The 44,707-nt window shown below is 38.3% G+C and carries 37 protein-coding genes, 4 tRNA genes, 3 rRNA genes and 1 pseudogene (1 of these 45 cut by a window edge); 27 read left to right on the top strand and 18 right to left on the bottom strand.

All coding sequences use genetic code 11. The annotated features are described in order from the left end of the window. Window positions 1–43: 43 nt before the first annotated feature. From rrf to ASG31_RS03700, 10 genes are all read right to left on the bottom strand, one after another. A 5S ribosomal RNA gene (rrf, locus tag ASG31_RS03740) occupies window positions 44–151 on the bottom strand. Between the two features lie 153 nt (window positions 152–304). Continuing rightward, window positions 305–3,073 (bottom strand): 23S ribosomal RNA (locus ASG31_RS03735). 218 nt (window positions 3,074–3,291) lie between these two features. Continuing rightward, a tRNA-Ala gene (locus ASG31_RS03730) sits at window positions 3,292–3,368 on the bottom strand. Window positions 3,369–3,449: 81 nt separating this feature from the next. After that, window positions 3,450–3,523: transfer RNA gene (locus tag ASG31_RS03725), tRNA-Ile, on the bottom strand. A 213-nt stretch (window positions 3,524–3,736) separates the two neighbouring features. Beyond that, window positions 3,737–5,253 (bottom strand): 16S ribosomal RNA (locus tag ASG31_RS03720). The 16S, 23S and 5S rRNA genes sit together here with 2 tRNA genes alongside, the layout of an rRNA operon. Before the next feature lie 864 nt (window positions 5,254–6,117). Next, window positions 6,118–6,831 carry a C40 family peptidase gene (locus tag ASG31_RS03715; RefSeq protein ID WP_056027983.1) on the bottom strand — a complete coding sequence of 238 codons (714 nt, stop codon included), beginning with the start codon at window positions 6,829–6,831 and terminating at the stop codon, window positions 6,118–6,120. Between the two features lie 374 nt (window positions 6,832–7,205). Beyond that, complete coding sequence (locus ASG31_RS03710) at window positions 7,206–7,586, bottom strand: tetratricopeptide repeat protein (protein WP_241493135.1); 381 nt, start codon at window positions 7,584–7,586, stop codon at window positions 7,206–7,208. Then, window positions 7,586–7,714, bottom strand: coding sequence for a hypothetical protein (locus ASG31_RS19035; protein ID WP_262483833.1), 129 nt, complete (start codon window positions 7,712–7,714; stop codon window positions 7,586–7,588). The genes ASG31_RS03710 and ASG31_RS19035 overlap by 1 nt, the downstream gene beginning before the upstream one ends. Further along, the gene (gene prfH / locus ASG31_RS03705; RefSeq protein ID WP_056027981.1) at window positions 7,701–8,399 is read right to left on the bottom strand and encodes a peptide chain release factor H; all 699 of its coding nucleotides are present in this window, start codon (window positions 8,397–8,399) and stop codon (window positions 7,701–7,703) included. The genes ASG31_RS19035 and prfH overlap by 14 nt, the downstream gene beginning before the upstream one ends. Before the next feature lie 211 nt (window positions 8,400–8,610). Further along, on the bottom strand, window positions 8,611–10,002 hold the full coding sequence (locus tag ASG31_RS03700; protein ID WP_056027979.1) for an RtcB family protein: 1,392 nt from the start codon (window positions 10,000–10,002) through the stop codon (window positions 8,611–8,613). Window positions 10,003–10,619: 617 nt separating this feature from the next. Here ASG31_RS03700 and ASG31_RS03690 point away from each other — a divergent pair. From ASG31_RS03690 to ASG31_RS03680, 3 genes are read left to right on the top strand one after another with little or no spacing between them, the layout of a single operon-like run. Then, window positions 10,620–12,053 carry a DUF4836 family protein gene (locus ASG31_RS03690; RefSeq protein WP_157844431.1) on the top strand — a complete coding sequence of 478 codons (1,434 nt, stop codon included), beginning with the start codon at window positions 10,620–10,622 and terminating at the stop codon, window positions 12,051–12,053. Further along, window positions 12,046–12,693 carry an ATP-binding cassette domain-containing protein gene (locus tag ASG31_RS03685; protein ID WP_056027974.1) on the top strand — a complete coding sequence of 216 codons (648 nt, stop codon included), beginning with the start codon at window positions 12,046–12,048 and terminating at the stop codon, window positions 12,691–12,693. Before ASG31_RS03690 ends, ASG31_RS03685 begins: the two co-directional genes overlap by 8 nt. A 5-nt stretch (window positions 12,694–12,698) precedes the next feature. Continuing rightward, window positions 12,699–13,859 (top strand): FtsX-like permease family protein, encoded by a 1,161-nt coding sequence (locus tag ASG31_RS03680; RefSeq protein WP_056027972.1) that lies wholly within the window; start codon window positions 12,699–12,701, stop codon window positions 13,857–13,859. A gap of 67 nt (window positions 13,860–13,926) precedes the next feature. On the opposite strand, the pseudogene ASG31_RS03675 reads toward ASG31_RS03680, so the two are convergent. Further along, window positions 13,927–15,462, bottom strand: a pseudogene (locus ASG31_RS03675) (YifB family Mg chelatase-like AAA ATPase). 115 nt (window positions 15,463–15,577) lie between these two features. On the opposite strand from ASG31_RS03675, the gene ASG31_RS03670 reads away from it, so the two are divergent. The 5 genes from ASG31_RS03670 (at window position 15,578) to ASG31_RS03650 (ending at window position 18,912) form a co-directional block, all read left to right on the top strand. Beyond that, window positions 15,578–15,925, top strand: a complete 348-nt coding sequence (locus ASG31_RS03670; RefSeq protein WP_056027970.1) for a tRNA-binding protein — start codon at window positions 15,578–15,580, stop codon at window positions 15,923–15,925. An 89-nt stretch (window positions 15,926–16,014) separates the two neighbouring features. Further along, on the top strand, window positions 16,015–16,716 hold the full coding sequence (locus ASG31_RS03665; protein WP_056027968.1) for a 3'-5' exonuclease: 702 nt from the start codon (window positions 16,015–16,017) through the stop codon (window positions 16,714–16,716). A gap of 8 nt (window positions 16,717–16,724) precedes the next feature. Further along, window positions 16,725–17,051: an SUF system Fe-S cluster assembly protein gene (locus tag ASG31_RS03660; protein ID WP_056027966.1), complete on the top strand. Its 327-nt coding sequence runs from the start codon at window positions 16,725–16,727 to the stop codon at window positions 17,049–17,051. 128 nt (window positions 17,052–17,179) lie between these two features. Further along, complete coding sequence (locus ASG31_RS03655; RefSeq protein WP_206549383.1) at window positions 17,180–17,596, top strand: hypothetical protein; 417 nt, start codon at window positions 17,180–17,182, stop codon at window positions 17,594–17,596. Between the two features lie 14 nt (window positions 17,597–17,610). Next, a complete protein-coding gene (locus ASG31_RS03650) occupies window positions 17,611–18,912 on the top strand; it encodes a C2 family cysteine protease (protein WP_056027962.1) in 1,302 nt (433 codons plus the stop codon). 236 nt (window positions 18,913–19,148) lie between these two features. Here ASG31_RS03650 and ASG31_RS03645 read toward each other — a convergent pair whose 3' ends face one another. Genes ASG31_RS03645 through ASG31_RS03625 form a run of 5 tightly spaced genes read right to left on the bottom strand, consistent with a single transcriptional unit; the run spans window position 19,149 to window position 23,365 of the window. After that, complete coding sequence (locus ASG31_RS03645; protein WP_056027960.1) at window positions 19,149–19,688, bottom strand: GNAT family N-acetyltransferase; 540 nt, start codon at window positions 19,686–19,688, stop codon at window positions 19,149–19,151. Further along, window positions 19,651–20,316, bottom strand: coding sequence for a hypothetical protein (locus ASG31_RS03640; RefSeq protein ID WP_056027958.1), 666 nt, complete (start codon window positions 20,314–20,316; stop codon window positions 19,651–19,653). The genes ASG31_RS03645 and ASG31_RS03640 overlap by 38 nt, the downstream gene beginning before the upstream one ends. Before the next feature lie 33 nt (window positions 20,317–20,349). Further along, window positions 20,350–21,432 (bottom strand): mannose-1-phosphate guanylyltransferase, encoded by a 1,083-nt coding sequence (locus ASG31_RS03635; protein ID WP_056027956.1) that lies wholly within the window; start codon window positions 21,430–21,432, stop codon window positions 20,350–20,352. A 6-nt stretch (window positions 21,433–21,438) separates the two neighbouring features. Continuing rightward, window positions 21,439–22,029, bottom strand: a complete 591-nt coding sequence (locus ASG31_RS03630) for a SprT-like domain-containing protein (RefSeq protein WP_056027954.1) — start codon at window positions 22,027–22,029, stop codon at window positions 21,439–21,441. Window position 22,030: 1 nt separating this feature from the next. Beyond that, window positions 22,031–23,365: a TolC family protein gene (locus ASG31_RS03625; protein WP_056027952.1), complete on the bottom strand. Its 1,335-nt coding sequence runs from the start codon at window positions 23,363–23,365 to the stop codon at window positions 22,031–22,033. 141 nt (window positions 23,366–23,506) lie between these two features. On the opposite strand from ASG31_RS03625, the gene ASG31_RS03620 reads away from it, so the two are divergent. From ASG31_RS03620 to ASG31_RS03585, 8 genes are all read left to right on the top strand, one after another. Continuing rightward, a complete protein-coding gene (locus ASG31_RS03620; RefSeq protein WP_056027950.1) occupies window positions 23,507–24,751 on the top strand; it encodes a bifunctional folylpolyglutamate synthase/dihydrofolate synthase in 1,245 nt (414 codons plus the stop codon). Window positions 24,752–24,790: 39 nt separating this feature from the next. After that, window positions 24,791–24,865, top strand: a tRNA-Val gene (locus ASG31_RS03615). 33 nt (window positions 24,866–24,898) lie between these two features. Continuing rightward, window positions 24,899–24,973, top strand: a tRNA-Val gene (locus ASG31_RS03610). A gap of 73 nt (window positions 24,974–25,046) precedes the next feature. Next, a complete protein-coding gene (locus tag ASG31_RS03605) occupies window positions 25,047–27,161 on the top strand; it encodes a prolyl oligopeptidase family serine peptidase (protein WP_056027948.1) in 2,115 nt (704 codons plus the stop codon). Between the two features lie 23 nt (window positions 27,162–27,184). After that, window positions 27,185–27,835 carry a hypothetical protein gene (locus ASG31_RS03600; protein ID WP_056027946.1) on the top strand — a complete coding sequence of 217 codons (651 nt, stop codon included), beginning with the start codon at window positions 27,185–27,187 and terminating at the stop codon, window positions 27,833–27,835. Window positions 27,836–28,107: 272 nt separating this feature from the next. Next, window positions 28,108–30,225, top strand: a complete 2,118-nt coding sequence (gene scpA / locus ASG31_RS03595; protein WP_056027944.1) for a methylmalonyl-CoA mutase — start codon at window positions 28,108–28,110, stop codon at window positions 30,223–30,225. Window positions 30,226–30,237: 12 nt separating this feature from the next. Next, entirely contained in the window at window positions 30,238–30,771 is a 534-nt protein-coding gene (locus tag ASG31_RS03590) for a hypothetical protein (RefSeq protein ID WP_056027942.1), read from the top strand. Between the two features lie 78 nt (window positions 30,772–30,849). Next, a complete protein-coding gene (locus ASG31_RS03585; protein WP_056027940.1) occupies window positions 30,850–31,353 on the top strand; it encodes a hypothetical protein in 504 nt (167 codons plus the stop codon). A 58-nt stretch (window positions 31,354–31,411) separates the two neighbouring features. Here ASG31_RS03585 and ASG31_RS03580 read toward each other — a convergent pair whose 3' ends face one another. Continuing rightward, a complete protein-coding gene (locus tag ASG31_RS03580; protein ID WP_056027938.1) occupies window positions 31,412–33,610 on the bottom strand; it encodes a S46 family peptidase in 2,199 nt (732 codons plus the stop codon). 83 nt (window positions 33,611–33,693) lie between these two features. Here ASG31_RS03580 and ASG31_RS03575 point away from each other — a divergent pair, with 83 nt between their 5' ends. The 10 genes from ASG31_RS03575 to ASG31_RS03530 all read left to right on the top strand — a co-directional run bounded on the left by ASG31_RS03575 (window position 33,694) and on the right by ASG31_RS03530 (window position 43,741). Beyond that, complete coding sequence (locus tag ASG31_RS03575) at window positions 33,694–34,125, top strand: META domain-containing protein (RefSeq protein WP_056027936.1); 432 nt, start codon at window positions 33,694–33,696, stop codon at window positions 34,123–34,125. A gap of 206 nt (window positions 34,126–34,331) precedes the next feature. Continuing rightward, window positions 34,332–35,549, top strand: a complete 1,218-nt coding sequence (gene hflX / locus ASG31_RS03570) for a GTPase HflX (protein WP_056027934.1) — start codon at window positions 34,332–34,334, stop codon at window positions 35,547–35,549. A gap of 12 nt (window positions 35,550–35,561) precedes the next feature. Beyond that, a complete protein-coding gene (locus tag ASG31_RS03565; protein ID WP_056027932.1) occupies window positions 35,562–36,188 on the top strand; it encodes a DUF4919 domain-containing protein in 627 nt (208 codons plus the stop codon). A gap of 15 nt (window positions 36,189–36,203) precedes the next feature. Then, window positions 36,204–37,487 (top strand): cation:proton antiporter, encoded by a 1,284-nt coding sequence (locus ASG31_RS03560; protein WP_056027930.1) that lies wholly within the window; start codon window positions 36,204–36,206, stop codon window positions 37,485–37,487. Beyond that, complete coding sequence (locus ASG31_RS03555) at window positions 37,477–38,208, top strand: DNA alkylation repair protein (RefSeq protein WP_231433697.1); 732 nt, start codon at window positions 37,477–37,479, stop codon at window positions 38,206–38,208. Before ASG31_RS03560 ends, ASG31_RS03555 begins: the two co-directional genes overlap by 11 nt. A 25-nt stretch (window positions 38,209–38,233) precedes the next feature. Beyond that, complete coding sequence (locus tag ASG31_RS03550; RefSeq protein ID WP_056028105.1) at window positions 38,234–38,896, top strand: hypothetical protein; 663 nt, start codon at window positions 38,234–38,236, stop codon at window positions 38,894–38,896. An 18-nt stretch (window positions 38,897–38,914) separates the two neighbouring features. After that, on the top strand, window positions 38,915–41,026 hold the full coding sequence (locus ASG31_RS03545; protein ID WP_056027928.1) for a hypothetical protein: 2,112 nt from the start codon (window positions 38,915–38,917) through the stop codon (window positions 41,024–41,026). After that, window positions 41,027–42,247 carry a hypothetical protein gene (locus ASG31_RS03540; protein ID WP_056027926.1) on the top strand — a complete coding sequence of 407 codons (1,221 nt, stop codon included), beginning with the start codon at window positions 41,027–41,029 and terminating at the stop codon, window positions 42,245–42,247. 18 nt (window positions 42,248–42,265) lie between these two features. Further along, a complete protein-coding gene (locus ASG31_RS03535) occupies window positions 42,266–42,604 on the top strand; it encodes a DUF6122 family protein (protein ID WP_185113189.1) in 339 nt (112 codons plus the stop codon). Between the two features lie 66 nt (window positions 42,605–42,670). After that, window positions 42,671–43,741, top strand: coding sequence for a calcium:proton antiporter (locus ASG31_RS03530; protein WP_056027924.1), 1,071 nt, complete (start codon window positions 42,671–42,673; stop codon window positions 43,739–43,741). 33 nt (window positions 43,742–43,774) lie between these two features. Here ASG31_RS03530 and ASG31_RS03525 read toward each other — a convergent pair whose 3' ends face one another. Beyond that, a complete protein-coding gene (locus tag ASG31_RS03525) occupies window positions 43,775–44,155 on the bottom strand; it encodes a group III truncated hemoglobin (RefSeq protein WP_056027922.1) in 381 nt (126 codons plus the stop codon). 231 nt (window positions 44,156–44,386) lie between these two features. On the opposite strand from ASG31_RS03525, the gene ASG31_RS03520 reads away from it, so the two are divergent. Further along, window positions 44,387–44,707: the 5' portion of an ion channel gene (locus ASG31_RS03520; protein WP_056027919.1), read on the top strand. Its footprint extends 654 nt past the window's final position; only the first 321 of its 975 coding nucleotides appear in the window; it begins with the start codon at window positions 44,387–44,389; its stop codon lies beyond the right edge, outside the window.

Genomic DNA, 44,707 nt, shown 5'->3' with positions numbered 1-44,707 from the left:
AAAAAAATCCCCAATCAAATAAATGATTGAGGATTTGAATAAAAACTGGCGGCGACCTACTCTCCCGCTTTCGCAGTACCATCGGCGCTGGTGGGCTTAACTTCTGTGTTCGGAATGGGAACAGGTGAGCCCCACCGCTAAAACCACCCTAAATATGGTTTAATGTAACAATGTAGGTAATGTAACAGTATAACAATTGATATTGGTACATTGGTAAACTTTTACATTGCTAAATTATATTTATCGATAAAAACATTCACAAAGAGAGAACCGTTGCTGGCGCGGTTAAGCGTTTACCTAATCAGGCTATAAATCTACGGGTAATTAGTACTACTCGGCTATGCTGTTACCAGCTTTACACCTATAGCCTATCAACGTTGTCATCTCCAACGACCCTTAAAAGATGTCTCATCTTGAGGCGAGTTTCGCACTTATATGCTTTCAGTGCTTATCTCTTCCAAACGTAGCTACTCAGCGGTGCTCCTGGCGGAACAACTGATACACCAGAGGTTTGTTCAAATCGGTCCTCTCGTACTAGATTCAAGCCCTCTCAAACATCTAACGCCCGCAATAGATAGAGACCGAACTGTCTCACGACGTTCTGAACCCAGCTCGCGTGCCACTTTAATGGGCGAACAGCCCAACCCTTGGGACCTTCTCCAGCCCCAGGATGTGACGAGCCGACATCGAGGTGCCGAACCTCCCCGTCGATATGAGCTCTTGGGGGAGACTAGCCTGTTATCCCCGGAGTACCTTTTATCCTATGAGCGATGGCCCTTCCATACGGAACCACCGGATCACTATGTCCTGCTTTCGCACCTGATCGACTTGTAGGTCTCACAGTCAAGCACCCTTATGCCATTACACTCTACGCACGGTTACCAAGCGTGCTGAGGGTACCTTTGAAAGCCTCCGTTACTCTTTTGGAGGCGACCACCCCAGTCAAACTACCCACCACGCAGTGTCCTTCCTTTCAGAAGTTAGGCTCCAAGTAAGTAAAGGGTGGTATTTCAACGTTGACTCCACAAACACTGGCGTGCCTGCTTCAWAGTCTCCCACCTATCCTACACATTACTTACTCAAAGTCAATACGAAGTTATAGTAAAGGTTCACAGGGTCTTTTCGTCCCATTGCGGGTACTCGGCATCTTCACCGAGACTACAATTTCACAGAGCTCATGGTTGAGACAGTGCCCAGATCGTTACACCATTCGTGCAGGTCGGAACTTACCCGACAAGGAATTTCGCTACCTTAGGACCGTTATAGTTACGGCCGCCGTTTACTGGGGCTTCAGTCAAACGCTTCGCATTGCTGCTAACGCCCTTCCTTAACCTTCCAGCACCGGGCAGGTGTCAGACCCTATACTGCATCTTTCGATTTTGCAGAGTCCTGTGTTTTTGATAAACAGTCGCCTGGGCCTTTTTACTGCGGCCACCATTGCTGATGGCGTCTCTTCTCCCGAAGTTACGAGACTATTTTGCCTAGTTCCTTAACCATGATTCACTCTAGCACCTTAGGATTCTCTCCTCGACTACCTGTGTCGGTTTATGGTACGGGTTGCTTCACTTCGGCTTTTCTTGGAAGCACTTTCCCTACAGCAACTTCGCCCGGAGGCTAGGTCTTGACTATTCCGTCAGTCTTCAGTAAGTACGGCACTCCGTCCCCTTTTTAATGTGAGCAAGTATGGGAATATTAACCCATTGTCCATCCACTACCCCTTTCGGGTTCGCGTTAGGTCCCGACTAACCCTCAGCTGATTAGCATGGCTGAGGAAACCTTAGTCTTTCGGTGAGCGGGTTTCTCGCCCGCTTTATCGTTACTTATGCCTACATTTTCTTTTCTGTCCGCTCCACAATACCTCACAGTACTGCTTCGGCGCAAACAGAATGCTCTCCTACCAGATACAGTCCCTTGACTGTAAATCCATAGCTTCGGTAATATGTTTATGCCCGATTATTATCCATGCCGGACCGCTCGACTAGTGAGCTGTTACGCACTCTTTAAATGAATGGCTGCTTCCAAGCCAACATCCTAGCTGTCAATGCAGTCCAACCGCGTTGCTTCAACTTAACATATATTTGGGGACCTTAGCTGTTGGTCTGGGTTCTTTCCCTCTCGGACATGGACCTTAGCACCCATGCCCTCACTGCCGACCATCATTTATTAGCATTCGGAGTTTGTCAGGAATTGGTAGGATTTGACTCCCCCGCATCCAATCAGTAGCTCTACCTCTAATAAACTAAATATCGACGCTGCACCTAAATGCATTTCGGAGAGTACGAGCTATCTCCCAGTTTGATTGGCCTTTCACCCCTACCCACAGGTCATCCGAAGACTTTTCAACGTCAACCGGTTCGGTCCTCCACTTTGTGTTACCAAAGCTTCAACCTGCCCATGGGTAGATCACAAGGTTTCGCGTCTAATCCTACTAACTATGCGCCCTATTCAGACTCGCTTTCGCTCCGGCTCCGGACCTTAAGTCCTTAACCTCGCTAGTAAAATTAACTCGTAGGCTCATTATGCAAAAGGCACGCCGTCACCCAACTTGTGGGCTCCGACCGCTTGTAGGCGTACGGTTTCAGGTTCTATTTCACCCTTCTATTCGAAGTGCTTTTCACCTTTCCTTCACAGTACTTGTTCACTATCGGTCTTTCAGGAGTATTTAGCCTTGGAGGATGGTCCCCCCATATTCAGACAGGATTTCACGTGTCCCGCCCTACTCATTTATCACTTAAATATGCCTTTCATATACGGGGCTATCACCCTCTACGGCTGTTCTTTCCAGAACATTCTATTAAACATATAAAAGCTTTTGGGCTAATCCGCGTTCGCTCGCCACTACTTACGGAATCTCTTCGATTTCTTTTCCTCCGGGTACTTAGATGTTTCAGTTCTCCGGGTTTGCTCTCCAAATAAATTTGRAGTGACTGGTCTTCAACCAGACGGGTTGCCCCATTCGGACATCTCGGGATCAATTCGTGTGTGCCAATCCCCCGAGCTTTTCGCAGCTTACCACGTCCTTCTTCGCCTCTGAAAGCCTAGGCATCCGCCATACGCCCTTAACGATTTCTTTCCTAATTATTAATTAGTTCAGTATTTTTTCTTAGCATTATTGCTAAAATATTTTTGTAAACTCAAACGCTGTTCCGCGCCTGGTTTTCTCTTTGTGATATCTTTACCGTTAATGTCAATGATCTTTATGCTACTTCTGATCTAATTCGCAAAATATTGTTTTTGGCTCTATTTGCTTTTTAAAATTAAACCATCAATTTACTGCCTCTTTCGAAACAATGGTGGAGAATAAGGGAGTCGAACCCTTGACCTCCTGCGTGCAAGGCAGGCGCTCTAGCCAGCTGAGCTAATTCCCCTCTAGTCGCTTCCAGCTTATGGCTTCTTGCTATTGGCTAAATGCCAGCAGCTAAAAGCTATTTGCCATCCGCCTTAATTAGTAGTCTCGGGCAGGCTCGAACTGCCGACCTCTACATTATCAGTGTAGCGCTCTAACCAGCTGAGCTACGAGACTTTGTTATGAGTAATGGGTGATGAGTAATAAGTAATAATATTGCATACTTCTTATCCTCTCCTTCATCTCTCAATCTCTTATCCCTTATACTAATTTCTAGTGGGTTTATGTTTTTATAATATGACAACCAAATAAAAAAACTAAAGCTAAAAAACTTTAAATAAGTACATTGTACTTGCGTACTGTTTTTGTTTAACGTCAAAAGACGCTCTAAAATGAGATGTTCCAGCCGCACCTTCCGGTACGGCTACCTTGTTACGACTTAGCCCTAGTTACCTGTTTTACCCTAGGCAGCTCCTGTTACGGTCACCGACTTCAGGTACCCCAGACTTCCATGGCTTGACGGGCGGTGTGTACAAGGCCCGGGAACGTATTCACCGCGCCATGGCTGATGCGCGATTACTAGCGATTCCAGCTTCATAGAGTCGAGTTGCAGACTCCAATCCGAACTGAGACCGGCTTTCGAGATTCGCATCTTATCGCTAAGTAGCTGCCCTCTGTACCGGCCATTGTATTACGTGTGTGGCCCAAGGCGTAAGGGCCGTGATGATTTGACGTCATCCCCACCTTCCTCTCTACTTGCGTAGGCAGTCTCACTAGAGTCCCCAACTGAATGATGGCAACTAGTGACAGGGGTTGCGCTCGTTGCAGGACTTAACCTAACACCTCACGGCACGAGCTGACGACAACCATGCAGCACCTTGAAAATTGTCCGAAGAAAAGTCTATTTCTAAACCTGTCAATTCCCATTTAAGCCTTGGTAAGGTTCCTCGCGTATCATCGAATTAAACCACATAATCCACCGCTTGTGCGGGCCCCCGTCAATTCCTTTGAGTTTCATTCTTGCGAACGTACTCCCCAGGTGGCTAACTTATCACTTTCGCTTAGTCTCTGAACCCGAAAGCCCAAAAACGAGTTAGCATCGTTTACGGCGTGGACTACCAGGGTATCTAATCCTGTTCGCTCCCCACGCTTTCGTCCATCAGCGTCAGTTAAAACATAGTGACCTGCCTTCGCAATTGGTGTTCTAAGTAATATCTATGCATTTCACCGCTACACTACTTATTCCAGCCACTTCTACTTTACTCAAGACCTGCAGTATCAATGGCAGTTTCACAGTTAAGCTGTGAGATTTCACCACTGACTTACAGATCCGCCTACGGACCCTTTAAACCCAATAAATCCGGATAACGCTTGCACCCTCCGTATTACCGCGGCTGCTGGCACGGAGTTAGCCGGTGCTTATTCATACTGTACCTTCAGCTACTTACACGTAAGTAGGTTTATCCCAGTATAAAAGAAGTTTACAATCCATAGAACCGTCGTCCTTCACGCGGGATGGCTGGATCAGGCTCTCACCCATTGTCCAATATTCCTCACTGCTGCCTCCCGTAGGAGTCTGGTCCGTGTCTCAGTACCAGTGTGGGGGATCACCCTCTCAGGCCCCCTAAAGATCACTGACTTGGTAGGCCGTTACCCTACCAACTATCTAATCTTGCGCGTGCCCATCTCTATCCACCGGAGTTTTCAATAATCAATGATGCCATCAATTATATTATGGGGTATTAATCTTCCTTTCGAAAGGCTATCCCCCTGATAAAGGTAGGTTGCACACGTGTTCCGCACCCGTACGCCGCTCTCAAGATCCCGAAAGATCTCTACCGCTCGGCTTGCATGTGTTAGGCCTCCCGCTAGCGTTCATCCTGAGCCAGGATCAAACTCTCCATTGTATGTTTGTCTGACTCACTCAAAGTTCCTTATATACGCTTTAGTTTTTCCTTAATTTTGGTTGTTATATTGTATCTTCAATGATCTCTTCTCTTCCGCTTTTTAACCGGGCTACTTTTCTGTCAGTTTCACCCCGTATTTGCGTGTGCAAAAGTAATAAGTTATTTTAATATGACCAAATGTTTTGAAAGAAATTTTAAAGTTTTTTGATGACCTTAATTTTCTTATCTCCTCACTCAATCTCTAACTCCTGCGCTCCCTTAATTGGGATTGCAAATATACAACTGTTTTTTATTTCTGCAAATTTTTCAGCTAATATTTTTCCTGAAGTTCTGTTCTTATCTTTATYCTCCTGCGCTACYTACTTCCTTTCGTTTTCAGTGGTGCAAAAGTAGAAACTTTTAACACACCCACCAAACTTTTGTTCATATTTATTTAACATAATTATAACATAATTGTTTAACGCGCTGGCTAGGTGTGGTAAAAGTTGTGGATTCGTGATTGGATTTCTAAAGACGTTCTATAAATAAAACTCCTGAAATTACATATTAATAATTACCCATTACTTATTGCTTATTGCTTATTGCTTATTGCTTATCAAAATAAAACAGTTCTTAAAAAGCTACCCCAGTTACTAGCCCCGATGGGAACGGCATCCTTTTGTGATGAGGAACGAAGAGCAAAAGATATAGTGGACAGCGGGTTCCCGGCTCCTGATGAAAAATGTGGGAGAATAAGAGAGCTGGAGGGTTTGAGAGCGAGAGTGAGAGCGTTTAAGAGAAATGCAGTGATGAAACAAGATTTTTACAACTGTGCAAAAAAAGGAACTGAAAATTCAGTTCCTTTTAGATATCAATTATTTACTTTTAAAAATTTTGTAGAGATGCCTGGGATTCAAGTTTTGCTGTTGCGTTGTAGTGCTCTCCGTTTTCATCAATTACTCTTTTGGCAAATCTGAATTTTGGGCCCCAGTATGAATCGTTTAAGGATGATACCATAACTCCCTTAGAGGTTGCTGCATGAATAAATTTGATTTCTCCTTCTACTGTAACGCTTTCTACAATTCCTACGTGAGAAATTCTTCTGCCGTGTGAAAAGAATACCAAATCTCCTTTCTGCAACTGTGTTTTATCGATTGATTCTCCTTCCTGTGCCTGTGAAGCTGCAACTCTTGGTAATGTAAGGCTTGCTGCTGCACCGAAAACTGAAAGTACAAATGCTGAACAGTCTATCCCGTTTCTTGTGGTACCACCGTATCTGTAAGGAGTTCCTAAATAAGTTTCTGCTTCTGTAAGGATGTTGTCTATAACCTTATTGTATTTAATTGCTTTTGCAATTTCAGAACTTTTTAATTTATTTTTTGCATTGGCTAATGCTACTGATTTTTCGGATACAAAAGAGCTGATTAGCTGCTTTTTATCAAATTCCAACCTTTTGTTTTCTACTGCCGCAAAGTTGGCATCTGATTTGTTGTCTTTAATATAAGTAGTTGGCTTTGAAACTACGTAATTAGTAACGCAAGACTGTAAACTTACAGTAGAGATTAACATCACTAAATACAACAGAACTTTTTTCTTCATAGATAAATTATTACCGTGTTAAACGTTGTCTTTTATTTTTAAAGCATTACAAAAGTATAGATTCACATTAAAAACCTGTTGAAACTCATACTTCATAAGATCGCATTTAACACACTTTAACATTTTTATTACATTTGTTAAAGCATTTAAAACCGCTGGAGCCCATAAATGGATACCCCGCGGTTTTTTTTATTAAGGTTTTTTAACAAATTAAAACATGTGTTTAAACGATTTCAACGAAACTGACCTTTAATCGCCTATTTATCAATAAATTACATTAAACAAATTCTGAAAGAACATTTATCCTTATATAAACGGTATAATTTTACAGTCAATAAATTACTCTAAAACAGATCTTTGACAAAAAGGGAGACTTAAATTGCCTGCCTCTTCTCTTTAGATTTTTTATTTATTTTAGATTTAACAAATTTTTTCCGGTTCTTCACAATATCTAAACTGTGCGAATTGAAGCAGTACTTTTCAGCGTGCTTTAAAAATTTCAAAGCATTCATATAGCTTCCCCTTTTTTCAGAAAGCAATGATCTGTAGAACCATATATTCGATTTATCAATTCCTTTCATTTTCAGCGTGTACTTAATCAGTTTTTCTGCTTCCGTAAAATCTTCATTTGCTATTAAGCAGCCAATGTAAAATTGCGGAATGTTGATGTTTGTAATATCACACAGCATTGCTTCGTCAAAATACTGTTTTGCCAACTCATAATTTTTCAGTTGCTCAAAATAAATTCTCCCCATCAGACAAAGGCTGTCTGCGTTTCGGGTTCGTAAGACAAAGCGTAATTCAAAGCCTCCATACACTCTGCTAAATTGTACGGATAAAAATCCAACGCTTCGAAATAATATTTACTTTTAGTTAAGGTCATTTCTGTAATTTTTTAATTCGTTTTTCAATTTGTTTCTTTCTTTTTTGAAAGATTTCTCCTGATGATTCTTTTTAAAATCGGTTCCCGAAAATGTTCTGACAGGATTCCCTCTCTGAACATTCAGATGATTATTCCACGTCTCCTGCATTTGTTTTTCCAATTGTTGAATATTAAATTCCATTACTTTTTCTTTTAATCGGATGATGGAAATCTTCTTATTCTCCAGTTGCGAACGGGAATCCTGTACGAAAACACTTTGTCCGGTTTTCGGATAGGTTGCGCGAACTGCGGTTTCCACTTTATTCACGTTTTGTCCGCCACTTCCCTGACTTCTAGCCGTCTGAAACTGAATGTCTTTCTCATTAAATTCAATTTTCTCCAAACCTTCCAGTTCAAAAATCCCGATAAACCAGTTGCTTCTTTTATGGAATTTTCTGAACGTGCTTTTCCCAATCCAAAGAATGCTTCCGAGCCAGCTTTTTAAAAATTCACTAACCACTCTTCCTTTTAAAAGTAAAGTTGCAGATTTCAAAGTCAGATTTTCATCGCCATTTTCTCTGTGGATGATTTCGTAATCGATTTTATTTTGTTTTGCTTCCTCAAGAAAGACCTTCAGAACTTTGGCAACTACCCACTGACATTCCAAAGGCCCTCTTCCCGAGGTGATTTGTATTATTTTGTCCATTGTTTTTTTAGGAGCTTAATCCCGCTTTCCGCTGTATCTTTTTTTGCCTTCGCTTTTTTCAAGCCCACGCAAAAAAAAGGATGCCGCTGCAATCGGGGCTATGGTTTTTCTCCTTTTTATTACTATTTGAAATTATTTAATGATTTTCGAAAGAACTACAATGCAAGTATTTGACCTCAAACACCCAACATCCCGCATCCAACATCAATCATTATTTGTCCATCCTCACAATTCGAGGTTGAAAAGTCCCGAGAATATCGACCAATTCACTTTGAGCGTTCATCACTTCATTGATGTCTTTGTACGCCATTGGTGCTTCTTCGGCATTTCCGCCCATTAAGGTGACATTTTTGAGTTTTAATTCTTTATTAATGTCATTTTGAGTGAACCTGTTTCTACATTCTCCTCTCGAAAAAGCTCTTCCAGCTCCGTGTGAAGCAGAGTTCAATGAATCCGGATTTCCTTTTCCACGAACGATGAAACCTTTTGCCGTCATCGAACCGGGAATCATTCCCAACTCATTTTCATTGGCTGGCGTTGCGCCTTTTCTATGAACTATCACTTCTTTTCCGTTGTGGATTTCTTTCCACGCGAAGTTGTGATGGTTTTCGATTCTTGCTTTCACTCTTCCGCCGACTGCTTTCACCAATCTTCTGTGAATATCGTCGTGACAGGCCGAAGCGTAATCTCCTGCGAGATTCATCGCTGTCCAGTATTCTAATCCGAGATGCGTGTTCAAATCCAGCCAGGCGAAGTTTTGTGCTTCTTTTGGCAACGGACATTGTTCTGTCGCCACTCTTGAATAATGCTGAGCGATTTCTGCTCCCAATCCACGTGAACCGCTGTGTGAAAGAATTCCGAGGTATTTTCCTTTTGGAAGATTGATTTGTTTATCTTCTTCCGTAATTTCAACTTCCCCGAATTCTACAAAGTGATTTCCGCCTCCGGAACTTCCCATTTGCTTGATGGCTTTTCCTTTTAATCTTCTCAAAATCGGAATTAAACCGAACGTATCTCTCTCGAAAATCTCGTGGTCGACGTGAGATTTGTGCGTTTCATACATTCCGAATTTGGTGTGCTCTGCCAGAGCTTTTTCATATTTGTCTCTTGCTCCGTCGAGATATGAAATTGTCGTATCCAAAATACTGAGCGACATTCTGCAGCCAATATCCATCCCAACTCCGTACGGAATCACGGCATTTTCAACTGCCAAAACGCCACCAATTGGAAGTCCGTAACCGCTGTGTGCATCGGGCATCAAAGCGCCTTGTGTTGCAATTGGCAATTTCAATGCGGTGTACAATTGGTTTTTTGCTTCATCTGAAATATTGTTCCCGAAAATCTGAAATGATGCCCGATTGGTGTTGAGCATTCTTTTCTCCGTTTTCTTAGATGAAAGCAAAGCTTCCGCGATTTGTCCGAAGGTAAAATCTTTCACGAAGTTTTCCGGATTTTGCTGGATTTCCTTGAGAAGAGATTTTACATAATGAATATTTTTGGTTGCAAAATTTCTTTTCATCACTTCCAGAGCGATGTTGACGCTTTGGTTGTTTGGATAGCCTAATTTTAATATATCTTTTCCTTTTAGTTTTAAATTTCCCATTGTTTTATATAATTGATGATTGATGAGAGATGTTTGATAAGCTCACATCTATTTTCCAACTAGGTTTTTAGTTGATTTTATTCAAACCTTCAAGGTTTTGGAAACCTTGAAGGTTTATTTTGTTTGACAAACCTAACGGGTTTTTGAAACCCGTTAGGTTTTATGGCAGGAGTTTGTCCTAGCCCCGATTGCAGCGGCATCCTTTTTTTGCGTTGGCTTGAAAAAAGCGGAGGCAAAAAAAGATATAGCGGAAAGCGGGATTAAGCTCCTAATAAAATTGATTTCGGGGAAACGTTTTGAGTTTGAAATATTGCGCAAAAAAACCCGAAATCTTACGACTTCGGGTTTTGATATTTCATTATACTGTTGTTCTAAGAAGGTACCAAACCACGAAGCCTCGCCTTTGCAAAAGGCAATCCTACTGTTGAATGTAAGTTGTATCTGAACATTGCTTCGTTGTTTTTTAAATGGTTGAACTTGATTTTCAGATGCAAAGATATAAATTTTCTTGAAACTCAAAATAAAATTTCATTTTTTTTTCACGTCAGCATGATTTCCATGTAATACAAAATGTTATATTTGTTTCCTTAACTCAAACATTTATGAAAAGCACTTTAATGAAAACTTTACTGTGTGCATTTGCGCTGGTAATCTTATTTTCATGTAATTCTAACAAGAATGATGAAATCTTAAACTACACAACAGACACTACTTTGGGAATATCCAGAGTGAATCTGAAGGAAATTTCGAAAAAAATTCCTGTAGACAAAATTCTGAAAGAAAAGAAAAACATTCAGGCAGAAGAAAAGCTGTTTTTACAATTAGTAAACAAGCCTGAAGAATCCGGAATTGACGTTGACAAACCACTTTACCTTCTCGTTGATCAGGGAAAAACAAATTCTGAATTTGATGTAAAATCTTTTCTCTGGATTAATGACAAGGCGAAGTTCCAGAAAAGTATGACTGATCTTACCAGAACGAAAGTTACCATCGACAACAAAGACCATATCTACATCGGCGGGAAACTTGCCGGAAGTATGAAAGGCGACATGGCTATAATGGTCAGCGAAAAAGCTTACAATCCTTACGGTGGATACAATTCTGCGATGCCTGAAGGTTCGGAAAGAATCAACGACAAATATTTCACAGATTTCTGGGCAAGAAAAGGAAGTAAAAACGCTGCGATCAAAGAGCAGGTAAACAATTCTCTTGTAGGAAATAAAGATGTGAGCGGATGGATAAATCTTGCTGCTGTAGCGAGCTTTGCATCTAAAGGTTATATTGAAACGCTTGCAGTGAATAAGCTGATCAAGGATTCAGGAATTGGTTTTGATTTTAATTTCGACAAAGGAAAAGCTGATATGGAAACGAAAACTTTCTTTAACAGCGACATGAAGAAAATCGTAGAAAAATATTACGATAAAAATAAAGTAAACTACGACCTTGTAAAAAATGTGGAACTGGATAATGCAAAGTCTTACTCAATCGGGTTTTTCAGCTTAGATTTTATGAGATATCTTGTGAAAGAATCTGGTTTTGAGGCTACGGTAAATCATTATTTAGCTTCCAGCAACAAATCTTTGGAAGATATTACTTCTACTTTCACGGGAGATTACGCTTTTGTTGATTTTAAAGTAAAACAGGATACTGCTGATTATTATAATTACAGATCAGACAATGCAATCGTTTTAGGATTTAACCCGAAAAACAAAGCTATACTCATAAGTCTGATGGACCAGTATCTTACTTCTGCAGGAAAAAGATATGTAGTAACAGACAATCAGGTGATTGTTTCTGAAAACCCTGAGGTTCTTTCTCAGTTTCAAGGTAAAAAAGCGGGGAAAAATTCAACTTTGGATAAAAAATCAGGTGTGATGTCTTACTCATGGTCTGACGGCAAGGATTACAACCAAAGAGAAAATCCGCCAGTGAAAGTCATCAGCATGGTGAACGAATCTAAGGAAGACGGAGGAAATCTGCTTTCAAAATCTACTTTTACTTTAGATAAAAAAGACGAAAACGCACTGTATTACCTTCTGATGAATGACTGATATTGTTCTAAATAACATTTCGCCAAAATATTTTACCCCGAAAAATATTGAAGATTCTGAAATATGGAATCGGAATATCATCTTCGGAAAGGGTAAAAAAAATCTGATCATTGCACCGTCCGGAAGTGGTAAATCTACTCTCGCGACGGCAATGCTCGGTACTCATTTTCAGTATGAAGGAGAGATAAAATATGGAACAGAAGTTGTGAGAAATCTGCATCTGGAGAAAATCGTTGAACACAGAAGGCAAGGCATCAGTCTGCTTTTTCAGGATGTGAGAATGATTAAAAACCTGACCATTTCTGAAAATATTCTGCTGCGTATTTTTAATAAAGATAAAAAACAGTTTATTCCAAAAATGGAAGAATATTCCCGACGACTCGGAATTGAAAGTCTCCTGAATAAAAAGGCTGAAAACTGTTCGTATGGAGAAAGACAGAGAAGCGCCATCGTGAGAAGCCTCATCAATCCAACAGATTTTTTGATTTACGATGAATGTTTCAGTCATTTGGATATCAATAATAAGAAGATTGCGTTTTCGCTGATTAACGAAGTTTCTGAAGAAAGCGGAAGTTCGGTTATCTTTTTTGAGCTGAACGAGTTTCCATTTGAGCACAACTATCAAATTCTTCATCTATAAACGCTATGAAGAAAATTTTTAATTCACTTATTTTATACGCCGGACTGTTCATTGCCTTTATTTTGGTTTTGTCGTGTCTGCAGCTGTATGAAAACGCCAACCGTCTTTTCGGAAGTAAAAGCAGTGACAGCAACTATTGGCTGACATTCAGCAAAAAACTGACTCCGGATAATATCGGGCGAAAAGAGCTTCTTGGTTTTAACGAAAATGATGTTTTAAAGATCAAAAACTGGTCTGAGGTACAAAATATCTACCCTTTTTCTGCCAATGAGTTTAAAGCTTCGGCAAACGGCGGTGATTTTATTCCATTTTACACTGATCTTTATTTTGAAAGTGTAGATTTGAAGGCGATTGACGTGCCTCTGACGGAAGAAGAATTTCAGGTAAAAGGAGACGAAATTCCAATCATCATTTCAAGAGAATATCTGAATCTCTACAATTACGGATTTGCAATCAACCAAGGTTTACCACAGATTTCTGAGGATTTTGCCAAAAAAATTGAAATCAACATCAACATTACCATCAATAAGGAAAACAAAACCTACAGAGGAAAAATGGTTGGACTTTCAGACAGAATTCATTCTGTTCTGATTCCGAAAAAGTTTCTTGACTCTTTGAATCTTGCTTCGAAACCAGAGCTTGCCAGTCAACCTAAAATTTACAACAGGGTTTTGGTTCAGGTAAAAGATTCTGGAGATGAAGGTTTGGTTTCTAAAATGAAAGAAAACGGTTATGAATCAAATCAGGAAAGCCTCCGTTCAGCAAAAATAAAGTCGAAACTGTTTTTGGTTTTGAAAGTGATTGCAGTTTTGGGGATTTTCATTTTCGCTTTATGCCTTTATATTATTGTAAGTTTCATTAAAATTCAGTTCCTTGAAAAGCAGGAAGAAGTTTCCATTAAAAACAGTCTTGGATATTCGCCAAAGAAGATGGTGAGTGATATCAGCAGGAAATTCAGTTTAAACTTAATGTCTGTTTTGATTTTAAGTTTAGGATTGATTGCTTTGGGACAATATCTGATTGCGAAATCTGATGTTTCCAACGGTTTGCTGTCGATGTATGTGAATCCTTTTCTGTGGACGGTAATTATTATCATTCCACTATTGGTTTATTTCTTCGTAAATATTCTGATTTACCGCTGGCTGCTGAAAAGCTGGAAAATATAGCATAAAAACGACCATCGTGATGATGGTCGTTTTCATTTTTTAGAATAAACATTTTTCTCTCTAATTCTTAAACATTCCAAAATTCCCGATCCAGACTTCTGTACTGTATCGCTTCTGAAACATGATGGGACAGGATTTTTTCAGACTCCTCCAAATCAGCAATTGTTCTTGCCACTTTTAAAATTCTGTCGTAGGCTCTGGCGGAAAGATTCAGTTTTTCCATTGCCATCTTGATGAGATTAAATGAGGTATCATCCAATTCACAGAATTTCTCTAATTCACGGGATCCGATTTGAGCATTATAGCTGATTGACAAATCTTTATACCGTTCATTCTGAATTTCACGAGCAATCAAAACACGTTTTCTGATGTCTTCACTTTTCTCACCTTTTCTTTTTTCTGCCAACTGCTCAAACTCTACTTTTTGAACCTCAACATGAATATCAATTCGGTCTAAAAGGGGTCCGGACAGCTTATTCATATACCTTTGCATCTCAAAAACAGAGGAAGTATTGTTCGGATCATCCGGAAAATACCCACTTGGGCTGGGATTCATCGAAGCTACCAACATAAAACTTGAAGGATAATTTACGGTAAATCTTGCCCTCGAAATCGTCACTTCACGGTCTTCCAGAGGTTGACGCATCACTTCCAAAACTGTTCTTTTAAATTCGGGCATTTCATCGAGAAACAAAACTCCGTTGTGAGCTAAAGAAATTTCGCCAGGCTGAGGATAACTGCCGCCGCCGACAAGGGCTACATCCGAAATCGTATGGTGTGGGCTGCGGAACGGTCGCACGGTCATTAACGATGTTTCCGTACCCATTTTTCCCGCAACAGAATGAATTTTTGTGGTTTCTAAAGCTTCTTTTAAAGTTAAGGGAGGCAAAATACTGGGAACTCTTTTTGCCAACATCGTTTTTCCACTACCGGGAGGACCAATGAGAATGATATTGTGACCGCCTGCCGCTGCAACTTCCATGGCTCTTTTTGCTGTTTCCTGACCTTTCACTTCAGAAAAATCAAAGGGAAATGAATTGATTTTATCCTGAAACTCTTTTCTGGTGTCTAAAACTGTTTTTTCTAAAGGCGTTCCTTCATTAAAAAAGTCAATGACTTCTCTAATATTTTCAACACCATAAACATCGAGATTATTGACAATCGCCGCTTCTCTCGTGTTTTGTTTTGGTAAAATAATTCCTTTAAAACCTTCTTCCCGAGCATTAATGGCAATGGGAAGAACTCCTTTGATTGGCTGTAAACTTCCATCAAGGGAAAGTTCGCCCATAATGATCTAATCTTTAATATCTTCAGCAACAATCTGGTCTGAAGCCACCAAAATTCCCATGGCAATACTCAAATCGTAAGCCGCTCCTTCTTTTCGCAAATCTGCAGGAGCCATGTTTATCGTAATTTTCTTTCCGGGGATTTTGAAACCGACATTTTTCAGTGCGGCAGAAATTCTGTAGCTGCTTTCTTTGATGGCATTGTCTGGAAGACCAACAAGATGGTATCCAACGCCGCCGGTATCGATATTAACTTCTATGGTAATGGTTTGAGCAGATACTCCAAAAATGGCACTTCCGTAAATTTTGATCAGCATTATTCTGTGTTTTATGTAAAATTAAAAAAAATCTGTGTGGTATTAAATAGTTTTTAGATAAAATTTGAATCAAAATTTTAATACTTTTGTTTAGCATCAGAAAATAAAAATATAAATGAATTTAAAACCCGAAATATCATTGCCAGATTTTGAGAAATTAGACATCCGCTGCGGAACAATAATCTCTGTAAATGATTTTGAAAAAGCCAGAAATCCTTCCTATCAGCTTGAAATTGATTTTGGAGATCTGGGAATCAGAAAATCTGCGGCGCAAATCACATCACTTTACAGTAGGGAAGAATTAGTAGGAAAACAGATTTTAGCGGTTGTGAACTTCCCTAAAAAACAGATTGCCAATTTTTTCAGTGAATGTCTTGTCTTGGGTGTCTATGGTGAAGATTCAAAAGATGTAACATTACTTTCGCCTTCACTGCCTGTAAAAAATGGCCTGCACGTTGGGTAGATTCCACAATTTGTTAAAGCACATAGCTTTTAAAAAACCCGTGAGATCAGAATTGAAAAATATTATTCACTGTAAAAAACAAACACAATATGATTCAAAATATTCCTTTAGAAAAAGTATTATTTCTCGATATAGAAACCGTTCCGCAATATGGAAACTGGAACGAAATTCCTGAAATCGAGCAGACACTTTGGGACAAGAAAACAAAATACCAGCGCAAAAACGAAATTGAAGCCGAAGATTTCTACGACAGAGCCGGAATCATGGCAGAGTTTGGTAAAATCATCTGCATCACCATCGGAATGCTGGAAAAAAACGACACTTTGAAAATTAAAAGCTTCGCAAATGACGACGAGAAAGTTCTGCTGGAAGAATTTGGAGAAATTTTTAACAGCATGCGACTTCGGGATGTTATTCTCTGTGCTCACAACGGAAAAGAATTCGATTTTCCCTGGGTTGCACGCAGATTTCTCATCAACGGAATGCAGCCACCGTCGCCATTTCAGCTTTTCGGAAAAAAACCCTGGGAAATTCCGCATATCGACACGATGGAACTGTGGAAATTCGGGGATTACAAAAGCTTTGTTTCACTGGAACTTCTGGCTCATGTCTTCGGGATCCCTACGCCTAAAGATGATATTGACGGCTCAATGGTTTCATCAATCTATTACATTGAAAAAGACTTGCAGAGAATTGTAGACTATTGTGAAAAAGATGTCTTAACTTTGGCAAACATTTTCCGGCGCATGCGTCAGGAAGATTTGTTGAAAAGGTATTCTAATATAGATTAATCATTAAAATGAAATTTACAGACGATCAGATCGCAGATATTGGCGAAGAAATAATTGGTGTTTTAAAAACAGTTTATGACCCGGAAATTCCGGTAGATATTTACGAATTGGGGCTTATTTATGATGTTCAGATTTCTGAAGATGCCGATGTAAAAATTATTATGACGCTTACTACACCCAACTGCCCCGTAGCAGAAACACTTCCGCAGGAGGTAAAAGATAAGGTGAAAGAAGTGGAAAATGTAAATGAAGTTGATCTCGAACTTACATTCGAGCCGAGCTGGAACAAAGATATGATGAGTGAAGAGGCAAAATTTGAACTCGGAATGCTGTAAAGATTAAAATTTTAAGCTAAAATATACGAAGCTGTCACAAATTGTGGCAGCTTTTTTAATTTTACCGTTTTTTTACGGTGCAGAAATAGTAAAAATACTGAGATTCTGAAGGTTGCAATGTTCTAATTTTGAAAAATCAAATTAGAGTTATGGAAGGCAGAAAAGTAATTGCGACATTTAATAACGGAAGCGTTCCCCCGGAATATGCCTACCGTTATGAGCTTAGTTTTTCAGACAGTGGTCATGCTGAGCTGAAAGTTTTCAAAGGGTACGACCTTGATGAAAAGAATGTTTTCTCGGAAACTAAAAAAATCAATGCTTTAATTCTTGAACAGCTGATAGTAGGAGTGCACAACCTAAACCTCACTCAAAGCCGTTCACCGGAAGTGGGCGGAAGCCCGCGCAGCATTGAAATAATCAACGGGAAATCTCAGAAAACTTTTATCCAAAATGACAATCTGGAGGGAATTAACCTCTTCAATCGCTTTCTCTACCTCTATAACCCTGATTTTTTAAACATCATTAATAAAATTATCAACCATTAAAAACAATTATCATTATGGATCAAGCACCAAAAGAAATGTTTGTAGGAGTTATTAACCCTTATGCATTAACAGAAGCAATTACAGGCAGAAAGTTTGACTGGACAGACTCAAAATCGTTTCAGATTCTGGAGCAGGCATTGGAAACCAGCTATTCTGAACTTTTTGACATTAAGTTTAATTCTCCGCTGTACGCAGGTCTGCAACTAGCTAAAGACAACACTGTGAAAACGATGAGAGCGGAAGATATCAAAGTAAGATCATCCGACAAGCTGCAAACGATTAATTTTTCAACGATTAAAAATCTCAGAGACCTGTCTAAAGCGGGAATTAAAGACATTGACAACGTGGAGGTGAAAACCGCAAGACTGGATAAAGGCGATGTAAAGGTCGTTCTGAATGTACCAAAACTGAACAACACCATCACCAATACTACGATTTCGCCAGTTATTAAAGACTTCGTTTTCGGAACACTCAATGCAAATGCAGGCTGGACGCCCGCAAACTGCCTTTGGAGTGACAGAGGAAATTTCTTCAATGATGTCACAGAATTTAATGATCCTGTCCAGGGAGCTGTAGGAAACTGTTACTTTATTTCTGCGATTGCTGCTTTAGCATGGGCAACTCCTTATGCCATCGAACACAAAGTAAGAGCTACAGGAACAGGAGAAACGCAGCGCGTCAATGCGATTCAGTTTTACACAAAAGGTGGCGGAAAAGATGCACCGAGCAAATTAATTGAAGTAACAGACAGCACCATTATCACTACTTCAAACAATCCTGTGTATTGCAGAAGTAATGACACTGGCGAAATCTGGCCTGCCGTTTACGAAAAAGCATTCGCAAAATGGATCAACCAAACTGCAGATGATAAACCGGATATCACAAAAACAGCTTACGGAGATCCCGTAAAAGCCATCGCTCAGCTCAACAACAAAACTCCGCTGTACTATTATACCAATAGCAGAACAGCAGATCAGCTGTATGGTATTGTGAGAGAAAATTCGATGAGCATGAAAACCATCAACCCAATGGTGGCATGGACTTACGGATCTGGAGACTATTCAGGTTCAAATATTGTTGCCAATCATGCTTACACCATTTTAGGCTGGGCATTTGTAAACAATAAAAGCTATATTATCCTTAGAAATCCATGGGGAGTGACAGAACCGAACGGTCTGAATTCTTATCAGGGGCTTATCAGTTTCTTTGACAGCAGCTTCTGGAGACCTATCAACATGATTGGAAATGACGGAGTTTTTGCACTGGAAATCAACGCCTTCAAATACTATTTTGCAGGGATGGGTGTTGCAAAGTAATGACTTAAACCCAACTTAACTTTTATATTAAAACTTCCATAAATTTATTTTTATGGGAGTTTTTTAAAAAATTTAACTTATTGAAGAACTTTTAGTTGCAAGAATTTTATTTAAACGCAAAGAGAAACAAAAATTTTTAAATCCTGATTGTTTTTCACCTATAAAAAGCCGTAAACTTAGCAATGAAATACAAAATTATTCACTTAAAATAGAGTATGATAAATCAGATTTAAATTTTAATCAGTCTCAAAATACATCAATTCTTCAGTTTCATTAGGAAGTATAACGAAGTTTTTGAATTTTAGATCCAGCTTTTCAATTAATTTTTGGGAAGAAAAATTGTGTTTTGTAGTAATCGCAGAGATCTTTTTTAAACCAAAACGGCGCATCACCTCATCCTTTATTTTTTGCGCAGCTTCGAACATATAACCTTTACCTTCAAATTCTTCCAGTACAGAAAAGCCAATATCTGAAACATCCAGACCTTCCCTTTCAAAGATTCCCACGGCACCGATTTTTAGATTTCCATCCTTTAAAATAACTGTATAATTTCCGTAGCCCAAACGGTCGATTTGCGGAAAAAATCTGTTTTCGATATAATTTTCAGCCGCCTCAAGATTAGTGATGTGCCTGTTTCCAATGAACTTTATAAAATTTGGCGTATTATAAAGATCAAAAATAAGCTCAGCATCGTCCAGAGAAATCAGCCGAATGATGAGTCTTTCGGTTTCAAAAAAATTATCTTCGGGTTTTGACTGGTTGCTTCTTGGGATCATCTTTTGGTTCAGGCTTTTTTTCTATTTTTAAAAGTCGGGGATTGTTTTTGCATTTTTTGAGATAAAGCTCAATGTATGAACCGTTTTCTTTCTCATTTTCGATTTTCCCGGTTGATTTTGAAACCGTGACTGTAAAATGTTTTTTCTGATAAGGACATTCCTGCGAAACTACTTTCCCCAGATCCAGATAATAATTTTTCGAATCCTGATAGTAATTGGCCGCAACATCTACAAATTCTTCATCAACGATATAACCTTCCAAAACAGCCAAGAGTGCAGCTTCTTCAGCATTATCAATATTTCCGATGAATGGTTTTAAATCCTTAAGCTCCGTGATGTAAGTGATTTTTCCGCCTTTGGAATAAACGATATAAAAGAACGTGTCTTCACTCGGTGTCAGATCAAATCCTGAAAACTGAGGCAGATACTCTTTTTTATTTCCGGAAACTCTCACTTCCTGATTTTTGCCGTAGCTGTTGTGCACCAATACCCAAAAATCATATTTATCATTCGGAATTATCTGAGCCAAAACATTCTGCACACTGGTAAACTTCTTCTTCTCCTGCGAAAAAACTACAGCTGAGATAAGCATCACCATCAAAAATCCGGTATTCTTTAAAATTTTCATAAATCAAAATGCGGCAGAAATAGTGCCGACTTTTTACATGAATTTATCCCCTTTTTTAAGGTTTTTGAGATCCAAAACATAATCTTTAATGAGATGATCGTGGTCTCTGGGGCAGATCAGAAGAACCTTATCTGTATCTACAACGATAAAATCATCCAAACCGTCTATGATCACTGCTTTATTTACGTTTTTTAAATGTATAATGTTTCCGGAAGAGTTGTAGGAAAGAGAATGTTTATGAGGATTGGCATTGTTTTCTTCATCTTTTTCACTGTTTTCAAAAACAGATTTCCATGTTCCGAGATCGCTCCAGCCCAAATCTGCGGGAATAACGTACACATTTTCAGCTTTCTCCAAAATCCCGTTATCAATAGAAATTTTCTGGATTTTAGGATAAATGGTTTCAATACAGCTCATTTCACTTTCAGAATTGTACTCACAGGAAGTAAACTGCTGCGTCATATCCGGCAGAAACTCTTCAAATGCTTTTTGGATGGTCTTTACATTCCAGATAAAAATTCCTGCGTTCCAGAGAAAATCTCCGCTTTCCAGGAAAGTACTGGCCAGCTCCGGAATTGGTTTTTCTGTGAAGGTCTTTACTTTATATAAATCTGACGGTTTATTATCTACGAACTGAATGTAACGGTAACCGGTTTCCGGGCACGCGGGAATGATACCCAAGGTGATCAGATAATCATTTTTTGAAGCTAAATCCAAAGCCAGTTTCGCCTTTTCTATGAAAATCTCTTCCTTTAAAATTAAATGGTCTGCCGGTAAAACAATAAGTGTAGCATCTGGGTTTAACTCTCCTATTTTATTGGCCATGTAGAGGTTACACGCCGAGGTGTTTTTTACGAGAGGCTCGCTTACAACGTTTTCCTCCGGAATTTCAGGGAGCTGCTGATGTGAAATAGCAAGGTACTCTTTATTGGTAATTACAAAAATATTTTCTCTGGGAATCAGTTTGCTGATGCGGTCATACGTCTGCTGAATCATGGTACGGCCAGTTCCTAAAATATCCTGAAACTGTTTGGGAAATTTTTGCGTGCTCAGCGGCCAGAAGCGGCTGCCGATGCCTCCTGCCATAATAACGCAGTATTGATTTGATGTTGACATGTTTTTCTAAATACAGTTTTGAACCCTCGCCAAAGGCCTGAAAGCATATTTTCTGCCTGTTTCGAGGTTCACACAAAGATAGTTTTTTTTGATCAGACCTTCTAAAACATACCTTTGGTTTTGGTAAACAAAAACCTCACCTTTTTTTAAGGTTTCCACAAAAACACCGCCATCTTGACTTTTTTCGAAACGGAAATACTTCACCAGTTCCGGACTTGCCATAAAATTAGCCTTAGGAGATCTTGAAAAGCGGATGATGATAGGCTGTAAATCTTCACTGTAAACATCAAGGCTTTCCAGCAGCATTGCTCTGAAAGTATGCTTCCATTCATTTCCGTGGGGTGCGATTCTTCTACCGTATTTTTCAAATGCCAGCAAGTGGGCAAGCTCGTGAGTAAATACAAAGAAAAATAACTCGGGCTGAAGTGTAGAGTTGATGGTGATTTCGTGTGAGCCGTCACGCATTTTGCGGTAATCTCCAAGCTTGGATTTTCGGTCTCTGGTAATTTTAATATGAATGGAATGACCTGTAAACCATTTCTTTAAATGGCCAACACAGTTATCCGGCAAAAATTTTTCGAGAGGCTGAATAGACATCCTACAAATTTAACGGAATTCCTGCATAGAAATTCAATAATTTTAAACTGAAAAGATAGTTGTACTTAGCCTGAGCTACAGAACCCTGTGCGTTGGCGTAATTATTTCTTGCAATATTCACATCAAAAATGGTAGACCGTCCCGCAGAATAACTTTTTTCTGCGAAGTCTAAAGAAAGTTTTGTGTTTTTCTCTGCTTCTGTAGCCGCAAGATAAATTTCGTAATTGGAGTCTGCGTCAAACTGAGCCTGCTGCACACTCTGTCTTATGGCAAATTTCTGTTGTTCGTAGTTGTTTTTGGCAATGCTTTCGTTGATCTTGGCCTGCTCGACCTGAAGTTTTGTAATTCCTTTGTTGAAAATCGGAACATTTAGAGACAATCCCGCCTGTTGCCCGAAGTTGTCACTGTACTGATTAAAAAAGGTGGGATTAACATTTGAAATACCCAACTGGTCGTTTTTCGATAAAAGATTAGTATAAAAACTTCCTACACCCACATTTGCCGTAAGAGTAGGGTAGAAAGCTGTTCGGGTAACTACAGTTTGTGCTGCTGCAGCTTTAATTCTGCTTTCAGCGGCCTTCACCTGTGGTTGATTTTCGTAAGCTGTAGACAAAACCTCATCAACATTTACCATTTGAGGCGTCAGTTGTTCAGAAACTTCTACATCTTCCACATCAAAATCTTTGTATTCTTTAAGCTGAAGAAGTTGAGCTAACGCAAAAAGGCTTCTTCCCACATTAACTTCTGCTGTTTTCAGATTTTGCTTCTCTCTCGCCAATGCAGCTGCGGCCTCAGCCAAAACAGTCTGGGCAGTGGTTCCTACATCAGTAGTCGCTTTTGAACGGTCGTATTGTTTTAGGGCATTAGAAACGGCGCTTTGAGAAATTTTTACAATTTCTTTATTCAGAAGTGTATTCAGATATTGCTGGGCAATCTGAAGCGAAATATCATTTTTAATCGTTTGAATATCGTACTTACTCGCCTCTACATCAAACTCAGTTTTTCTGATTGTTTTTTCTAATCTTCCATTATTGTAAACCAAAATATCGGCACCGATATTGGCATTGTTACGAAAAACATCATTTCTGATACTTCCTGTACCCAAGGGAGTACGGCCAAAACTCACCGTATTTCCCATGTTTCCAGATACTGAAGGGAGATAATTATTTTTGGCAATTTTCAGGTTGGCATCCTGAATCTGTTTATTATATTCATTCTGAATTACCTGCAGATTATTTTTCACGGCATAATCTACACATTCCCGCAGCGACCATTTTTTCTGAGCGTTAAGGCTCAAGACAGAAAGTCCCGCAAAAAGAATCAGAAATTTTTTCATAGTGAGTTGTTTATAATTTTAAAAGTCATCCTGAATTATCAGAATCAGCTTTTTTCACATTAGACGAAGTGATGACAAAAAAGTTACAGCAGATTCAAAATTTATATTTTATTTTACCAAAACTTTCAGGAATTTTGTGGCATGACAAATCAGCAATATCAGGAAGCGGTAGAATGGCTTTTCGTACAGGCTCCAAATTATCAGATCGATGGCGAGAAGGCCTACAAACCGGGATTGGATAACATTACCAGATTGTGTGCTTTTTTTGGAAATCCGCAGGAGAAAATTCAGTGCATCCACATTGGCGGCACCAATGGTAAAGGGTCTTCAAGTAATATGCTTGCGTCGGTTTTGCAGGAAGCAGGTTTTAAAACCGGGCTTTATAATTCTCCACATTTAATAGATTTTACCGAAAGGATTAAAATTAACGGTATAAACTGCGATAAAGAATTTGTCTACAATTTTATTTTAAAACTACAAACTCTTCCTGAGGATATTTTACCTTCTTTTTTTGAATTCACCACCATCATGGCATTCGAATATTTTGCTCAGAAAAATGTGGATTTTGCTATTATCGAAGTTGGCTTGGGTGGGAGATTGGATTCCACAAATATTATTAAACCTTTAGTTTCGGCAATTACCAACGTCCAGCTTGATCACCAGAATATTTTGGGAAATACAATTGAAGAGATTGCATTCGAGAAAGCAGGAATTATTAAATCCGAGATACCCATTATTTTCGGAGATGAAAACGAGGCGGTAAAAAATATTATTAAATCTAAAGCTGAAAAGGAAAATGCACCTTTCATTGATGCAACATTGTTCGAAACAGATTTAAGATCCGATTTAAAAGGAAACTATCAGGAAAAGAATATAAAAGTTGTTTTGGCCTTAACTGATGAGCTCAAAAAACAGAATTTCAATATTACAGATGAAAATATTAAAAACGGACTTTTAAATGTACATCAGAACACCCGTTTTATCGGCCGTTGGTTTGAATTTTCTCAAAATCCGCTTACAATTTGTGATACAGGACACAATCAGGCAGGATTGGAATATGTTTTTTCACAGTTAAATTCAATTTCAAAACGGAAACATATTGTTTTAGGTTTTGTGAATGACAAGAAAATTGATGACGTGATGTCTATTCTTCCCGAAAATTCTGAGTTTTATTTTGCAAAACCGAGTATCGAAAGGGGAAGACATCCTTTAGATTATGAAGGTTTATTAAAAAATTCAAAAATATTTTATAAAATTTTCGATTCGGTGCAGGAAGCGTATCTTTCTGCAAAACAGAAATGTACAAATGAAGAAATGATATTTATTGGTGGAAGTAACTTTGTAGTGGGAGAATTTTTAGAAAAAAACTTGACTGATATAAAATAAGTGTGTATATTTGCACCACTCAAAACGAGAAATCGTCTAGGGCTCTTAGCTCAGTTGGTTCAGAGCATCTGGTTTACACCCAGAGGGTCGGGGGTTCGAATCCCTCAGGGCCCACAAAGGTTTACTGAAACCTTTCAAAAAAATTCAGGGCTCTTAGCTCAGTTGGTTCAGAGCATCTGGTTTACACCCAGAGGGTCGGGGGTTCGAATCCCTCAGGGCCCACAAAAGTCTTCTAATTTATTAGGAGACTTTTTTTATTCCTACACTTTCCTTATTTTTGAGAAAATCCTTCATCATGAATTTTAAACCGATTTTGCTAACCGCTGGAGTATTATTTTCAGCTACTATTTATTCTCAGAAAATGAATTATCCCAAAGCTATTAAAGGAAATCAAACCGACACATACTTTGGAACTGCAGTTGCAGATCCGTACAGAGACTTAGAAAATGATTCTGAACCTACCAAAAAATGGGTGGATGAGGAAGTTGCCTACAGCCAGAATTATTTATCTAAAATTCCTTTCAGACAAGATATTGTTAAGCAACTGACAGACATCTGGAACTACGAAAAAATCGGTGCACCTTTCAAAGAAGGAGATTTCACCTACTACTATAAAAATAACGGACTTCAGGCACAATCTGTTTTGTACAGAACAGACAAAAAAACAAAAGAAACGGAAGTGTTCTTAGATCCAAATAAATTTTCGGAAAAAGGAACAACTTCGCTAGCCAACCTGTCTTTTAACAAAAAAGGAAATCTGGCGGCCTACTCTATCTCGGAAGGCGGAAGTGACTGGAATAAAATAATCATCATTGACGCAATAACCAAAAAACAAATCGATGAAACGATTGTTGATGTCAAGTTCAGCGGTGTTGCATGGAAGGGCGATGAAGGTTTTTACTACTCAAGCTATGACAAGCCAAAAGAAGGAACAGTACTTTCCGGAATGACCGACAAACACAAGGTGTATTATCACAAATTAGGCACAAAACAATCTGCTGATCAGTTAATTTTCGGGGGAGAAAAAACACCTAGGAGATATTTGGGTGCTTACCTGTCTGAAGACGAAAGGTATTTGATTATCTCCGCAGCAAATGCGACCAACGGAAATGAAGTCTATATTAAAGATTTAAAGAAAGGCGGTGATTTTGTCCAGATCAACAGCGGTTTTGACATTAACGCAAGTATTGTAGATACAGACGGCGATAATCTCTACATTTTTACCGATAAAGATGCGCCAAACATGCGTCTTGTAAAAACAACCATTCAAAATCCTGCTCCTGCAACATGGAAAGATGTGATTCCTCAGACAGAAAATGTTCTGGGAATTTCAACCGGCGGCGGATATTTCTTTGCAACCTATATGGTGGATGCGATTGATAAAGTAAAACAATTCGACAAAACAGGAAAACTAATCAGAGAAATTGCTTTGCCTGGAAAAGGTAATGTCGGCGGTTTTGGCGGAAAAAAAGAAGAGAAAGAAATGTATTATTCTTTCAGCAATTACATCACACCTGGTACCACATATAAATTCAATGCAGACAGCGGAAAATCTGAAGTCTATCAGAAGCCAAAAGTGAAATTTGATCCTGAAAATTATGTTTCCGAGCAGGTATTTTATACATCAAAAGACGGCACCCAAATTCCGATGATGATCAACTATAAAAAAGGAACAAAGCTGGATGGCAAAAACCCCACAATTCTGTATTCTTACGGAGGTTTCAACATCAGTTTACAGCCTTCTTTTTCTGTGGTCAACGCAATCTGGATGGAAAACGGCGGAATTTACGCTGTTCCAAACATCCGCGGTGGTGGCGAGTATGGCAAAAAATGGCACGATGCAGGAACAAAGATGGATAAGAAAAATGTATTCGAAGATTTCATCGCTGCCGGAGAATATCTTCAAAGCAAAGGCTATACTTCAAAAGAATACATGGCACTTTCCGGAAGATCAAACGGAGGATTGTTGGTAGGGGCAACCATGACGATGCATCCTGATCTGGCTAAAGTAGCCTTCCCGGGAGTAGGCGTTTTGGATATGCTGAGATACAACAAATTCACCGCCGGTGCAGGATGGTCTTACGATTACGGAACCGCCGAAGACAACAAAGAGATGTTTAATTATTTGAAATCTTATTCTCCGGTTCATAACGTAAAAGCAGGAACATGTTACCCTTCAACGATGATTATTACAAGTGATCATGATGACAGAGTGGTTCCGGCGCACTCATTTAAATTCGGTGCAGAATTGCAGGATAAACAGAAGTGCAATAACCCTATTCTAATAAGAATCGAAAAAAATGCAGGTCATGGCGCGGGAAGAGCAACCGATCAGGTGATTAGTGAAAATGCAGATTTGATTTCTTTTGCTTTGTATGAGATGGGGATTAAACAATTGAAAACGCAATAACAAGCACAGAAAACAAAAACATTATGATAAAGAAAACTTTTTACTTGACATTCACGTTAGCCTTCATATCTATCTTTGCTCAGAAAAAAATTTCGAAAGATGAAAATGGTAAACATATAACAGAAGCTGAGTTTCAATCAAGATGGAGAGATGATAATTTGAATTTTTTCCGTTGGGATTATATGGAAAAGGGAAAAAGAATCTGTACATTAAAAGATGGGCAGGTTTCGAACCCTGAACTAAATTATGAGTCAACCTTAAAAGTTTTAGAAAGCAAACTCGATATTGTTTTTACCAGGAATGCTATTGTGGTTTTGAATTTTTGGTATTACAATGATATTTGTAGTTCGATACGAGATGATAATTGGCCTTCTTCGGAACTGCGGGAGGTTAAAGAACATAATGAAGAATATTTGATGAACATCCGCAAAGCACTTAGGAAAAACAAGCAAGATCTGTACGTATTTTATATTTTCGAAAAAGGCAGTAAAGTCAAAAAGAAAAAATCTGATTATTTTAAATCTTTCATAGAAGATTCTGATGATTTTTTTAGAGAAAAATATTTTAAGGAACAGGCAATGTGTGGCTCTAATCTAATCATCACACCTTCTGGAAATTTACTTTATAACGGTGAAGCTATTCTTGGAGGTCTTTTAGAAAGAGTTATTAATTAAAGATTTAATTAGTTTATTTCTTACTTATCTTAATTTTCAGATAAACAAAGAGCGATTTTGTAGTGATATGAAATCGCCTTTTTATAAAATCTAAAACAACATCATACCTGCGCGAAAATCAAAGATTTTAAAAAACTAATGTGTTCTATTCTGCTTTATTATTTTAAAAATTTTCTGTGACTGATGTGTTTAAAATTATTCTTTCGAACTGAAAATCAGCACCAAAACATTAATCCAAAAATGCTTACTTTTAAAATCTTAAATCAGAACTCATGAGAAGGGAAATTCAAAATAAAAATCCCCAATTTACCATATCAGAAAAACTTCTGGAAGTTTATCAATTCGAGAAAGACGGACTTGAATTGAAGTCAAAATACACTTCAGAAGATATTAAAGACAAAACCATCAGCGACTCTTCTCCCGGTATTGCGCCCTTTTTGCGAGGTCCTTACTCCACAATGTACGTTCAGAAACCATGGACTGTCCGTCAGTACGCCGGATTTTCAACAGCCGAAGAATCCAATGCATTTTACAGAAGAAATTTAGCAGCCGGACAGAAAGGACTTTCAGTAGCTTTTGATTTGGCGACACACAGAGGTTACGATTCAGACCACGCAAGAGTCGTTGGCGATGTTGGGAAAGCCGGGGTTGCGATTGATTCTGTTGAGGATATGAAGATTTTATTTAATGAAATTCCTTTGGATGAAATCTCAGTTTCGATGACGATGAATGGTGCAGTTTTGCCGATTTTGTCTTTTTATATTGTTGCTGCTGAAGAACAGGGAGTTTCGCAGGATAAGCTTTCAGGAACCATTCAGAATGATATTTTGAAGGAATTCATGGTAAGAAATACGTATATTTATCCGCCTACGCCTTCCATGAAAATCATTGCTGATATTTTTGAATATACCTCTAAAAATATTCCGAAATTTAATTCAATTTCCATCTCAGGTTATCACATGCAGGAAGCTGGTGCCACCCCGGTTTTGGAAATGGCTTACACTTTAGCCGACGGTTTGGAATACGTGAGAACCGGAATAAAAGCCGGAATGAATGTCGACGATTTTGCCCCAAGATTATCCTTTTTCTGGGCAATCGGAATGAATCACTTCATGGAAATTGCTAAAATGCGTGCCGCAAGATACATTTGGGCAACTTTATTGAAGCAATTCAATCCTCAAAATCCAAAATCTTTAGCATTAAGAACCCATTCTCAGACTTCAGGCTGGTCTTTGACAGAGCAGGAACCCTTTAACAATATCACAAGAACTGCCATCGAAGCTTTGTCTTCAGCTTTAGGCGGAACGCAGTCGTTACACACAAACGCTTTGGATGAAGCCATTGCACTTCCGACAGATTATTCAGCGAAAATTGCGAGAAATACTCAGATTATTCTTCAGCAGGAAAGCGGAATCTGCGATGTTGTAGACCCACTGGGCGGAAGTAATCTGGTGGAAGCCATGACTCAACAAATGATTGAAGAAGCTATGAAATTCATCGATGAGGTAGAAAAAGAAGGTGGAATGACGAAAGCCATCGAAGCGGGAATTCCAAAAATGAGAATTGAGGAAGCTTCAGCGATAAAGCAGTCTAAAATCGATAGTGGTGAAGAATTTATCATCGGTGTCAACTCTTTTAAATCAAATTTAAAACAGATGCAACTGGAGATTTTAGATATCGATAATTCTGAAGTTCGCCGGAAGCAAATTGAAAGACTGGAATCTATAAAATTAAATAGAAACGCAGAAGCTGTTGAGCAAATTTTAAATGAAATCCGTGAATCCGCAAAGACCGGAAACGGAAATCTTTTGGCATTATGCATTGAAGCTGCCCGCAGAAGAGTGACTTTGGGCGAAATGAGCGACGCGATGGAAGAAAGTTTCGGACGTTACAAAGCCAACATCAGAACCATACAGGGAGTTTACGCTATGAATGCAGGTAAAAACGAATACTTTGGAAAAGCCCTTGAGCTGACCCAGAAATTTGAAGAAGAGGAAGGCCGCCGCCCGAGAATTATGGTGGCAAAAATGGGTCAGGATGGTCATGACCGTGGTGCAAAAGTAGTTGCAACTGCCTTTGCCGACATGGGATTTGACGTGGACGTTGCTCCGTTATTCCAGACTCCGGAAGAAGTGGCGAAGCAGGCTGTGGAAAATGACATTCACATTTTGGGCGTTTCTTCGCTGGCTGCTGGTCACAAAACTTTGGTTCCGCAGGTTGTGGAAGAGCTGAAAAAACTGGGAGCAGAAGATATAACGATTGTTGTTGGTGGTGTAATTCCGCAACAGGATTATGAATATCTGTATGCCAATGGCGCTGATTTTATTTTTGGCCCGGGAACGAATTTACCGAAATGTGCGGTGGATATTCTGAAAAGGTTTTTAGATTGATTTTTGACCGTTATGGAATATATGCCTGAAAGTTTTCTTGGAAAATCTTTTGAAGAACTACAAGATGTTTTAGTATTGAAAGATTATGATTATTCTTTTGTTAAAAATAATATTTCAGATCCATATTTTTGTTTTGACGCCTATCTGCCTGAAGGAAGACTGAGTGTTTTAGGCGTTAAAATAGAACATTCAATTGCATCTTTTATGGCAAATAAATGTTCTAATATCATTGCATTAATCTCAACTGAGCAGGCAATAAAGATTTCATCGCTGTTAAACGATTTTTCTCCAGATAACTTCAGATTTGTATCAAAAGAGGATTTAATTGAATTGGATAATAGTATTTCTTCAAAATCTATCAAAGGAAAATTTGTAGAATTTGAAATCAGGCATAGAACATTTGATAGCACTAAGAAATTTGATATCAATCATTTTGAAAATTATAATTTGATTTCTGCTTTTTTAAATGATTACAGAGTGATAATTGAGTCCAAAGCAAACCAATATTTACTTACAATATTTCCATTGAGAAGCCTTTCCGAATAAATTTTTAATGTTACCTTACTTTTAGTAATTCATTTGCACACCATTTGCATTTAAAGTCATAACCAAAAACAAAATATTATGGCTTATACAGTAATTTCAGTATTTCCGCCGGCTACAGATACCGAGGAAGTAAAATCACAATTGAGAGGCGAAGGATTTTCAGAAGACAACATTATTGTTTCAAAATCTAAAATTGATGATGATTCTGGAAATGATTTTGAAGATGATGAAAACACGAAACATTTTTGGGATCACATGTTTGCCAGCGACACTGAGATGCTGGATGCCTACAGCAGAAAAAGCAGAGGAAACACCACGATTGTTCTGTACACCAACAGTTATGATGAAGCACAAAGAGCGAAATCTATTCTCGACGGAAAAGGTGCCATCGAAATCATTAAGCAGAGAGAAGGTGAAACAGTGAGGAAAAATGTGGCCAGTGATATTCCCGAAGATGTGGAAAGAGGAATTATTGCCAAAGCGAAACACAATCTTTATTTTTTAGGCTCAGACAGAGTGTATCACTCCAACGTCATTAAGGGAATGGATGACCCCATGGACGACGCAGGCGCTAAAGATTAGGAATAAAAAAACCGGTAAGATGTTATTCATACCGGTTTTTTTGTGCTCTGAAGTCAGATTATTTTTTCTTCTTCACAGGAGCCTTAGTCGGAACTTTAGACTTTCCTGTATCTGCAGGAGTATTTTCGTCTTTTACTAATTTAAGCTCGTCAACGATTCTTCTTGCACCGGCATATTTGTCGATTGTCCAAAGAACAAAACGAACATCTACACTGATAGTCTTTTGTGATTCTTTTTCAAATACGATGTCACCGCTTAACGCTTCGCTGTTTCCGTCGAATGCGATTCCGATAAGGTTTCCGTCACCGTCGATTACCGGAGAACCGGAGTTTCCACCTGTAATATCATTGTTTGAAAGGAAGTTTACAGGAAGGTAACCTGCTTTATCAGCATACATTCCGTAATCTTTCGCTCCCTGAAGAGCCAAAACTCTTTGTGGAAGATCAAATTCTTCGTCTTTCGGCTTGTACTTGCCTACTAAACCTTCCATTGTAGTGTAATAGTTATCAGTAACACCGAAGTAGTTTCTGTCGTCTCTCACAGGCAGTGTATCGATTTGTCCGTAAGTAAGTCTCATTGTAGAGTTGGCATCCGGATAGAACTTTTTCTCAGGCATAGCTTTCATTAATCCAGCTAAAAAAAGTCTGTTATTCTTTGCGAAATTATCATCAATTTTCACAAATCTTTCAGCTGAAGCTTTTTGATCTGCCATAATTCCTTTAGCAATTTTCAGTAAAGGATCTGCATCCAATTTCACACGATCCGGATTCAAAAGGAAGTTGGTAGCTGAAGTTTTATTGGCAAAAATCGAAGAAAATGCAATGTTTGAAAGATTTTTAGCATCAAGAGCCATTAAAGTAGGTGATGCAACATCTGCTTTCACTTTCGTCTGGTAAAGATTCACCATAGAATTCATCATTTCACCTTCAAGCTGAATGTTCATATTTTCATAAGTCTGCTTAATGGCATCTTCCACCTTAGGTTTCATCGCTAATCTTCCAGCCATATCCTGTGCAGCATAACTGTTTAACAAGCTTGAAAGCTGAAGCGCTACAGAGAAATATTTTGAATTTCTGGTAAGAAGTGAAGCATAATTTCTCTCAACATTTCTGTCTGAAGTCTGCTTGTAATAGGTTTTAATTTCGTCTAAAACACTTTCGTTGGCAATATTTGCAGGTTGTACAGCCCATGTTGTGAATGTACTTTCTACCGCCTGCTTATCTGTAATGGTTCCGTTTTTAATTACGGCATCAATTGTTCCCTGTCTGTTTTTCCAGTAATTGGCTACTGAAGCGTATTGTGAAGCATAAGCCAGCTGTGTGGTTTTATCTTTATCCATATACTTCTTCATCACATCCATTGCCAGTTTCGAAGCTTCTACCCAAGCCGGATAGTCTTTGTTCACCATCTGATCGATACCGTAAGAAGTAAGGTAACGGTTTGTTCTTCCCGGATATCCTAAGATCATTGAGAAATCACCAGGCTTAATTCCTTTTAAAGAAACAGGAAGCGAGTGCTTAGGCTTCAAGGGAACGTTACTTGGAGAATATTCAGCAGGATTTCCCGCAGCATCAGCATACACTCTGAAAACGGTAAAATCTGCAGTGTGTCTTGGCCATTCCCAGTTGTCTGTATCTCCCCCGAATTTACCTAATGATGAAGGCGGAGCACCCACCAGTCTGATATCTTTATAATCCTGATAAACAAAATAATAAAACTCATTTCCGTTGAAGAAATCTCTTACTACAACTGTGTATTTTCCGTTTTCTGAATTTTCTGTCTGAATGGCTTTTGATTCTGCATCAATTACTGCTTTTCTCTCAGCAGCAGACATATTGTTGTTTAATTTTGAATTGATTCTCTGTGTAGCATCATCCATTCTCACCAAAAATCTTACGTAAAGATCTTTTGCATTAAACTCATCTTTGTCTTTCATTGCCCAGAAACCGTCTTTCAAATAATCTTTGGCAGGCGTTGAAGCAGCAGCTACAGCACCATAACCGCAATGGTGATTGGTAAAAATAAGACCTCTGTCTGAAACGATTTCTCCTGTACAGAATCCTCCGAAGCTTACGATAGCATCTTTAAGGCTTGAATTGTTTACAGAATAAATCTCTTCCGGCGTAAGATGCAAACCTTCTTTCTGCATGTCTACACCATTAAGTCTCTTCACAAGCATCAGAAGCCACATCCCCTCATCAGCTCTCATCTGAGCGAAACTCAGTAAAAAAGTGAATAGTAAAAATATTCTTTTCATTTTTTAAATAATTTAATCTGGCTAATTTACTAATTTTTACGGTATTCTGATGGCAAATGGTATAAAAATGGGTTATCTTTCCGATGATAAAAATAAAATCTCTCTGGCTGACTGCACTCTCTTTGCTGTTTCCTGTTTCCTGCACATCAAGAGTTAACCAAAATCAAAATTTGGAGCGTGAATGGATGATGGTTTCTTTTGAAAATTTTTCCAAAACAGAAATGATGAATTCTTCTGCTAAAATCATTTTTAAAAAGGAAAGTGATACAAAATTGAGAGCCAGCGCTAAAATGGGCTGCAATTCTCTTTTCTTCGCTACAGAAATCAGAAATTCCGGCAAAATGAAAGTTTCAGATATTGGAAGCACAGAAATGATGTGTAAAAACATGAAAATGGAAGAGGCTTTTTTGAAAGCTTTGCCCAAAATTAGATCCTTCAAAGTAGAAGGTCATTATTTATCTTTATCAGACAGTGATGGCAAAACCATGAAGTTTATCGCTGCCGACTGGGATTAAACTTTCAGAAACCGGGGTACTTAGAAAGACTTTCTGAATAAACTCAATTCAACTGTTTAATTATCAATATGTTCATCAATATTTAGATATAATAAACTGATGTCTCTAAAATCAGCAACAGACTTTTCAGCTGTAATTGAAAAGTCTTTTTTGCAATTACGGATAAAAAATATTATCTTGTAAACTTATAGAATATACCGAAATCAATGCTAGAAAAGAAACAACATAATTACGAAAAGGCCGTTTTGGTGGGCGTGGTCACCCAAAACCAGGATGCAGATAAGTTGCAGGAATATATGGACGAGCTGGAGTTTCTGGCTCATACTGCCGGAGCTACTATAGACCGGCGCTTTACTCAGAATTTAACGCAGCCAGATTCCAAAACCTTTGTAGGAAGCGGAAAAGCTCATGAAATAAAAGAATACGTAAAAGAAAACGGAATCGGAACCATCATTTTTGATGATGAGCTGTCCCCTTCCCAACTGAAAAATCTTGAAAAAGAAATTGAAGTAAAAATCCTCGACAGAACCAATTTGATTCTTGATATTTTTGCACAAAGAGCGCAGACTTCGTATGCAAGAACTCAGGTAGAGCTGGCTCAATATCAATATCTGCTACCCCGATTGAGCAAAATGTGGTCTCACCTTGACAAACAGAAAGGGGGAATCGGGATGCGTGGTCCCGGTGAGACGGAAATTGAAACCGACAGAAGGATTATCCGCGACAGAATCAGTTTGCTGAAAGATAAACTTAAAATTATCGACAAACAGATGGCAACGCAGCGTAACAACCGCGGAAAGGTAGTTCGCGCCGCTTTGGTGGGATACACCAACGTAGGAAAATCTACTTTGATGAATGCTATTTCCAAATCTGAAGTTTTCGCTGAAAATAAGCTCTTCGCAACGCTGGATACCACGGTAAGAAAAGTGGTGATCGGGAATTTACCTTTCCTTTTGACCGATACTGTAGGATTCATCAGAAAACTGCCTACTCAGCTGGTAGAATCTTTTAAATCTACTCTTGATGAAGTGCGTGAGGCAGATCTGTTAATTCATGTAGTAGATATCTCACATGAAAGTTTTGAAGATCACATCGAATCTGTAAACCAGATTTTAATGGAAATTAATGCCCATCAGAAACCGATGATTATGGTTTTCAATAAAATTGATGATTTCAGTTACGAAAAGAAAGATGATGACGATCTTACTCCTTCCTCAAATAAAAATATTTCACTTGAAGAATGGAAGAAAACCTGGATGGCAAGATCTAAGTATCCAACAGTTTTTATTTCGGCTTTAACCAAAGAGAATTTTCCGGACATGAAGAGACTGATCTACGATGAAGTAATGAAAATTCACATTTCAAGATTTCCGTACAATGATTTTCTTTTTGAATATTTTGATAACGAGGAAGAAAACAATTAAACATTTACTCTGATGAAAAAACATCTCATCCTTTTTCTGATGCTTGTTTTTGGGATGTTTTCTGCCCAGAAGTCTATAATTGATCTTAAAAAGATTGAGAAAAATCTTGAAAATAAAAAATCAGAATTCAATTATGATAAATTGATTTTCAAGTACAAAGGTCTTCCTAAATCGTTAGACAGTCTTGAGGCACAGCATCTTTATTATGGCAGAAATTTTATGCAGACGGTTTCCACCACAAGTGAAGAATTTAAAAAACTGGCGGAGGCCTTCCAGCAAAAAGATCTGGAAAAATGCCTTACACTGGGAAAAGAACTGTACGGTAAAGACCCTACAAATCTTGATGTGCTTCTCATTCTCCTCCGTGGATACGAAATTAAGCGGGATATTTCCACTTTTTCTCATCACATGAATCAGCTCAGAAGTTTGACCGACGCTATGAAAAGCTCAGGCGACGGCAAATCTGAAAAAACAGCCTATGTTGTAAATTCTGTGGGAGACGAGTATATTCTTCTGAACATGCTCAATATCGGGCAGGATTACAGCAGAGGTTCTCAGGCTGCAAACGGTGCCATGTATGATATCTGGCAAAAGGGCGACCAAAAACTCTATATAAAAGTTCTCTACACAGGCTTTTAAACCTAAAAATTTTTAATGGAATTATACTACTCATTTTCAGCACTTATTGTCTTAGCATCTATTTTCGCCTACATCAACTACCGTTTTCTGAAACTGCCAAGCACCATCGGAATTATGGTAATTGCCATAACGGTTTCTATCATTCTGGTTTTATTTGGTGAGAGTTTTCTTCCAAAAACCTTCGGTCATCTTAATAATCTGATGATCAGTATTGATTTTACAGAGGTTCTGATGGGAGCAATGTTAAATTTCCTTCTCTTCGCGGGAGGAATTCATATTAACATCAATGATTTAAAAGAACAGTTCCGGCCGGTTCTGATATTTTCTACTGCGGGCGTTATTATTTCTACATTCATCGTTGGTTTTGGGATGTTTTACATCCTGCCTCTGGTGGGTTTACAGATTCCGTTTATCTACTGTCTCGTTTTCGGAGCGTTAATTTCTCCTACAGATCCGGTAGCGGTTTTAAGTATTCTGAAACAGGCTAACGTGCGTAAATCTCTGGAAACAAAAATTGCAGGAGAATCTCTTTTTAATGACGGTATGGCGGTTGTGGTTTTTACTGTTGTTTTGCAGCTGGCTGTGGGCAAAGAAGTTGATTTGAGCATAGAAAGCATTGGTGTTTTACTTCTTCATGAAGCAGGTGGAGGCCTGCTTTTAGGCGTTGTTCTGGGATGGATTACCTCAAGATTAATGCGCGAGGTGGATGATTATATTATTTCGGTTCTGGTAACGCTGGCCGTAGTAATGGGTGGTTACCTTGTTGCAAGGCAGATGCACGTTTCAGGACCTCTGACGATGGTTGCAGCAGGACTTTTTATGGGAAATTTTAATGTTAAATTTAAAATGAAATCTATCACTCAGGATTATCTTATTAAATTCTGGGAACTGATTGATGAAATTCTGAATGCCGTTTTATTTCTCTTTATAGGTTTTGAACTTTTGATGATCAAAGATCTGAATCACTATGTGATCCCGGGTCTTATTGCCGTTGCAGTAGTGCTGTTTGCAAGATTTATATCAATTTGGGGACCTACTAAACTGATGCCGTTCAATACAAGGTTCAGTCCGCAGACGATTAAAGTTCTGTTCTGGGGCGGAATACGCGGTGGGGTTTCAATCGCTTTGGCAATGTCTATTCCCAAAGGAGAATACCATAATATTATTTTGAGCATTACCTACTGTGTAGTGGTGTTTTCAATTATCGTTCAGGGACTTACGATTGCAAAAGTTGCCAATCCGAAACAGATCGAACAGGAAGAAATGGCGCAGGAAAACCTGGTTACAGATGAAAAATAATATGATGGTGATGACTGCAGATCTTAAAAATGCTCTTTCTGAACTAGCATTTCCCGAAAAAGCAGCTTTTCTGCCTAAATTTTTCAAAACCGGAAAGGGTGAATATGGTGAAGGCGATCTCTTTTTGGGTGTAAAAGTTCCGGACCAGAGAGCAGTAGCTAAAGAGTTCTATGCCAAAATTTCCTTAGAAGAAATTGCAGAACTTTTGAATTCAAACTATCATGAGCATCGCCTGACAGCACTTCTGATGCTTGTTTTACAGTTTGAAAAGACTAAAGATTCAGACATGAAGGCTGAAATTATCCGTTTTTACCTTAATAATTTGGAGGGAATTAACAGCTGGGATTTGGTAGACACCAGCTGTTACAAAATTTTAGGAAGATATGCTTTTGAAAATCAGACAGATGACCTCTTAATTAACCTTTCGGAATCTGAAAATATGTGGCACAAAAGAATTGCTGTGGTGGGCACGATGCATTACGTAAAAAAAGGTAATTTTGAATTGACAAAAAAACTGGTTCTGAAGAATCTGCATCACAGTCATGATTTAATGCACAAGGCAAACGGCTGGCTTTTGAGAGAAATGGGAAATAAAAATGAGAACGAACTTCTCGGTTTTCTTAATCTTCACTACAAAAATATGCCACGCACAAGCCTTCGGTACGCCATCGAAAAGCTGGATGAAAATTTAAGACAGGATTATCTGAAAGGAAAAATTTAAAAACGTGAAAAAATCTGTAAATGATATGAAATTAAAATACATTTTGCTTCTCATCCCTCTTCTGATGCTAACGAGCTGTTTTGACATTCTGGATAAAATAAACATCAAAGCCGATGGCAGCGGAGATTACACCCTTATTCTGAACGCCAGCAAAAGCAAAACCCGTATTGCATCCATGTCTAAAATGGAAACCGTTAACGGCAAAAAAGTTCCGAAAAGATCTGAAATTGAAGCAAAAATCAATCAGGCGGCACAGATTTTCAAGACCACACCGGGAATTTCTAATGTAAAAACTTCGCTGGATTTTGACAGTTATATCATCAAACTCAGCTGCAGTTTTAAAAAAATTGAAAACATCAATGCAGGTCTGGAGCAGCTTAAAACCAAAAACATTATCGGCAAAATGGTTCCTACCAATATGTACAGCCAAAATCTTCAGAAAAAAACCTTTACCAGAAATAAAGTAAATACCTTTAAAGAAGACTACAACAAACTGGGGACGGCAGACAAAGAAGTTTTTGCAACTGCAAAATATGTCTCTGTAATGCAGTTTGAAAACACAGTAAAGTCTCAGACCAACAGTGCCTACCAGCTTTCGCCCAACAAAAAAGCAATGAAACTGGAAGGGAACGTTTTAGATTTTATCCTCCAGAAAAAACAATTACAAAACAATATTATTTTCCAATAAAAAATTACAACTGATTACATGAAAAAACACTTACTGAAGATGCAGAATATCTTTGTTCTCCTGTTCTGTTTTGGCTTCCTGAATGCTCAGCAGAGTCTTAAAATGCCGAAAGACGCTCTTTTTTACATGGAAATAAATGGCAAGCAGCTCAACAATAAGGTCAACTGGGAAAAGCTGAATCCGTTTTTTAAAGAACTTTCTAAAAATGACGATAAAAAAACTGCATTGTGGAATGACTATTCAAAAACAGGAATTAAATATGACGCCACCCAATATCATTATGCTTCTGCAAATGATTCTGTGTACGCTTACACCACATATTTCACTTTAGACAACAATGTGAAGTTTAATGAATTTATCGGTTCTGTAAAAAGAAAAGGGCAGGAAGTTATCAAAAAAAGCAATTACGAATATGTAGACATTGACGATAATGTTTTTGTAGCCTGGAATGACAAAAAAGCCGTTCTGAAAGTGATGAATTATGATAAACCTTACAGCTACGACATCTATGCAGACAGCGCAGTATCTGTAGTAGACAGTGCAATGGCGGCAGTTGACAGCGTTTATGTGGGCGAGCCGGAAGAAGCGGCAGAAGAAATACCATTTGATTATAAAGAGGAAATCAAATATCTGAAGGAAGAAATTACCTACATTAAGCAGAATATTAAAGACAGCAACGCTGAGATTTTAAAACTCCAGAAAGACATCAAGTATCTGGAAAAGCACAAAAAATATCCTGAAGAAAAGCCGGTAAAAGAAGCCATCAGAGATACTACCTACACAGAAACTGCGGAAGAAGAAGTACCGCCTCCACCACCGGTAGGCCCCAGAAAACATGAAGATGGCGAGGAGGAAGAAGAAGAACAAGATATGGAGTATGACTACGAGGCCGAAGCAAAAATTGATTCTGCCTACCACAAAGAAATGGACTCTCTGAACATTGAGAAGTTTAAAATTATAAAAAAACTTGCAGAGGAAGATTTCACCAGATTTTTCAATTCAAATCTTGAACTTGAGGTGTCTAAGGACGTGTTGAGTTTCAGAGACGCGAAGTCTGATATTTTTATTCATACCGATTATGCAAAAATCTTTGGTTTACAGACATACAAAAGCATTTACCGAGAGTTCGGGCTTGATCAGATGCTCGGTAAAATATACAATTCAAACTCATCATACAATCTTTATTTTGATGATGATAAGGTGAGACTTGTAAATAATTATCAACATAAAAACACAGACATCAACAACAGTTTTGCGGCGCTATACAAAGGCAAAAAGAATAAAAAACTCAATGCGCTGATCAATGACAAAAGCATTGGATACTATGCAATGAACCTCAATGGATACAAATATTTTGATTTGATTTACACTCTTTTTGATAATTCCGGTGACGGAGAATATCAGAAAGAAATTAAACTGATGATGGAAACTGTGAAAATTGTACTTGACGAAGAAGCCATCTCTAAAATAGCTCCCGGAAACGGAATTTTTGTTCTGAATGAGCTGAAATCTAAAAAAGTAGATTACACAGAATTCGAGTATGATGATGATTACAACGAAAAAGAAATCAAAAAAACCAAAGATGTAATGGTTCCGGATTTTACATTTGCTTTCGCTACAGAAAACGAAAAATACTGGAACAGAATTTTCGATATGCTTCTTACCAATAAAGAGACCTCCAAAAACTTTATTAAAGAAGGAAATTTTTACAGATTCAAAGAAGGAAACAGCCAGGGAGCGGTAGATCAGTTTTATTTTACAGTGAAAGACGGAATTGTTTATTTAACAACTTCAAAAGAGAATATCAACCCTAAAACACAGTCAGACATCAGCAAAAACTGGATGAAAGATTCTGCCAAATATGCGGTTTCAGGAAGATTAAACATTCAGAAATTACTCATTGGGCTAGACCAGGAGTTTAAAGATTCTTCGGATATTAAACTTCTGAATCTGATGAAAAAAAATGCAGGCGAACTGAATTACAGAAGCGAAGTGAAAGGCAACAGCATCCAAACTGAGATTCATTACAACATCAAAACATCAGCAGAAAACAGCCTGATGTATTTCTTCGATTTAGCCGATGAAATCTACAAAATTACAGAAGCTGACAAAAAAGATCAGACTTTGTAAATGAAAAAGAAAACACTTCTTTATCTGATTCCGGCCATTGTGCTGATGGCGGTGTATTTTGGGCTCTATCATAAAAATAAAGACCTGAAATACATTCCCGACAGCGCAGACGCCGCCATCATTATTGATGTGAAAAATATCACCAGACAATATCTCGTTGAAGCGCTTACCCATCCATCGGTCTGGTTTAAAGACGGAAAAAAGAAAGACAAAATTTCCTGGAGCGATGCCGGAGTTAGAATTCCTGATTTTATTCAGATCTTTCATTTGAAGAACGACGAGATTTCAAACTGGAACGCTGTTTTTGAGATCACAGATCAGGAAGAACTGCTGTTATTTTTAAAAAACAGACAATTTCAACCGAAAGGCAATGGTTTGTTCAGCAATGGAATATTTTCCATAAAAATTTCCGGGGAACATTGCATGATCGGGACCAGTGGGAAATCATTTTCTGCCATAGAAAAAGCTTTAGACAGGAAAAAAAACATACGGAATGCGGATGATTTTATGAATGACGGCAGTGGCGGTTTAGGAATTTTTGATAAGGATAAAACAGAAAAATATTCAATTCACCTGGAGGATTACGCTATTGAAATTTCAGATTTTAAAAATTTCAAGCCTGAAGAATTATCTTTGATTAAAGATCAGTCACAAGATTTCTTAAAGGCAAAACTTGATCAGAAAAACCTTCAGCAGATTGCTGGGATTTTAAAAACAGATATTTTTTCAGACCCGAATATTGAGTCTCTGCAATTGGTATCAGATTTAAAACAGGAAACAGATACTTTGATCAGCTATGATTATGACGAAAATTTTAACGAGGTAGAAAAGGTAAGCTATCAGAAGATTACGCAGCCGCAGTACCAGATTCAGATAAAATCTGAAAATCCCGGTTTGGTTTTAGACAATTTCAGACGAAAGAAGAAAGTTGACGAAAAACAGCAGTTTACGGGAATTCCGTTTCTTCCGAATGAGATTGTAAAATACAGCAATGCTGTTTTCATCCGTTCAAAAAAACATCCTGAGCTGAAAGATTATCCGCAGAAGAATTTTGTTTTGATTAAAAATAATCCGCTGTTGTTTGCCTCGCTCAAAACGCTGTCACCAAACATCCGCAAGAGACTGGATGAAGCAGAATCTGTTTTTTATCTGAATGAGGGAAATCAATACCTGCTGAGAGTTCAGTTTAAACAGGGAAATTTACCCTTAATTCTGAGATAATAATTAAAGATATATCCGATGAATGCTGATGATCTTGCCATACTGAGAACTTTTACCCATTATTTTTTACACCTTATTTTTCCGGCTGCTATTGCCTACATTTTTTTTCAGCCACAGTGGAAAAAGGCTTATTTCATAATGGTGGCAACGATGCTTGTAGATCTGGATCACCTTTTGGCAACCCCCGTTTTTGATCCTGACAGAATGAGTGTAGGTTTTCATCTACTTCATTCTTACCCTATGATTGCGGTTTATTTTTTGATGCTTTTTTTTAAGGGAAATATCAGAATCATTGCCGTGAGTCTGCTTTTCCATATGTTTACAGATTTTCAGGATTTTATATTTTGGCAGCATTAAAATGTGATTAATATTTTCTTTTAAGACTGCCCTTTCCCTATATTTATTGTATTTTTAGAGACAGTTATGAGGCTAAAAGATTTTTTACATTACACCTACATTTTCCCTGTTTTGGCGGTAATTTATTACTTCCTGAATTTAATGGGAACAGGTGTTATATTTGATGTAATTGCAGGGATTTTACTTACGGGCAGCGTTTTATCTGCCGTTCACCACGCAGAAGTGGTAGCTCATAAAGTAGGCGAACCGTACGGTACTATTATTTTAGCTTTATGTATTACCATTATTGAGGTTGCGTTAATCGTTTCTCTGATGGTTGCCGGTGGCGAGCAGGCAATTACACTCGCGCGGGATACTGTTTTTGCAGCCGTTATGATTATCCTCAACGGGATTATAGGGATCTGCATTCTGGTAGGTGGTGTAAAATATTTTGAACAGTATTTTGCAAGAACATCAGCCACAACGTATCTGGTAAGTATAGTTTCTATTCTGGTGATCACTCTGGTGCTTCCTAATTTTACCTCCAGCGTTAATGGCCCTTACTATAACAGTGCACAGTTAATATTTGTTTCGATTGCCTGTCTGGTGATTTACGGCGTATTTCTGATGGTGCAGACCGTACGGCACCGAAGCTATTTTGTACCGGCAGACGGGGGCAAAGAAGAGTATTATATTCCCAGTACCATGCAGTCTGTTTTGAGCTTTCTCTTTTTGGTAGTATGCTTAATCATTGTAGTTTTAATGGCGAAAGGCTTATCTAAAACCATTGAAGATATGGTACAGAGCATGGGTGCCCCAAAATCTCTGGTAGGTGTAATCATTGCAGCTGTGGTCTTGCTTCCTGAGGGAGTTGCAGCCATTCGTGCAGCGAGAAACAATAAGATACAGTCGAGTTTAAATTTAGCTTTAGGATCTGCTTTGGCGAGTATTGGGCTGAGTATCCCTGCGATTTCGGCGGTGAGTATTATGTATGATATTCCGCTGGTTTTAGGTTTGGATAAGAAAGATATTATTTTACTTACGCTATCCGTATTTATCGTGATGCTGTCTTTAAGCAGAGGAAAAACAAATGTTTTGTATGGAACAGTTTTACTTGTGAATCTGGCTGCCTATATTTTTACGGTCATTGTACCATAGCGGATATGTAGGTTAAGGTTAAGACAAATTAAGTTAAAGTCTTCTTGCCATTTCCATTTTGTAAGACATTAATTGGGCAATGTTTTCCGATTTTGTAATCGCCATATCGGCGTTTTCACCACTGAAATTCTCTTCTATGGTTTGCTTCCAAAGTTTTAACCACTGTTCAAAATGATGTTTTTCCATGGCTTCCAGTTGATTGATGGGAAAATGTACAGCCATCGGATTTCCTTTGTAAGTCATTTGTCCAAACAAAATCGTTTCCCAGAAAGAATACATTTTAGGCAAATGCTTTTTAAAATCAACATTCACAATGTCCTTAAAGAAAAAACCTATTGTTTCATCTTCTACAACTTTGTCATAAAAAGAATTGACAAGCAGTTCTATATCTTCTCTTGATTCTAATATTTTCATTGGATTTAATTTGAATTGAAACTTAAAAAGGTCTGTCAAATTTAGTTTAATTCTAAAATCTTTATGATGAATATCGTATTGATAAGTCTCATAAATTTTGCTTTTAAAAATATTTCAATTAATCAGACAATATTTAGATTATTTAAGAATGATAATTTCAAATAACAATATTTTATCTTTGCAAAGTTTATCACTTTATAAATCCTTTTTAAAAACACAAATGATCACCGTATGGCTAAAAGTTTAAGAAAAAAAATTGCGCAGGAAAACACTGAAAACAGTGGTTTCGGCAATCGGGCCACTGGCAGATTTATCAACAGAGACGGACTTCCCAATGTACGGAGGAGCGGCATCAATGTTTTAAACAGGCTCAGCTGGTATCATACAATGCTCAATCTGTCATCATTCCGTTTCATTACGTATCTCGTGGTGATGTACATTGTGATCAATCTTGTTTTTGCTTTTATTTACTATCTTATTGGCGTAGAACACCTTACCGGAATTGATAAAAGTGATCCCTTTAATGAATTTATTGACGTTTTCTTCTTCAGC

It is taken from the genome of Chryseobacterium sp. Leaf404, assembly GCF_001424145.1.
Taxonomy (GTDB): domain Bacteria; phylum Bacteroidota; class Bacteroidia; order Flavobacteriales; family Weeksellaceae; genus Chryseobacterium.
Note: the sequence above shows the minus strand (reverse complement) of the source record. Positions and strands in the feature narration are given on the sequence as shown.

Excerpts from the sequence above, each read along its gene's own strand:
- ASG31_RS03665 (WP_056027968.1), top strand. The coding sequence starts at position 16,015 with ATGATTCAAAATATTCCTTTAGAAAAAGTATTATTTCTCGATATAGAA.
- ASG31_RS03560 (WP_056027930.1), top strand. The coding sequence starts at position 36,204 with ATGGAATTATACTACTCATTTTCAGCACTTATTGTCTTAGCATCTATT.
- ASG31_RS03605 (WP_056027948.1), top strand. The coding sequence starts at position 25,047 with ATGAATTTTAAACCGATTTTGCTAACCGCTGGAGTATTATTTTCAGCT.
- ASG31_RS03600 (WP_056027946.1), top strand. The coding sequence starts at position 27,185 with ATGATAAAGAAAACTTTTTACTTGACATTCACGTTAGCCTTCATATCT.
- ASG31_RS03565 (WP_056027932.1), top strand. The coding sequence starts at position 35,562 with ATGAAAAAACATCTCATCCTTTTTCTGATGCTTGTTTTTGGGATGTTT.
- ASG31_RS03580 (WP_056027938.1), bottom strand. The coding sequence starts at position 33,610 with ATGAAAAGAATATTTTTACTATTCACTTTTTTACTGAGTTTCGCTCAG.
- ASG31_RS03650 (WP_056027962.1), top strand. The coding sequence starts at position 17,611 with ATGGATCAAGCACCAAAAGAAATGTTTGTAGGAGTTATTAACCCTTAT.
- ASG31_RS03525 (WP_056027922.1), bottom strand. The coding sequence starts at position 44,155 with ATGAAAATATTAGAATCAAGAGAAGATATAGAACTGCTTGTCAATTCT.
- ASG31_RS03550 (WP_056028105.1), top strand. The coding sequence starts at position 38,234 with ATGAAATTAAAATACATTTTGCTTCTCATCCCTCTTCTGATGCTAACG.
- prfH (WP_056027981.1), bottom strand. The coding sequence starts at position 8,399 with ATGGACAAAATAATACAAATCACCTCGGGAAGAGGGCCTTTGGAATGT.
- hflX (WP_056027934.1), top strand. The coding sequence starts at position 34,332 with ATGCTAGAAAAGAAACAACATAATTACGAAAAGGCCGTTTTGGTGGGC.
- ASG31_RS03585 (WP_056027940.1), top strand. The coding sequence starts at position 30,850 with ATGGCTTATACAGTAATTTCAGTATTTCCGCCGGCTACAGATACCGAG.
- ASG31_RS03590 (WP_056027942.1), top strand. The coding sequence starts at position 30,238 with ATGGAATATATGCCTGAAAGTTTTCTTGGAAAATCTTTTGAAGAACTA.
- ASG31_RS03575 (WP_056027936.1), top strand. The coding sequence starts at position 33,694 with ATGATAAAAATAAAATCTCTCTGGCTGACTGCACTCTCTTTGCTGTTT.
- ASG31_RS03545 (WP_056027928.1), top strand. The coding sequence starts at position 38,915 with ATGAAAAAACACTTACTGAAGATGCAGAATATCTTTGTTCTCCTGTTC.
- ASG31_RS03670 (WP_056027970.1), top strand. The coding sequence starts at position 15,578 with ATGAATTTAAAACCCGAAATATCATTGCCAGATTTTGAGAAATTAGAC.
- ASG31_RS03660 (WP_056027966.1), top strand. The coding sequence starts at position 16,725 with ATGAAATTTACAGACGATCAGATCGCAGATATTGGCGAAGAAATAATT.
- scpA (WP_056027944.1), top strand. The coding sequence starts at position 28,108 with ATGAGAAGGGAAATTCAAAATAAAAATCCCCAATTTACCATATCAGAA.
- ASG31_RS03630 (WP_056027954.1), bottom strand. The coding sequence starts at position 22,029 with ATGTCTATTCAGCCTCTCGAAAAATTTTTGCCGGATAACTGTGTTGGC.
- ASG31_RS03645 (WP_056027960.1), bottom strand. The coding sequence starts at position 19,688 with ATGATCCCAAGAAGCAACCAGTCAAAACCCGAAGATAATTTTTTTGAA.
- ASG31_RS03680 (WP_056027972.1), top strand. The coding sequence starts at position 12,699 with ATGAAGAAAATTTTTAATTCACTTATTTTATACGCCGGACTGTTCATT.
- ASG31_RS03530 (WP_056027924.1), top strand. The coding sequence starts at position 42,671 with ATGAGGCTAAAAGATTTTTTACATTACACCTACATTTTCCCTGTTTTG.
- ASG31_RS03685 (WP_056027974.1), top strand. The coding sequence starts at position 12,046 with ATGACTGATATTGTTCTAAATAACATTTCGCCAAAATATTTTACCCCG.
- ASG31_RS03535 (WP_185113189.1), top strand. The coding sequence starts at position 42,266 with ATGAATGCTGATGATCTTGCCATACTGAGAACTTTTACCCATTATTTT.
- ASG31_RS03625 (WP_056027952.1), bottom strand. The coding sequence starts at position 23,365 with ATGAAAAAATTTCTGATTCTTTTTGCGGGACTTTCTGTCTTGAGCCTT.
- ASG31_RS03555 (WP_231433697.1), top strand. The coding sequence starts at position 37,477 with ATGAAAAATAATATGATGGTGATGACTGCAGATCTTAAAAATGCTCTT.
- ASG31_RS03540 (WP_056027926.1), top strand. The coding sequence starts at position 41,027 with ATGAAAAAGAAAACACTTCTTTATCTGATTCCGGCCATTGTGCTGATG.
- ASG31_RS03710 (WP_241493135.1), bottom strand. The coding sequence starts at position 7,586 with ATGGGGAGAATTTATTTTGAGCAACTGAAAAATTATGAGTTGGCAAAA.
- ASG31_RS03690 (WP_157844431.1), top strand. The coding sequence starts at position 10,620 with ATGAAAACTTTACTGTGTGCATTTGCGCTGGTAATCTTATTTTCATGT.
- ASG31_RS03715 (WP_056027983.1), bottom strand. The coding sequence starts at position 6,831 with ATGAAGAAAAAAGTTCTGTTGTATTTAGTGATGTTAATCTCTACTGTA.
- ASG31_RS19035 (WP_262483833.1), bottom strand. The coding sequence starts at position 7,714 with ATGACCTTAACTAAAAGTAAATATTATTTCGAAGCGTTGGATTTTTAT.
- ASG31_RS03635 (WP_056027956.1), bottom strand. The coding sequence starts at position 21,432 with ATGTCAACATCAAATCAATACTGCGTTATTATGGCAGGAGGCATCGGC.
- ASG31_RS03700 (WP_056027979.1), bottom strand. The coding sequence starts at position 10,002 with ATGGGAAATTTAAAACTAAAAGGAAAAGATATATTAAAATTAGGCTAT.
- ASG31_RS03620 (WP_056027950.1), top strand. The coding sequence starts at position 23,507 with ATGACAAATCAGCAATATCAGGAAGCGGTAGAATGGCTTTTCGTACAG.
- ASG31_RS03640 (WP_056027958.1), bottom strand. The coding sequence starts at position 20,316 with ATGAAAATTTTAAAGAATACCGGATTTTTGATGGTGATGCTTATCTCA.